Source organism: Pseudomonas sp. DNDY-54 (assembly GCF_019880365.1).
Classification (GTDB): Bacteria; Pseudomonadota; Gammaproteobacteria; order Pseudomonadales; family Pseudomonadaceae; genus Stutzerimonas; species Stutzerimonas stutzeri_P.
Map to the genome: position 1 here is coordinate 1,763,574 of NZ_CP082271.1, position 56,429 is coordinate 1,820,002.

Sequence of the window (56,429 nt, forward strand, 5' to 3'; positions counted from 1 at the left end):
CGACACGATGTTCATTCATTCCACGCGGCCAGTGAATCGCGCACACGAGCGAATTGCACAGACGCGTCGGTATCAACCCTGCGCGGACCTGCACGGCACGCTGGCGCGGATTCTTGACGACTTCGCCTTCGCAGTGCCCTTCGCGGACCTGAGCGGAGACCTGCAACGGCTCGAGGCGCAGCTACAGGTGTCTTTGCCGGACTGGGTGTGCAAGGACCCGGAACTGACGGTTGAGCTCTTCGGTTCGGTCCTGTACCGCAACAAGGGCGCCTATTTGATTGGGCGGATCTTCACCTGTGATGAACAGTGGCCATTGGTGATACCGCTGCTCAATCATGAGGGTGCCGGTATCGTCGCCGACGCGCTGATTACGGACGAGGCGGAGGTGTCCATCATTTTCTCGTTCACGCGCTCGTACTTCATGGTCGAAGTGCCGATACCGGCGGACTTCATTAGCTTCCTCAAGCGCATCATGCCGGGCAAGCACGTCGCGGAACTCTATACATCTATCGGCTTTTACAAGCATGGAAAGTCTGAGTTTTATCGTGCGCTGATCAATCATCTGGCAACGACCGATGACCGCTTCATCATGGCGCCGGGTGTGCGCGGGATGGTGATGAGCGTGTTTACGCTGCCGGGGTTCAACACGGTATTCAAAATCATCAAAGACCGGTTTTCCCACGCCAAAAATGTTAGTCGCGCCACCGTGATCGAGAAGTACCGACTGGTGAAAAGCGTCGATCGGGTAGGCCGCATGGCTGACACGCAGGAATTCGCGGATTTTCGCTTCCCGACATCCAAGTTCGAGCCTGATTGTCTGGCGGAGCTCCTGGAGGTTGCGCCGTCTACGGTCGAGGTGCAGGGCGACACGGTGCTCGTGCGCCATTGCTGGACAGAGCGACGGATGACACCGCTGAATATCTACGTTGAAAACGCCAGTGAGCAGCAGGTCCATGAAGCCTTGGAAGACTACGGGCTGGCGATCAAGCAACTCGCTGCCGCAAACATATTCCCCGGTGACATGCTCCTGAAGAACTTTGGGGTCACCCGGCATGGTCGAGTGGTGTTTTACGATTACGACGAGATCTGCTTTCTGACTGAGGTTAACTTCCGCTACATCCCTGAGGTGCGTTACCCCGAGGATGAAATGGCATCGGAGCCCTGGTATTCCGTCGGCCCGAACGACGTGTTTCCAGAAGAGTTTCCCCGCTTTTTATTCGCTGACATTCAACAGCGCCGCCTATTTGCCAAGCTGCATGGCGAGTTGTATGACGCCAACTACTGGAAGGGGCTGCAGGAAGCGATCAGCGACGGCAAGGTGATCGATGTGTTTCCTTATCGGCGCAAACATAACACCGCTCAATGACGTCGAGGTGCGGTGAACGCCCGCGTGCAGTCCGGGTCGCACTTTATAGAGCCGGACGAAGCGCACCGCGGCCCGCACAATCTGCAACATCTGCCGCAAGCGACAGTGCACTTCATGGGTTATGCTGGCTATGAAGCCCATGGCTCCACCAAGGCCCGTTACCAAGCAGGAGGGTTCATCATGAAAGCATGGCTCAACAGTGTGTGCTGGAATCTGGCAGTGGCGCTTGGCTTCATCGAGCCGCCTCGACTACAACCGATTCCTGTTCGTGCTCAGCGAAACGATTCAGCGACGCCAAAACGCTAAACCGTTCGGTTCGGGGGCTGAGTATTCAGCGCCCCGGCATCGCTAGACCACCCTGTTTTACGGCTCGTTGATAAGCGGGGCGGTTACGTATTTTCTCTAAGAACTCGGTCAGTTTCGGCCGACTGGCATCAAGTCCCGCTCGGGCCGTCGCGGCTTCCAGCGGGAAGCTCATCTGAATATCGGCCGCGCTGAATTCCTCCCCTGCGAACCATTGTCTGTTCGTCAGTTCATTCTCCATATAGTCCAGATGCAGCTTGAGTTGCGGGCCGATAAACGCTTTGTTAGCGCCTTTGGCGATCGCTCGCGCTACGGGGCGAATGAAAAACGGCATCGGCCCGTTAGCGACCCTATCAAACACCAGTTTGAGCAGAAGGGGCGGCATTGCTGAACCTTCGGCGTAGTGCATCCAGTAGCGGTAGCGGCGATGTTCTTCTGAGCCCAGGGGCGGAACGAGGCGCCCCTCGCCATAGCGATCGAGCAGGTATTCAAGGATGGCAGCCGACTCTGCGAGCGTCACGTCACCGTCTGTGATGATCGGCGACTTGCCCAACGGATGCACGTTCTTGAGCTCAGCCGGCGCCAACATGGTTTGCGGGTCTCGCACATAGCGTTTGATCTCATACGGCACGTGCAGCTCCTCCAACAGCCAGAGCACACGATGTGAACGCGAGTTTTCAAGATGGTGCAGGGTGAGCATCGGGATAGCTCCTCGTTAGGGTGACGGAGGCTAGCTTAGCCTGCCGGCGGGTTATTGAATGATGTGGCAGACTTCGCGCTTCAAGAGGAGAAGCCATGCCCCGTCAGCAATGCCCGCGCTGCCAACGTCCGTTGAGCCACTGCCTCTGCGCCTCGATCCCTTCGCTTGTCAGCAGCACCAAGATCCTCATCCTGCAGCACCCGAGCGAAGCTGCGCATGCGCTGAACACGGCGAGGTTGGTCGCGCTCGGGCTGGCGAGTGCCGAGCTGCGGATAGGCGAAACGTTCGGTGATATTCGCAGCAACGCGTTCGAAGACTGCCTGCTTTTTCCTGGGGAGGGCGCCGTGCCGCTTACAGATCTGGCGAAGCAGGACAAACCGTTGCGGCTAATCGTGCCGGATGGAACCTGGCGCAAAGCGCGCAAATTGCTGCACCTCAATCCCTCCCTTGCCGATCTGCCACGGGTAGCGCTTCCACAGGGCCATATGTCTCGTTACCGCGTACGCAAGGCGCCGATGCCCGGTGCGCTGTCCACGCTAGAGGCTATTGTGGTTGCGTTGAATATTCTGGAAGGCGAGGGGCGGTTCGACGCGCTGTTGAACCCCTTTGAAGCCATGATCAACGCACAAATCGAGGCGATGGGCGAGGATGTGTTTCAGCGCAATCACGGCGCCGTGCACGAACGCTAGCGGCTGGCGGCGGTTTAACGCGATGGAAGCGTTTTCAAGCGAAGGATATAGAGCGTCACCAGGGTTGCGCTTATCACCATCGCGACGCGAGCCCAGGGCAGCGGCACCAGCCAACAGGACACGCTGATGCTCAGCCACATGGTCACGATCGCGTAGATTTTGCCTTTGAGCGGGACGCCGTTGCCTTCCAGATAGTCTCTGAACCAAGGCCCCAGCCGAGGGTGTGTAACCAGCCAGTTATAGAAACGCCGCGAGCTGCGCACGAAGCAGGCGGCAGCCAGGAGAAGAAACGGAGTGGTGGGCAGGACGGGTAGGAAGATGCCGATTACGCCGAGAGCGACGCTCAACCAGCCGACCACCAGCAGCGCGTAGCGCGCCAGCGGATTACGGTACGTCGGGATATCCCGGTGGGCCAAGAGGCTATCCGCGCGTTGTCAATGCCGGCGCGGCTTGAGGAGAGCCGGCTTCTCTTCGGGGGCGTGGCAGATCAAGTACAGCGCGGTCAGAATCTCGGGAATCTGCGCGACCATTTCGTCTACCAGGTCGCGGTCCGTTGCGATGTCACTGAACTCGGGCTGCTCGTCGAAAAGCCCCGAACCCACCATGATGGGCAGTAGCAGCTCGCTGACTTCTTCCTCCGAATCCTCAAACCACACCGACTCGCGCATGAACACGCCTTCCATGAAGCCGATGCACCAGCCGCGCAGATCGGATTCGTCAGGTTCGTCACCCATGTCGATTTCGCACGGCAGATCCATGTCTTCATCACTGGCCAGCTGCCGCGCGATATGCGCCTTGAGCTGGATCAGCGTTGCTTCGATGGATTCGCGTTCGGTGTCATCGGCGTATTTTGGCGGCTCGGAGAATAACGCATCGATCCACTCCCGCTCGGGCACCTGTTCCGAGCAGATGCACAGCGCAGTCAGGTAGCCGTGCGCGGCGATGTAATCCAGCGCTTCCTCGTGCAGATCATCTGCGTCCAGAAACACTTGCAGGCGGGCGAGTTGCTCGGCGAATGACATCGATGACTACCTTGGATGGAAAACAGCAGTGATTCTAGACGAGCTGGAAGCCCCCGGCTACCGCGCTACCACGCCGCGATGGCCTCGGTTTCCATAACCATTCGCCTTCGACAGATAGTAAAAATCGTATGGAGTTCCCCCAGTCTCGCCGTATCCGCCCGGCCATCGTCCATTGAAGTGTTCAGCCTGAACCGGTTGCGTGTGTCGCGTATACTCCCGCGTCTTGTTTCGGAGACCGGCATGCTCGATCAGGCACAGCGCATTCTCAAAGATGTTTTCGGCTACGACGCGTTTCGTGGCAACCAGGGTGCGATCATCCAGCGTGTAGCGGGCGGCGACGATGCGCTAGTGCTGATGCCTACCGGTGGCGGCAAGTCGCTCTGTTACCAAGTGCCGGCCTTGCTGCGTGAAGGGCTGACAGTGGTGGTGTCGCCGCTGATCGCGTTGATGGACGACCAGGTCGCCACGCTCGAAGAACTGGGCGTCGCAGCGGCTGCCCTGAATTCAACGCTGAGCCCGGAGCAGCAGCGAGACATCGCTGATCGCCTACGGCGCAACGAAATCAAACTGCTTTATCTCGCGCCTGAACGTTTGGTTCAGCCCCGCATGCTGGCTTTTTTGCAGCGCTTGGAAGTCGGCCTGTTCGCCATCGATGAGGCTCATTGCGTCTCACAATGGGGCCATGATTTCCGTCCTGAGTATCTGCAGCTCGGACAATTGGCAGAGTTTTTCCCCAGCGTTCCCCGCATCGCGCTCACCGCCACCGCAGACAAACGGACGCGGGAAGAAATCGTTCAGCGGTTGCATTTGGAGAATGCCGAACGCTTTCTTTCCAGTTTCGATCGCCCCAACATCTTCTATCGCATCGTGCCCAAGGAGCAGCCACGCAAGCAGCTGATGGCGTTCCTGGCCGAGCGGCGCGGGGACGCCGGCATTATCTATTGCATGTCGCGTAAGAAAGTCGACGATATCGCCGCATTCCTCACCGAGCAGGGGTTTCCAGCGCTGCCGTATCACGCCGGCTTGCCGAACGACTTGCGCGCATTCCATCAAAAGCGCTTCCTCAACGAGGAAGGCCTGATCATGGTCGCGACCATCGCCTTCGGCATGGGCATCGACAAGCCCAACGTGCGTTTCGTCGCCCATCTGGATCTGCCGAAATCGCTGGAAGCCTACTATCAGGAAACGGGTCGTGCGGGCCGGGATGGGCTTCCCGCCGACGCTTGGATGGCGTACGGCCTGCAAGACGTCATCTTTCTCAAGCAAATGCTCAATAACTCCGAAGGTGATGACCGGCACAAGCGCATCGAACAGCACAAGCTCGATGCGATGCTCTCGCTGTGCGAGGAGACGCGCTGCCGTCGTCAGGTTCTACTGGCTTATTTCGACGAACAGATGCCGGAGCCTTGCGGTCACTGCGACAACTGTGTCGATGGGGTGCAGACCTGGGATGCGACCGAGCCGGCACGCCAGGCGTTATCGGCCATCTACCGCAGTGGGCAGCGGTATGGGGTTGGACATCTGGTGGATATTCTTCTTGGCCGTGACAACGAAAAGGTCCGCAGTCTCGGTCATCAGCACCTGTCAGTGTTCGGCGTTGGCAAGGCGTTATCGGAAGGGGAGTGGCGCTCGCTGTTCCGTCAACTGGTGGCTCGTGGGCTGGCCGATGTCGACCTGGAAGGCTTCGGAGGGCTGCGGCTCAGTGACAGCTGCCGTGCCCTTTTGCGTGGGGAGGTGGCCCTGGAGCTGCGCCGCGAACTGGCGACCAAGGCGCCAAAATCGTCAGCCAGCGCGGCGAGCCAATTGGTACGCAGCGAGGAGCGTGAGACCTGGGAGGCCTTGCGCACGCTGCGCCGCAAGCTTGCCGAAGAACATGGCGTACCGCCTTATGTCATTTTTCCCGATGCGACGCTGCTGGAGATGCTGCGCAGCCAGCCCGCCGCCCTCAGCGATATGGCGCGCATCAGCGGCGTTGGCGCGCGAAAGTTGGAACGCTACGGCCAGGCCTTCCTTGAGGTGTTGCAGGGCACTGCGACACCGGTCAAATCACCGGCCGACTTCCGTCATGAACTGATTACGCTGGCGAGAGCCGGTATGACACCCGCTCAGATTGCGCGACAGCTCGACTGCAGTGAAAAGAACGTCTATGCCATGCTCGCAGAAGCGATAGGCGAGCAACAACTCAGCCTGGAGCAGGCCCTGGATTTGCCTGAGGCCTTGCTCGGCGAGATCCAGGAAGCCTTCCTCGACGGAGAGGGTGAGTTACCCCCGGTGGCGGCAGTCGCCGAGCAGTTTGCCGGCCGGGTGCCAGAGGCCGTGCTGTTCTGTGTCCGGGCGTCGCTGCAAGCTGAGTTCGAGCTCTAAGTCCTTGCGATATGAGTCGGTGTCGTCTCGCTGGCCGTGACGCTTGTTGGCCTTGCCATCCTGATCGGAATCCTGCAACTCACGGTTACGCTCTTGGGCGATAGTAGCCTTGCCAGCGTTTGGGGGCTGTGGTTAGCTCGCTAATAATTAGGATTTGCAGGAACACGCTTCATGTACCCGGACCAACACCGCTTCGCCATGCAATTGGCTCAACTTTCGCGTGGCTGGCGTGCCGAACTGGATCGTCGTCTGGCAGACCTCGGTTTGTCGCAGGCACGGTGGCTGGTGCTGCTTCATTTGGCTCGATTCGATCACGACCCGACCCAGCGCGAGCTGGCGCAAAGTGTAGCGGTCGAAGGCCCAACGCTGGCGCGGTTGCTGGACAGCCTGGAAGCGCAAGGGTTGGTACATCGCAAGCCCGCCCCAGGGGATCGTCGGGCCAAGCTCATCACACTGGGCACTCCGGCTCGCCCCTTGATTCAGAAAATCGAAGCGATCTCCACCCAGGTCCGCGAGGAGCTCTTCGGCGGCATCGACGAGGCGGACCTGCGCAAGTGTCAGCAAGTCCATGAGCGCATCCTGGACAACCTCTGCAAGGTCAAACGCTAACGATCAGCCACACGCAAGCCGGAACGGTGGCGCTGCGCCTTCGCCCACGGCTCTCCTCCCGATTGCTATTCCAACGTAACGCCGTGCCGTTGAGTGCGCCGACTGAAATCAGGCGCAAGCGCGACATGCCGTTTGTCTTTTGACGCTAGGCTGTGTTTTCCGATGGTGGCACAATGCCGCTAAGCGATAGTCGACGAACTGCATCACGCTTGTGCGTTTCCGGTCGATAACCGCGTCACAGTTCGGTACAGCAGAGGCCTTGACGGCAAGCGTCAAGTGTCACGCGTGGAGAGTCCATGGCATTAGGTCGACGAGTCGTGTTCGCAGCAGCCCTTGGCTCGCTGTTTTATTCAGGCGTGGCGCCCGCACTCGGAATGGGTGATATCACGCTTCAGTCTGCCCTCAACCAGCCATTGAACGCGGAAATCGACTTGCTGGACGTCGGCGATCTGTCGGCTCAGGACATCCGTGTCGCGCTCGCCTCCAGCAACGACTTCGCCCGCGTTGGAGTTGACCGCGTGGCGTTCCTTCAGGATCTGCGCTTCATTCCCCTGATCGAAGGCAATCACAGCCGGATCCGCGTCGTATCGGACAAGCCCGTCCGTGAGCCTTACCTGAATTTCCTCGTAGAGATCACTCGGGCAAACAGTCGGCTTCTGCGCGAGTACACCGTGCTGCTTGATCCGATGCCGAGTCAGCCTGTGCGTGTCCGAGAGTCGGGCGTAAGCGAGCAGCCCATTGTTGAGCCGCCGCGCGCAGAGTCGCCACGCTTCGAGACGCCGACCGAGTTGCCCAGCTCATCGCAAGGGAAGCTCCACCGGGTCGCGAGCGGGGAGAGTCTCTGGATAATCGCCAACGCGTATACCGGAAACGGGAGCAAGGGCGATCAATCTCGGTTGATGCGCGACATCCACGCGCTGAATCCCGATGCGTTCGCCGGTGGCGAGGCAGCGCATCTCAAAGCGGGCGCACGTCTGCTGCTTCCGGATTCGGCGGATGTGCCGGTGACGGCTAGGGCTGGATCCGTGCGTGCAAAGCCTCCGCTCGAAGTCGTTGTTGAGCCAGAACCCGCGCCTGTCGACTCTATGCGTTTCGACGATCAGCTCGCCACGCTGCGCCAACAGTTTGCGGAAGAATTGGCGTCCAGTCGTGACGAAAACCGCCAGCTGAGACAAATGCTGACGGACATGCAGCATCAACTCGAGACCGTCACATCGCAATTGGCCGAGCAAGCACGCTCGCAAGCTGGCGCGTCTTCACAGGTTGTCGGGCTAGTGCGGCCTACGGAGGCGGCCCAACCGCCTGCGGTGGAGTCGGTGGCCGTCTCTATGGCAGATCCGGCGTCACCGTTCACATGGCAGAGCTGGGCGATGGTTGGCGGTGCGGTATTGATGTTGGTGGCGCTCTCCGGCTTATGGGTTGGTCGACGGCACAAATCGGAACTGACGGAGCCGTCGACGGAGGCTGCGGCACCGTTACTCCCCTTGGCTGAGGCAATTGCAACCGCGACGGTCGACATGCCGCGTCAGCCGGCTAAGGCTTTCGTGAGCGAAACCGATGTACTCGAAGCGGCTGATATTTACCTCACGTATGGACGCCGCGATGAGGCCCTCGATGTGCTGCAGCGGGGCATTGAGCGGACGCCCGAGCAGCTGGATTTACGTTTTCGTCATCTTGGACTGCTGGCTGAGTCTGGTGAGACTGAAGGTTATAGCCGGGCTGCTGCTGAGTACTTGCAGGCAGGCGGCTCGCAGATGCAGTTGGATCAGCTTCACGCGCTGCATCCCGCGTTGGCGGCTACCGTCGCGGCAACGATTCCCTCAACCGAAATGCTCGATCCGGACGTCACCTTTGTGCTCGATGATCTGTCGGACGCAACAGCTCATCTGGTACCTGAATCCGATGAGAACCCTCGGGCCGATGGCGATCAAGCGTTAACCGCTCAGCCACTTCTCGACGCGTTCGATGACGTGTTTACGCTGGGTTCGTTACCGTCGCTTATCGGCGATTCAGCGGTCTTCGAGCCGGGGCCGACAGCGGAGGAAATCCGCCAGCTGGAACCGAATCCCGAACACCTCGTTCGCCTCAATCAGGCCGCCGCCTACATCAAACAGGGCGATATCGAGAGTGCGTGCGTGATCCTGGAAACGCTTGCCATTGAAGGTGATGAGCAGCAGCGCCAGCAGGTTAACGAGCTGCTCGCGCAGATCGTTTGATGCCGCCTGGTGACGAAAGCGGGGTGTCGTGGTTTAAAAGCTACGCCCGAGGTTCATGTACAGGGCACGCTCGGCTTCATCGTTCAGGCCATAGCTGAAATTCAACGGCCCCAGTGGAGTTTCGTAGCCGATGAAGAGGCTCCCGGCATTGATATAGCCGCTGTCGAATTCATTGTCGTTGTTCCATGCACGGCCGCGCTCCAGCGAGGCACCGAGATACAGAGGGAAGTCCAGCGGCAAGAATGAGCGCGGGGTCATCCGGCGGAAGTAAATCATGCGTGCCAGGCTGACGTTCTGGCCGGAGAGGGCGTCCTGGCGGAACCCCGACAGCTGCCTGGCGCCGCCGAGCAGAAAGCTGGACGTGACGATTTCCGCGTCATCCAGCGTGCGCCCGTAGCGCCCTCCGAACACCACCGTATCCAGGCCGAAACTGACGGCCTTGTCCAGGCGAAACTCCCATTGCCGGTATGGTTCATCGGAACCGAGGCTGGGGTCGTACTGGCGCAGAGTCAGTCCGATATCCTCACCTTCACTGGGAAAGTCGACGTTGTCGACTGTGTCGAATGAGTACTGAAGCTGGTAGTAGCCTTCCTTGAAGGTGAAATCGGGTAGTGCCTGGTCACCGACGCGTACGTCGGCTTCGCCCCACGCCTGGCCTACGCCGAATCGGATTTCACCGTTGTTGGCGATCTGCCGTCCAAGGTTCAGCCCATAGCCGTAGCGCTGTAGGCGATATTCGGCGATAGGGTCGTTGTCCAGGATCGCCTCGACATTTTGGGTCTCTGCAAACAGATTGGGTGCCACAAACCAGCGTGAGCCAGCATCAAGCGGCTGGTAGAACTCGCTGAACAACTCCTGACGATCGCCCAGCTGCAAGCGCGTGAGCCATTCCGCACCGAGCTCGTTAATTCCATTTTTGCGATAGCTGGCGCCCAGATTGAAGGCGCTGTCACCGCGAAAGTCGTCGGACAGGTTGATGCCCAGCCGGAGGTAATCGGTGCCCGAGCGTTTTTCACGGGTGGTGATCACCAGCGTATTACCCGGATTTTCATGCACAACGCGGTATTCGACCTGCTCGAAGTAATCCAGGCCGTACAGCGTGCCCATGTCTTTCTGCAGGTCCTGCAAATCCAGACGCTTGCCTACCGGCTGGCGGATGTGACGGCGAATCACCGCATCGCCCACCTTTGAATCATTTTCGATGCGCACGGCGGTGATCACTGGCGTACGAGGTTCGGCCGACCGCGCCAAGCTCAGCGCCAGGTTGCCGCCGCTTTCGCTTTGCATTGCGCCTAGGCGGCCGTCCAGTGCTCTGGCGGCGCGGTAACCCGCATCGATCAGCTGCTCGGCGCGCCCGAAGTCTGTCGAACCGTATGCAGCGAGCATCGGTTGGACCAACAGGTCCTCCGAGCGGAGCGTCGCCAGCTGCGCTTCCGAGTTTCGCCGCGTCATCATCGTGATCGACTGGTTGAGCACATCGACAACGGTCAGCAACTGCTCGCGTGGCAGTAACGGCGTGCCGATATCCACCACGATCAGCCGGTCGACACCCATGTCGCGGGCGACGTCCATCGGGATGTTGTCGACCATACCCCCATCGACCAGCAGCCGGCCCTCGACCTCGACTGGCGCGAACACCGCGGGGATCGACATACTGGCGCGGATCGCCTGGGGCAGGTGGCCGCTTCGGAAGATGACCTTTTTGTCATTGGCGATATCGGTCGCCACCGCGCGGAAGGGAATCGGCAGGCGATCGAAATCACGGGTGTCGCTGGTATGCACCAGAAGGCGCTCGAGCAGCAGCGCAAGGTTCTGCCCTTGAATGACCCCAAGCGGCAATCCGAGGCTGCCATCATCACGAAAGCTGAGTTTGCGCTTGACCAGAAAATCCCGGTCGTCCTGTTTGCGCCGGAACGGAACGTCTTGCCGCGGCGGGTCGTCCGACAGAACTTGCTGCCAGTCCAACCCGAGGGCGAGCTTTTCCAGCTCATCTACGCTGTATCCCGCTGCATAGAGCCCACCGATGACCGCACCCATGCTGGTTCCTGCGATCGCATCGATACGCACCTTGTGTTCCTCCAGCGCTTTGAGCACGCCGATATGTGCCAATCCACGTGCGGCGCCGCCGGACAGCACAAGGCCGGTGGTCGGCTGAGAATCGGCGAATCCTGCTAGCGGCACTAGAAGCATCAGCAGAAACAGTAGGCGGGGCATGGGTAACACCAACGGAAGACGGCGAAATGGCGGCTATTATAGGCGTCCAGCCAGCCAGCGAGCGCCCCGTGATGCCCGATACAACGCCTGAGATCGTGATTACCTATTGCACCCAATGCCAGTGGTTGTTACGTGCGGCCTGGCTGGCGCAGGAGCTTCTGTCGACCTTCGGCGATGACCTGGGGAAGGTCTCGTTGGTCCCCGCGACCGGCGGTACATTCCACATTTTCTGCGATGGTGTTCAGATTTGGGAGCGCAAGTTGGACGGCGGCTTTCCAGAAGCCAAAGAGCTGAAGCAGCGGGTGCGGGATCAAATTGATCCACAGCGAGATCTTGGACACAACGACCGATAAACATGCCCGAGTGTCGATACGCCTACCGCTGACGGCGCTGCGTCGTGCTTTCGCGTGGGAGGATCTGGTAGTTCACTACCGAGACCTCGCGGGGCCTCGGTGCACCTGCACGTTGCGCGGCGGCGCTCGCCAGCAGCATTTCGCCTGCGCGCCAGCCGATTCGGTAGGGATCGACGGAAACGGTGGTGATCGTCGGCGTGCAGTGACGTGACACCTCGAAGTCGCCGAAGCCGGCGATGGCGATGTCTTCAGGAACCCTCAGGCCCTGGCGATGACACTCCATGATCGCGCCGAACGCCGAAAGATCGCTGACGCACATCACCGCGTCCGTGTCAGGCCATTGCGCCAGCAGGCGGCGTATGGCTTCGCCGCCGTGGCTCATGGTGATCGGCGACTCGCCGTACGCCACCACTCGCGGCGTCATGTTCAGCGCAGTGACTGCCTGCAGATAACCTTCACGACGTTGCAACCCGCGGTGGTCGAGCGATGACGCACCGCCGATGAAGCCGATGCGCTGATAGCCGCAACCCTGCAGGTGGCGCACCATGGCGGCGGCGGCTTCGGTGTTGGAAAAGCCCACGGATTGGTCTATCGGCTCGCCCGGCACGTCCCAGGTTTCCACTACCGGTACCTTGGACTGCACCAGCAGCTTGTGCGTGATCTCCAGATGCGCAGCGCCGGTCAGCATCACTCCCAGCGGTCTGTGACGCAGTAACGTTCTGACCAGCAGCGCTTCCTGCTCGGGGTGATAGTCCGTATCACCGAGGAGCAGCCGCAAGCCTTGCGCTCGAATGCAATCGTTAAGGCCCCGTACCGTGTCCGCGAAGTTCGAACTGTTCAGCGATGGCACCAGCGCAACGATGAACTCTGAGCGTCCGCTGGAAAGCGTGCCGGCCGATGCATCGAGTAGGTAGCCCAGACTCTCGATCGCTTCCTGGACCCGCTTTCGCGTCTTCTCACTGACGTTCCTGCCGGCTAACACGCGCGACACCGTCATCTTCGAAACGCCGGCGAGCTTGGCCACGTCCGCCATGCGCGGTGGCGATGCGTCAGGCGCAAGGGTGGTGTCGGTCATCGGTACAGGCTTCCGGCAATCACTGAAGAGCGCGAAGTATACCTGCGCACCTTTGCTCGGCTGGATGTTCAGCGCGCTTTACAAAGGCGATGTTATCGGTAACATTTTATCGCGAGACGAGCGAGCTGCTGCTCCCTGGATGCGTTGTGGACGGCTTATTCGATGTCCGCTTCAGCGTATCGGCGGCTGGTGTACCCATAATCCGATCGGCCGGGGACAGCCCTGGCTGACAAGAATAAGAAGGGCTCCCATGACTCAAGCTGACAAACGGCCGCTCCGTAGCCAACAGTGGTTCGATGACCCCAGCCACGCCGACATGACCGCCATCTATGTCGAGCGTTACATGAACTACGGGCTTACCAGGGGCGAGCTGCAATCCGGCCGCCCGATCATCGGTATCGCGCAGACCGGTAGCGATCTGGCTCCCTGCAATCGGCACCATCTTGAACTGGCTCAGCGCGTCAAGGCGGGTATACGCGATGCCGGCGGCATTCCCATGGAGTTTCCCGTCCACCCGCTGGCCGAGCAGACCCGCCGCCCTACGGCAGGCCTGGATCGCAACCTCGCCTATCTGGGCCTGGTGGAGATTCTGCATGGCTATCCCCTCGACGGCGTGGTGCTCACCACCGGCTGCGACAAGACCACACCGGCGTGCCTGATGGCGGCCGCCACTACGGATCTACCGGCGATTGTTCTGTCAGGTGGGCCCATGCTCGATGGCCACCACAAAGGCGAGTTGATTGGCTCGGGCACTGTGCTGTGGCACGCCCGCAAGCTGCTGTCGGCCGGTGAGATCAATTACGAAGGTTTCATGGAGATGACGGCGGCCGCGTCTCCCTCCATCGGTCATTGCAACACCATGGGCACAGCGCTTTCGATGAATGCGCTGGCCGAGGCGCTGGGCATGTCACTGCCGGGTTGCGCGAGCATTCCCGCCGCTTATCGAGAACGCGGTCAGATGGCCTACCTCACCGGTAAGCGGATCGTTGATCTGGTTTTCGACGACGTTCGCCCTTCACAGATTCTGACGCGCGAGGCGTTCGAGAACGCGATTGCCGTGGCGTCAGCCCTCGGCGCGTCCAGCAATTGCCCGCCGCATTTGATCGCTATCGCTCGCCATGCCGGCGTAGAGCTGTCGCTCGAGGACTGGCAGCGCATCGGTGAAGACGTGCCGCTGCTGGTCAATTGCATGCCGGCCGGCAAATACCTGGGCGAAGGGTTTCACCGAGCCGGTGGTGTGCCGGCCGTGATGCACGAACTGCTCAAGGCGGGGCGCTTGCACCGCGGCTGCGCGACCGTCTCCGGCCAAAGCATTGGCGAGATCGTTGCCGCGACGAAGGCTCATGACCGCGATGTGATCCGCCCGTACGAGGAGCCGCTCAAGCACCGCGCGGGCTTCATCGTGCTCAGCGGCAATTTCTTCGACAGCGCCATCATGAAGATGTCGGTGGTGGGTGAGGCTTTCCGCAAAACCTATCTGGCCACCCCGGGCGATGAAAACCGTTTCGAGGCGCGAGCGATTGTGTTCGATGGGCCGGAGGACTATCACGCACGGATCAATGATCCAGCGCTGGAGATCGACGAGCAGTGCATCCTGGTTATTCGTGGCTGCGGCACTGTCGGTTATCCGGGCAGCGCCGAAGTGGTGAACATGGCGCCGCCGTCCGAGCTTATCCGTCGCGGCATCGATTCGCTGCCGTGTCTGGGTGATGGCCGCCAGAGCGGTACCTCGGCCAGCCCATCGATCCTCAACATGTCGCCGGAGGCTGCAGTGGGCGGTGGGCTGGCGCTGCTTCGCACCGGCGACCGGCTACGGGTGGATCTCAATAATCGTAGCGTCGATCTGCTGGTCGACGAAGAGGAGCTGGAACGACGGCGCCAGGATGCCGTTCCGCAGATCCCGGAATCTCAAACCCCCTGGCAGGAACTGTATCGGCAGCTGGTCGGCCAGCTCTCAACCGGCGGTTGTCTGGAGCCTGCCACGCTCTATTTGCGGGTGATCGCGAATCGCGGAGAGCCACGCCACTCGCATTGACCCCGATACCCAGCCCGGCTGCAGCCAGCCGGGCTGGGTGCGCTAGTCGATGGCGGTCTGCGCTTGCGGCGGAATGATACGGCCGGCGTTCATCAGGTCCAGCGGATCGAACAAGGCCTTGAGGCCCTTGAGCAGTCGCACGTCCTCCGGTGCCGTTCGAGACAGATAGGCCTGTTGCTTGACCCGTCCGATGCCGTGTTCGGCGCTGATGCTGCCATCGAAGCGATCCAGAACGGCGAATATCACTTCCTCGATTTGCAGTAGCAGGGCGATGGCTGCTCCGTGCGCGAGTTCGGGGGGCGGCAGGATATTGAAGTGCAGGTTGCCGTCGCCGATGTGTCCGTATACCAGGATCGTCGCCCGCGGCGAGACTTCGGTGACCGCGTGGCTCGCTTGCTCGACGAACGCCGCAATGGCCGAGATGGGCACCGAGATATCGGTTCGCAGGTGTTCGCCGCGCAGCCGCTGACCCTCGACCATGCCCTCGCGGATCAGCCATAGCTTGCGCGCTTGTTCGCTGCTGCCGGCGAGTGTGCCATCAAGTACCAACCCGCTACTCATGGACCGCTCGAGGTAACCGTCGAACAGATCTTGCAGGTCCACCGGTCCGGAGACGGCGAGTTCCAGCAGAACGTAGAACGGGTAGGGCTCGGCCAGTGGTTCGGGTAACTGCCTGTTCGCTTCGAACGCCAGTTCCATGCCGATCCTTGGAATCAACTCGAAGGCCGACAACAGATCAGAGCACTCGCGCCGCGCACGGGTGTACAGCTGCACTGCATCCTCTACCGTGGCCACTGCCAGCAGTGCCGTCAGCGTCCGCTGCGGACGAGGCGAGAGTTTGAGTACGGCTCCGGTGACAATACCCAAGGTGCCCTCACTGCCGATGAACAACTGCTGCAGGGCGTAGCCACGGTTGTCCTTTCGCAGCGCGTTCATGCGGTTCCAGATACGCCCGTCGGGCAGTACCACCTCCAGCCCCAACACCTGCTCGCGCATCATGCCGTAGCGCAGCACGTTCACGCCGCCGGCGTTGGTGGCGATGTTGCCTCCGATCTGGCAACTGCCTTGCGCGCCCAGCGCCAGCGGAAAGTAACAATCCGCCGCCTCGGCCGCGTCCTTCACGTGTTCCAGCACGCAACCGGCATCAACGGCAATGGTGAAGCCGACGGGGTCGATCTGGCGCACGCGGTTCAGCCGCTCGAGACTAATCACCAGTTCCGGACGCGCGTGATCGGGCAGCGCGCCACCAACGAGGCCGGTATGGCCGCCTTGCGGCACCATGGGAATGGCGTGCGCTGCGCAGAATCGGACGACCGCGGCCACCTGCTCGGTATCGGCCGGCCGGACCACCGCCAGCGGCGTGCCCAGGCGGCTGCCACTCCAGTCGCTGACGTAGCGCTGGTAATCCTCCGTCTCCTGCAACACAGCGGCGTTTCCGAGAATTGCAACCAGGGCTTCGAGCATCTGCTGGCGGGATATCTTCATGTGCTATCCCTCCGTTGCGGGCCGCGCTAGCGATACCACAGCACCAACCCCGGAAACACCAGAAACAGCACGAGTAGCGCCAGCAGCGTGAAGTAGAACGGCAGCAGTCGGTGCACCAGCTGCTCCATCCCGACCTTGCCGACGCCACAGCCCACATAGAGCACCGTGCCAACAGGGGGGGTGATCAGCCCGATGCCAAGGACAAAAGACATCAGCACGCCGAAGTACACCGGGTCTACGCCGAGCTTCACCACGATGGGCGTCATCAGCGGCGCGAGAATGACCATTGCTGGCGTCAGATCCATGAAGAAGCCAACCAGCAGCAGAAACAGCGTGAGGATGCCGAGGATGACGAACTTGCTTTGCGAGAGGGCGCCGAGTGCCTCGACCAGCTGTTGCGGAATCATGTTGGCGGTCAACAGCCAGGCCAGCACATTGGCGAATGCCAGCAGCAGCATCACGATGCCCGTCAGTTTGCCGGTCGCGATGCACAGTTCGAAGAAGCGTTTCACCGTCAGACTGCGGTAGACGAACATTGAAATGCCCAGTGCGTAGACCAGCGCGAATGCTGCGCTTTCGGTGGGGGTAAAGATTCCCGTAAGAATGCCACCGACAATGATGATTGGAAGCAGCATGGCCAGAAGGGCACCCCGCAGTGCCTGGCCCAGTTCGCCAATGCTGAAGGGCTGTGCTTTGCCGATCTTCTTCGACTGGAAGTAGGTGGTGATCGCCAGGCCCAGGGTAATGATGATGCCCGGCACGATCCCGGCGAGGAAAAGCTGCGAGATTGAGGTATTGGTGACCACGCCATAGAGAATCATGGGGATCGACGGTGGGATGATGATGCCGACGACCGACGAAGCAACGATGATCGCAGCGGCCAGCGGGGCCGGGTAATGATGGCGCTTCATCGGTTCGATCATCATGCTGCCGACCGCCGAGGCGTCGGCAACCGCTGAACCGCTGATGCCGCCAAAGAACATCGAGGTGAGCACCGCGATCTGTCCCAGGCCGCCCGAGATGAAGCCGACCATGGCGCTGGCCAGGCGCACCAGGCGCTTGGCAATCCCGCCTTCGCTCATGACTTCGCCGACCAGGATGAACAGCGGAATGGCCAGCAAGGGAAATGAATCCAGGCCATTGATCGCCTCGGACACGATAGGCGTCATCGCGTAGTCGGCGTGGAAGAAAATAAACAGACTTATCGCGGCGAGGCCGAACGAGATAGGTACACCCACCACAATGGCCGCCAGCAGGCCGATCAAAATGCTCCACAGAATCATGTCGAGCTCCCGCGGAATATCGTGAACAGGGCGATGGTGTTAGCGATCAACGTCAGCGCTGCCATGACCGGCATGGCGCTGTAGATGAAGGTCTTGGAGATTTGAAGCAGAGGCGTGACGCTGACGAAACCGGACACGATGTCCTTGAAACCGACCAGAATGCAGATGCAGACGGCGTAAATGACGGCAACGGTGATCAGGCTGAATACCTTCTGGACCGGCCGTGTTACCAGGCTTTTGAAATAGGTCACCGATACATGCTCGTTGTTCAGGCTGGCCAGCCCCGCGCCGAGCAGGACAACCCAGATGAACATGATCCGGGAGAATTCTTCAGCCCAGACGAACGAGTGATTCAGTACGAAGCGGCCGAAGACGTTGGCGGCGACGCAGAACACCACGCCCATTACCAGCAGGCCGATCGTGATTTCCAGGGCCGAACGCAGTACACCCAGCGTTGCCTGGAGCGTGGACGGTTGAGAAGTCATGGATACTCCATAGCTGAAGCGCTAGGGGAACGGGCGGGCAGGCACCGATTGCCTGCCCGGGATGGATGCTTCAGCTTTTCTTCAGAATCGAGTCCAGCAAGTCTTCGCCAATCTTGTCCTTCCACTTCTCGTAGACCGGCTTCAGCCGTTCCTGGAATGCCGCTATCTGCTCAGGCGAGAGCTCGGTAACGCTCATGTTCGACGCCTTCATCTCCGCTTTGAGCTGATCATTCATGGAGCGACTGACCTGGCGTTGATAGGTCGCCATCGCCTTGCTCGCGTCTACCAGTAGCGCCTGGTACTCGGCAGGCAGACGCTTCCAGAAGCGCTCGGAAACCAGCGTCATGAAAGGCGTGTAGACGTGATTAGTCTCGGTCGCATGGGATTGCACCTCGTTGAAGCGCGACGCCGAGATCGTGATCCAGGGATTCTCCTGGCCGTCCACGACACCTTGCTCCAGCGCCGTGAACAGCTCTGCGAACGACATGGGGGTTGGGTTCGCGCCGAGCGTTCTCCAGATGTCGATGTGAATCGGGTTCTGCATGGTGCGCACCTTCAGCCCCGCCAGGTCGTCAGGCCCCTGGATGGCTTTTTTGCTGTTGGTCAGCTGCCGATAACCATTTTCGGCCCAACCAATAGCGATAAAGCCCTGACCGGATGCGTCCTCGAGCATTTTTTGACCAACTTCGCCATCAAGTACCCGGTCGGCGTCCTCGGGGGTAGGGAACAGGAACGGGAGGTCGAATACCGCCAGTTGCGGCAACATGCCCACCAGCGGCGAGGTTGAGGGGGCGGTCATTTCCAAAGTGCCGGCTTGCAACGAGCTGACTGCTTGCAGGTCATCGCCCAGCTGGGCGCTGTGGAACAGCTTTACATCGATGCGACCTTCACTACGCTGCTCGACAACCTTCTCGAAATACTCCAGACCACGGTACTGGGCGCCTGACTGCGTGGTGCCGATACTGAACTTGATTTCGAACGTGCCCTTGTCAGCGACGGTATTGCCCGTCACCTCGGGAAGCGGTGGAAATTCCGGGGCGGCGGTAACCGACAAACTCGCCAGGCTCACGCCAAGCGCACCGAGTAGGGACATCACCTGTTTTCTTGTAGTTGTTTTCATCATGGCATTCCGTTTGGGTGGTAGAGGCTGCTGGTTGGTCGCGTGCCACGGGGCTGGCTTGAAATAGGGTTTCGGGATCAGGGCTTGTGTACGGGCGTTCCGGTCCGCCAGGCGGCCCCGTCTGGGAACTCGTGTTCGCTGCGTGAGGCGGCGTGCATGGTGATGCTGCTCCCCGGCGCGGTTGGCACCCGATAGCGGCCGCGCTCCACACAAACAGGGTCAACGAAGTGCTCGTGCAGGTGGTCGACGTATTCCAGCACCCGTCTCTCGAGCGAGCCGGACACGGCGATGTAATCGAACATGGACAGATGCTGGATGTACTCGCAGAGGCCTACGCCACCGCCGTGTGGACAAACCGGTACGCCGAACTTGGCAGCCAGCAGCAGGACGATGATGGCTTCGTTGAAGCCACCCAGGCGGGCAACATCTACTTGGCAATAATCGATTGCACCGGCCTGCAGAAACTGTTTGAACATCACCCGGTTGTGGCAATGCTCGCCCGTCGCGACGCCGATGCCGTCGAGGCGCCTGCGGATTTCGGCATGGCCGAGAATATCGTCGGGACTGGTTGGCTCCTCGATCCACATCGGATTGAACTGCGCCAGCTGGCGCATGTTCAGAATCGCTTCATCCACATCCCAGACCTGATTGGCATCCATCATCAGAACGGCCTGCTCTCCGATTTCTTCGCGCAGGATGCGAGCGCGCCGGATGTCGTCCTGTAGATCGCCGCCCACCTTTTGCTTGAAATGGGTCCAGCCTTCGGCCAGCCCTTCGCGAGCCAACCGGCGAATTTTCGCTTCCGAGTATCCGAGCCAGCCGGCGGATGTGGTGTAGGCCGGGTAGCCGCTTTCGACAAGCGTGCTTTCGCGTGTGGCCTTGCCGCTGGCCTGACGTTGGAGAATCGCGAGCGCTTCTTCGGGCGTCAGAACATCACTGACGAAACGGAAATCGAGGCACCGCACCAACTCGTCGGGTGACATGTCCGCCAGCAATTTCCATAAGGGCTTGCCTTCGGTTTTGGCCCACAGGTCCCAGATGGCATTCACAATAGCCGCGGTGGCGAGATGGATAACGCCTTTTTCAGGGCCCAACCAGCGTAGCTGGCTGTCGCCTGAGGTCATCTGGCGCCAGAACGCGCCCATGTTTTCAGTGATCGAAACCAGACTGAGGTTCTCGACCTGGCTGGCGAGGGACCGAACCGCAGCGACGCAAATCTCATTGCCACGACCGATCGTGAATGTCAGGCCATGGCCGGTAACGCCCGTGGGTGCATCGGTATGCAGAATGACGTATGTGGCGGAATAATCGGGCGCAGGGTTCATCGCGTCCGAGCCGTCCAGCGAGCGGGACGTCGGAAAGCGAATATCGTGGACATCGACGCGGGTAATCACCGGCATTGCTGTTCCTTCGTGCTGGGTCTTGTTTTTCTCTCGCGGTGCTAACCGCTTGAATGCACGATGCTCGGCGAGGGCGGCAGACCGGCCCTCGCGAGCACTGAGGAAGGTATAGACGGCTTCTCATGGCGGACTAATGATGCTTCTTCATTAGTCGATAACGGCCGGTTATCCAGCGGCGCGCAGCACACCCGACTCGCCCGTCGGCCGGGTATAGCTGCGTTGTGATCGAGGTGGAGCGGCTCAGGTCTCGGCGCGGTCGTTCATTAGGATCTGGATCAGTTCCGAAGCGTTGCTAGAAGGCGGTTGATGCTTGCGGGTGAGGATGCCGTACCGGAGCGATTGGGTGGCCAGGCTGGTGGATAATTCGCAGAGCAATCCCTGCTCGACCTGTTGCCGGGCGATGGCTTCCGGCAATAGAGCGAGCGTCTCGCTGTTACGCAGCAGATAGAGGGTGGTTTGAACCGATGTCGTTTCGATGACGTTGCTCGGCGGAGCGACATCCAGCTGGCTCAGGCGTTGCTCAAGCATTTGGCGCATCGGCGTATCGAACGGGTAGAGCACCCAAGGCCAGCGGGTGAGTTCGGCGGGGTGGATATCACTCTGATTACTGAGCGGATGGTCTCGTTTGCAGACCAGCCAGAACGGCTCTTCGGCCAGCGGTTGAAAGTCGAAACGCTGCTGCTGACGGCTATTAGTGAAGCGTCCGATCACCAGATCGAGCTGTTTGTGCTCAAGCATGTCCAGCAGGTGATCGCTGGTCTGCTCCACCAGTTCGATCATTAACAGTGGCCGTCGGCGCTTGAGCTCCACCAGCGCTACCGGAATGGTTGCGGCGGTGGCGGCAATGATCGCGCCTATCTTGATGTTGCCGTGGCCGCCCTTGCGCAAGGTGTCGAGTTGATGGGCGAAGCGCTGGGTATCGTTCAACGTGCTCTCGGCATGCTGGATCACCACCTGCCCGAGCTCGGTGGGTACAAGCTTGCGTGACAATCGCTCGAAAAGCTCGAAACCGAACAGCGCCTCGATATCCCTCAACATCTTGCTCACCGCGGGTTGGCTGAGGCCCATCTGCTCCGCCGTGGTGTGCATGTTGCCGGTACGTGCCAAGGTGGAAATCAACGCCAAATGGCGGTATTTGAGCCAGTTCTTCAGCGCAGGCAGGTTGCCCTGTTCGGTACTCATGATCGGGCCATTCGGCGGGCGAGTGATAACGAAGTCATATCGGTCCCTGAGAATTTGTCATTAGAAGCCCGGCGGTCACGCTGCCTACAGTGTCGATCGCCGCGCTAAGGCCGAGTCCGAGCACTGGATACTACTGCAGCCTGCCTCGGTGTGGGCCTGTCGCTTAGGTTAGGTGCGGCGTTCCTATCCTCACGAAGGTAACGATCTATGCCCTGCCGGATCCAGCTCACAGCTGAAAATACCCTGCCCGCTGACGGCATGCGGGGAACGCTCGTCGGACGGATCTGGTTGCCTGGCGAGGCGCCTGGGCCGACACCCGTGCTGCTGCGTGAGGACGGCGTCTTTGACCTGTCTCAGCTAGCACCGACCCTGAGCGGGTTGTTCGAGAAGCCCGCACTGTTGCAGCGCTTGGCGCAGCTGGACGCGCCGCGGATCGCCGACACCAAATCGCTGCTGGACAACAGCGGCGATGACCTCGACCCGACGCGTCCGTACCTGCTGGCGCCAGCGGATCTACAGGTGATCAAGGCCGCCGGGGTTACGTTCGCGGCCAGCATGATCGAGCGCGTGATCGAGGAGCAGGCTGCCGGTGACCCGGCCAAAGCCGAGGCGGTACGAGGCCAGGTTGACAAGGTGCTGGGCGCTGATCTGTCGCGTATTCAACCGGGCTCGGACGCGGCGATGCAGCTCAAGCACGTGCTGATCGAGCAAGGCCTGTGGTCTCAGTATCTGGAAGTCGGCATCGGCCCGGACGCGGAGATATTCACCAAGGCGCCTGTGCTGGCTGCCGTCGGCACCGGCGCGGAGATTGGAATACACCCGGAGTCAGCATGGAACAACCCCGAGCCAGAAGTGGTGCTGGCCGTCAACAGCCGTGGTGTAGCGGTGGGGGCCACGCTGGGCAACGACGTGAACTTGCGCGACTTTGAAGGCCGCAGTGCGCTACTGCTGAGCAAGGCGAAGGACAACAACGCCTCCTGTGCCATCGGGCCATTCATTCGGCTGTTCGATGACAGCTTTGGCATCGATGATGTGCGCCGCTGCGTCGTTGATCTGTCCGTTGAGGGAGAGGACGGCTACGTTCTTCACGGCAGCAGTTCGATGGATCAGATCAGTCGGGACCCGCTGGATCTGGTGGCTCAAGCTATCAACCGCAACCACCAATACCCCGACGGTTTTTTGCTGTTCCTGGGTACGTTGTTCGCGCCCACACAGGACCGCGATACGGTGGGCTCCGGCTTCACCCACAAGCTGGGCGACCGGGTCAGTATCCGCAGCGCACACCTGGGTGCGCTGCACAATCGTGTCAATCACAGCGACGTGGTGCCGCCTTGGGAGTTTGGTGTGCTGGCTCTGTTTAAAAACCTGGCGGCTCGCGGTTTGCTCTAGCTGATCACAGCGCGGCGGTTGAAGCTGAAGCGCTTTCGCTTCGCAATTCGTCGAGCAGCAACTGCGCCGCCGGAGACAGACTGCTCCCGTGCCGTGCAATGACACCGTAGGGTTCACTGCGTGAGCGCAGCGCGAGTGGCAGTTGACGGATCATGTCGAAACGCTCGCTAAAGCGGGCGACCGACAGCGGCATGACCGCAACCAGTTGAGGGTCTTCCTGCAGCAGGCTAAGCGTGGTGAAGGTTGACGCGGTTTCCACCGGATAGCGCGGAAATTCAAGGCTGGCTTCGCTGAATTCTCGCTCCAGCAGCTGGCGCATCGGCATGTTCGCCGGGTAGATGACCCAGCGATAGCCCTTCAGCTCATGCAGCGTCAGCGCCTCCGCGTCGGCAAGGGGATGGTCTGGATGCGACACGACTGCCAGCTGCTCCTCGTGCAGGGTCAGGCAGTCATACGCATCTGGACGCCGACTGACGCTGCTCCGGCAAATCGCCAGATCCAGCCGCCCCTCGTCGATCAGGCCGAGCAGTCGGGCGCTCGTATCTTCGACGATTTCAACCGAAAGCTCCGGCTGTTTGCGTCGCAGCCGGCCCAGCGTGCGCATCAATAACGGAACCGCGCCCATGATCACCCCAACCGAGAGACGCCCGCCGTGTCCTTGAAGAATGCCGACCATCTCTTCGCGCAAATGCGCGAGATCGCTATGGATCAGCCGCGCGTAGCGAATCACGCATCTCCCCAGATCGTTGGGCTGCAATCCCTGGCTGCTGCGGGTAAACAGCTCGGCCGCGAACGTCGATTCTATTTCGTGCAGCGCCTTGGTCGCCCCAGGCTGGCTGATCGAAATCTGCTCGGCGGCGCGGTGCAGCGAGCCTTGCTCGTCTAGCGCGATGAGAAGGCGCAACTGTTTGAGGCGCAGGCGGGAAACGATCGAGGGGAGGGCGGCGATCATGGGGATGACTGGAAGTTATCACTTAATCAGAAGCTTTCATTAGGCACCACCCCAGCCGCTTTTTAAAGTGATCGCAACAAACGCCTGCAGGTGCGGGTGCCTAATAAGAAGAGGAAGCCCCATGCGGTTGATCCAGTTTCAGAACGAGCAGGGCGAGCGTCAGGTTGGCGTGGTGAATGACGAGCGTATCGAGGTGTTACGTGGCGTCGGCAGCACGCGGGAGCTGGCGCTGGCGGCGATCCGTAGCGGCAACAGCCTGGCGGCACAGATCGATCTTCAAGGGCTTGATGCCGGTCCGTCGTATCGCCAGCTGCTGGCCGACAGACGTGTGCTGGCGCCGCTGGATCATGAGGACCCGGCGCATTGCCTGGTCAGCGGTACCGGCTTGACCCACTTGGGGAGCGCGGCGACGCGAGACAAAATGCATCAGCAGGTCGAACAGCGCGAGGAAAAGCTCACCGACTCGATGCAGATGTTCCGCTGGGGAATGCAGGGTGGAAAGCCGCAGGCGGGGCTTGTTGGGGCGCAGCCGGAGTGGTTCTACAAGGGTGATGGCAGCACCGTGGTTCGCCCCGGGGCTGATTTCCCGGCGCCTGACTTCGCTGAGGACTTTGGTGAAGAGCCCGAGTTGACCGGTCTCTATGTCATAGGTGACGACGGTCAGCCTTATCGACTGGGCTTCGCCCTTGGCAATGAATTTTCCGACCATGTGATGGAGCGTAAGAACTACCTGTATCTGGCCCACTCCAAGCTCAGATTCTGCTCGTTCGGGCCGGAGCTTCGCATTGGCGAGCTGCCGGCGAACCTGGCGGGTGTCAGCCGCATCCGACGGGACGGACAGGTGTTGTGGGAAAAAGAGTTTTTGTCCGGCGAGGAGAACATGTGCCATAGCCTTGCGAATCTGGAGTTTCACCACTTCAAGTACTCGCAATTTCTCCGCCCGGGCGACGTGCACGTGCATTTTTTTGGTACGGCCACGCTGTCGTTCGCTGACGGCATCAAGCCTCAGCCGGGCGACCAGTTCGAGATCAGTCTCGATGCCTTCGGTGAGCCTTTGCGCAACGGCATCTCGATTCATCCGGCCGGCATTAAGGTCGGGGGCGTCAAAGCGCTCTGAATCAACAGGCTGCAGCCGTACCGGCCTGTGCGATGAGCTGCAGACGGTTTGCCATCCGTGCGGCGGCGCGCTTGTCCGCCAGCCGTCGGCGTTTTCGGCAGGCGCTGCGGAGCCCTTGAACCAACCGCTAGAGGAGAACTTCCATGTCCGCCATTCTCGGCCACAACTACATAGCCGGTGCACGCCGTGCCGCCGGCACGCAAACGCTGCAGAGCCACGATGCCACCAGTGGCGAAGCGCTGCCGTTCGAGTTCGTACAGGCCACCGAGGACGAAGTGAGCGCCGCGGCTGAAGCGGCGGCAAGCGCCTACACAACGTACCGTGCACTTCCGGCTGAAAAGCGCGCCGGATTTCTCGACGCCATAGCCGATGAGCTCGACGCGCTGGGCGATGACTTTGTGTCGCTGGTTTGCCAGGAAACCGCTCTGCCTGCAGGGCGCATCCAGGGCGAGCGCGGGCGAACCAGCGGGCAGATGCGTTTGTTTGCCAAGGTGCTGCGTCGCGGTGATTTCTACGGGGCGCGTATTGACCGCGCCTTACCGGAGCGCAAGCCGCTGCCTCGTCCGGATTTGCGCCAATGCCGTATGGGGCTCGGCCCGGTTGCGGTCTTTGGTGCCAGTAATTTCCCCCTGGCCTTCTCCACGGCCGGCGGCGACACCGCCTCGGCGCTGGCTGCGGGGTGTCCGGTTGTGTTCAAGGCGCACAGCGGTCACATGGCAACGGCCGAGCGGGTGGCCGACGCAATCGTTCGTGCCGCTGAGAAAACCGGCATGCCCAAAGGCGTGTTCAATATGATTTATGGCGGTGGCGTTGGGGAGTGGCTGGTCAAGCATCCGGCGATACAAGCGGTTGGTTTCACTGGCTCGCTGCGGGGCGGGCGGGCGCTGTGCGACATGGCGGCGGCGCGTCCCCATCCGATCCCGGTCTTCGCCGAGATGTCCAGCATCAACCCCGTGCTGGTGTTGCCTGAGGCGCTGAAGGTTCGCGGTGATGCAATCGCCAACGAACTGACCGCCTCTGTGGTCATGGGCTGCGGCCAGTTCTGTACCAATCCCGGGATGGTTATCGGCATTCGCTCGCCGGAGTTCTCGGCCTTTCTTGCACAGCTCACCAGCTTCATGTCCGAGCAGCCAGCGCAGACCATGCTTAACGCCGGTACGTTGAAGAGCTACACCAAGGGGCTGGAGCATTTGCAGGCGCACCCAGGTATTACGCTTCTGGCGGGGGCCGAGCAAGATGGCAACCAGGCGCGGCCGCAACTGTTCAAAGCGGATGCGCAGCTGCTCATCGAGGGTAACGAACTGCTGCAGGAGGAAGTCTTCGGGCCCACCACGGTCGTTATCGAGGTCGCCGACAAGGCGGAGCTGCTCCGTGCATTACAGGGCCTGCGCGGCCAGCTCACCGCGACGTTGATCGCCGAAGAGGCGGATTTGAGCGGTTTTGCGGATCTCGCCACGGTATTGGAACAAAAGGCCGGACGCTTGCTGCTCAACGGCTATCCAACCGGTGTGGAAGTCTGTGATGCGATGGTTCATGGCGGGCCATACCCGGCGACATCTGATGCGCGGGGCACGTCGGTGGGCACCCTGGCGATCGACCGCTTCCTGCGGCCAGTCTGCTATCAGAACTTCCCGGAAAAGCTTCTGCCGGACGCTCTGAAAGATTCCAACCCGCTGGGAATCAACCGGCTTGTGGATGGTGAGATGACACGAAACGCCATTTGAGTCGAGCTGACGGGTCGTTTACTGCCTGTCAGCGCAATGGCCGCCCGGACGCTAGCTCGCGCGTCTGGCGCGCTTGGGCTTGCTCAGTTCTCGCAGCAGTCACTCCACTGCGGAGCGCTAAGTGGCCTCGCTGGCCTCGGGTTGCAGCGCGACCTCGCGCACCAGCTCAAGTACATTGCGCGCGGCCGGAGAGAGCAGCTGCTGGTTCTTGGTGATAAGACCAAAAGCCATCAGCCCCTGGTTCAGGTCGGTGTCGATGGTGGCATCGACTTCGATCTCCGCAAGCATGCCGTAACGCGCATAGTGCGCCAGCACGTCGCGCGGTAGCACGGTCAGCATGTCGTTCTTCTCAACCAGGGTCGTCACCATCAGCAGGTTTTCGGCGTTAACGACTTTGGTTGGCGGGCGCATACCGACCCGCTGAAACAAGGCATCGAATTCCTGCCGCAACACGCTCCCTGCCGGTGGTAGCACCCAGTCGGCCGCATTCAGCTCGGCACGAGATATCGGGCCTTCGATAAAGCCCGCTCGGCCGCAAATCCGCAACGGTTCTGCGGCCAGCGGCTCGAAATGAAGGTCATGCTGCTGGCCATCGGCAACGAAGCGCGCGACCAGAAAGTCCAGTTCGCCGTCGTCGAGGATCGCCAGCAAATCACGGCTCGAACCCGTACGGATACTCAGTTCGAGACCCGGGAAACGCTGTCGGGCGCGGCTGACGACTTCAGGCAACAGATCGGCGCAGGGCGTCAGGATGGTGCCGATCCGAACATGACCTTGTTGTCCTTGGCGCAGTGCATCGACCTCGCTGTACGCATTGTCCAAGGTGTTGAGCATGCGCCTGGCATGGCGAATCATGGCTTCGCCATAGAGCGTCGGGACCACCCCACGAGCGTGCCGCTCGAACAGCGCCACACCGAGACCCTCTTCCAGTTCCTTCAACAGCTTTGAAATGGCGGGCTGGGATATGCCCAGCCCTTCGGAGGCGCGATTGAGGTTGCCGGTGTCGCCCAACGCCACCAAAAGCGGAATGTGACGATTTTTCAGGCGGGCCCGAACGAACCAATTGCTATTGATCAGCTTCATGCTTGGCATATCCGTTTGAGTATCGATACGGCGAGATTCAGTATTTGTTGATGATGGCTTCGCTCCCTAGTCTTTTCAACATCCGGATAGGCGATGCAGCGGCCGGGACAGCTGTTACGCCATCACGACCCGGCGGCAGCACCCCCAACAAAAAAAGTAAGGGCGACCCAGCAGGCCGACCCGACCAAGACAGGTGTATCAATGATCGAAAAACGCCCCCTGCGCTCCGCTCAATGGTTCGGCACCACCGATAAGAACGGCTTCATGTACCGCAGCTGGATGAAGAATCAGGGCATTCCTGATCACGAATTTCAGGGCAAGCCGATCATTGGCATTTGCAACACCTGGTCAGAGCTGACCCCCTGCAACGCACATTTCCGCAAGATCGCCGAGCATGTGAAAAAGGGCGTGCTTGAAGCCGGCGGCTATCCCGTGGAGTTTCCGGTCTTTTCCAATGGCGAGTCGAACCTCAGACCGACCGCCATGCTGACCCGTAATCTGGCCAGCATGGATGTCGAAGAGTCGATCCGGGGGAACCCTATTGATGCGGTCGTGCTGCTCACCGGCTGCGATAAAACAACGCCCGCACTGCTGATGGGCGCGGCAAGCTGCGACGTGCCAGCCATTGTGGTCACGGGTGGGCCGATGCTTAACGGCAAGCACAACGGCCGCGATATCGGGGCTGGCACCATCGTTTGGCAGATGCATGAGCAGTACAAGGCAGGGCTGATCGACCTCAACGAATTCCTTTCCGCCGAGGCCGGCATGTCGCGCTCAGCGGGAACCTGCAACACCATGGGCACCGCTTCGACCATGGCCTGCATGGCCGAAGCGTTGGGTACTTCCTTACCGCACAACGCGGCGATTCCGGCTGTGGATTCACGCCGCTATGTGCTGGCGCATCTGTCGGGAATGCGTATCGTCGAGATGGTGCAGGAAGACCTGAGATTGTCGAAGGTGCTGACCAAAGCGGCGTTTGAAAATGCCATTCGCGTCAACGCTGCCATCGGTGGATCAACCAATGCGGTGATTCACCTCAAGGCCATCGCCGGTCGGATGGGTGTCGCGCTCGACCTGAATGACTGGACGCGCATCGGTCGCGGCATGCCGACCATTGTTGATCTGCAACCCTCCGGACGGTTTCTGATGGAGGAGTTCTACTATGCCGGCGGCTTGCCGGCGGTGATTCGACGGCTAGGCGAGAACAGCCTGCTTCCCAATCCGGATGCCTTGACGGTCAATGGCAAGTCGCTGTGGGAAAACTGCGCCCAGGCGCCCATTTATGGGCAGGACGAGGTCATCCGCCCGCTGGACAATCCGTTGCGTGAGGATGGCGGAATCTGTGTGTTGCGCGGCAATCTGGCGCCCAGCGGCGCAGTGCTCAAGCCGTCCGCGGCCACCGCGAGCCTGATGAAACATCGAGGCCGCGCGGTCGTCTTCGAAGACTTCGATGACTACAAAGCGCGCATCGCCGACCCGGAACTGGACGTGGACGAAACCTGCGTGCTGGTGATGAAGAACTGCGGACCCAAGGGGTATCCCGGTATGGCCGAGGTCGGCAACATGGGCCTGCCGCCGAAGGTGCTTGCGAAAGGTATCACCGACATGGTGCGGATTTCCGATGCCCGCATGAGCGGCACGGCCTACGGCACAGTGGTGTTGCATGTCGCGCCGGAGGCGGCTGCTGGCGGGCCGCTGGCGGTGGTGCGAAATGGCGATTTCATTGAACTGGACTGCTTCGCGGGCCGGCTGCATCTCGACATCCCTGAGGCCGAGTTGCAGGCGCGCCTGGCGGATTGGCATCCCCCAAAAGGGTTGCTGTGGGACGGCGGATACCGGCGGCTGTTTGTTGAACACGTCCTGCAGGCGGACGAAGGGTGCGATTTCGACTTCTTGGTTGGTTGCCGCGGCGCGGAGGTGCCCCGGCACTCTCACTGATGCGGTGTCCCCGTCGCCACGCGAGTGCGTTGTGGTCAGCGCGACTGTCCTGGGGGATGCGGTGCATCGGGTATGGTCGTCGGGGCGATGCTGACGGCGGGGACCTTCAAACGACTGGTTATCACCGAGGCCAGGATGATCAAGGCACCGCCGAACAACATCCCCAGCGTTGGCTGCTCGTTGAACAGCCACCAGGCGAACGCGATGCCATACACCGGTTCCAGCGCGAAAATTACCGAGGTCGTGCGGGCTTTCAGTACCTTCAGGCTGGCGACGAACAAGCTGTGAGCGAGGCCGGTACAGAAAACCCCAAGCAGCGCCAGCCACAGCCAGTCGAGTGGCGGGATTGAGGGCAGTGACGTCCAGGTGAACGGTAAAAGGCATAACAGGATGGTGCCGTTCTGCCAGAGCGCCGCCTGGACCGGGTCGACGCCGCGGGTGATGGCGCGATTGAGCAACGAGAGCAGGGCGAACATCAGGCCTGACGAAATGCCGTACAACAGACCCAGCGTGCTTTCACTCGCCAGATCGAACTGCGGCGTGACCAACAGCAATCCGACGCATACGAGTGCCACCATGCCGAACTCGATGGGTCGGGTGCGCTCTCGAAACAGCAACCCTTCTAGTAGCACGGTAAAGGCGGGAAAGCTGGCAAAACCCAGCGTGGCGATGCCGACACCGGCTGTCTTGACGGCGATGAAGAAGGTGAGCCAGTGGCCACCGAGCAGTAGCCCGCCAAGCAGCAGACCGGCCCGTTGGCGAATGCTTGGGTGAGCGCCATTGCGACGGAAAAACTGGGCGGCCAAAAGCAGCGCAGCCACCGCGAAACCCGCGCGGCCCATCGTGATGATCAGGGGAGTGCTTTCGGCCAGCTTGCCGAATACGCCTGATAGCCCGAACATCAGCGCGCCGAAATGGATCGCGAGCAAGGCGTTGCGATGGGTCATGGCTTGGATTTCGCTGCTGATCGCATGCGTTGCGTGAATTGCATAGAAGGGTCTGACTGAATCATGAGGCCTCGCGATAGGGTGCGTTGGGGCATCACATGTGGCACGGAGCAGTCATGATGGAGCACGCGAGACAAACTGTCTGTCGCGTCACTCGCGGGATTTGTCGCGCCCCTCGCGTCTGATGGCGCGGGGTGTGGTGTCGAACTGTCGATTGAGCGCTGCGGTGAAGGCGCTCTGCGATGCGTATCCGACGCGAAGGGCTATCTCGCCGACCGCCAACGGGGTACTCAGCAGCAACTGACGCCCCTGCTGCAAGCGGCGCAGTCGGATGAACGCTTGTGGCGTGTACCCTGTTTCGCTGACGAAGCGTGCATGGAAGCGCTGCACGGAAAGCCCGGCCAGACGGGCAAGATCCCGGACCTCGAGGGGGTGTGCCAGGTGGCGGTCAATATGAGTCTCAAGCGCGGCCAGCGGGAGCAGCTGGCTCTCCTTGATCGGCTCGCAGCCAGCCGCAAGGCTGGCCAATAACAACGTGGCGCCTTGGTGGCTTATGACCGGATCGTTGATCGGGCTCGCTGAAAGCCAACTGACAAGCTGGCTCTGGGCCGGGCTCAGGCGCAGCGCAGCGGGTTGTTCCAGTAACCGCTGCGCGGAATCAGCGTGATGGCCGAGGTGCTGCTGAAGCCAGACCCGGTCTGGAATATCCACGACCAGACACGCGCTGCCGTCGGCGCTGTGGCAGGCATGGCGCGCTTCGCTAGGCACCACCGCGAGCAGCTGCTGATGGATACGACTGCCTTGGCCATTGATTTCGAAATCCAGCTGGCCACGCAGGCCGAACACTAGCTGGGTGTGCTGATGGCTGTGGATGATCGGGTCATGATTGTAATGGCGCAAGGACAGGATAGGCGGCATGGGTGACCTCGAGTGCTTGCGCTAGTGGAGCTGACGGTGAAGATGGCGTGACACCTGAACGCTGTCGACAGGTTACATGATGACCTTGTCGCGAAGCTTCTCGGCGGCCTGATTGAGCGCTTGTATGACGCGCTCTTTGTCGAAGTTCTGCACGCCGTTGGTGTCCAGGTACATCGAAAAGCCCGGCAGCTCATGCTCAACGAAGCTGTTGGTCGCGCCGAGATCCCGGCGGAAATCCACGACCTGATAGATCTGGACCGGCCGCGTGAACCCTTTGACGGTTATCTGGCCCTTGTCGCGGCACATGATGACGTCTTTGACCAACGAATAAGTTTCGTGGGAAATCAGGATTTCTCCGGCTTCGGCCGAACTCTCCAACCGGCTGGCCAGGTTCACTTCGCGGCCAATGATGGTGTAGTCCATGCGAGTGTCGGCACCGAAGTTGCCGACCGTGCAGTAGCCAGTATTGATCCCCATGCGGATTTCCATCGGCTTGGTAATGCCTTGGGCGCGCCACTGCTGTCGAAGTACCTTCATATGCTTGCGCATGGCGATGGCCATCGAGACGGCCGCCACCGCATCCTTTTTCGCTCCCTGGGTGGCAGGGTCACCGAAGAACACCATCACGCAGTCGCCTACGAACTTGTCGATAGTGCCACCGTACTTCAGCGTGATCTTCGACATCTCATTGAGGTAGGTGTTGAGCAGATCGGTGAGCGCTTCAGCCTCCAATTCTTCGGCGAGTTCAGTGAAGCCTTTGATGTCCGAGAAGAACACCGTCAGTTTCTTGCGCTGGGTTTCCAGGCGCACGCTGCGTTTGCCAGAGAAGATCGACTCCCACACTTGAGGCGACAGGTACTTCGCCAGATTGCGTGCCAACCGTGCGGCCTTGGCCTGTTCGGCCTCCACCGCGCTGCGCGCCTGTGCCAACCGTATGCCTTGCTGGTGCACATAGTAGGCCGTGACACAGATATAGACCGTAGTGAACAGAATGCTGACGGAGGACACCAGGACCGGAGTCGTGCTGTCGAATTGCAAGGGCACCAGCAAGCTGGTCAGCCCGACCCCGATCGTGACCATCAGCATAGTCATCAGAAAGTGGCGCAGGCTGCCGATGACCAGCGCACTGAAGCCCAGCGTTAGCAAAAACATCAGGCTGGGTACCAGCGCGCATCCGAGCAGCACAATACCTGCGCCCGCATTCAGGGCGTCGAGGCATAGAAGGGTTTGCGAGGTTTGCTCGGGGTGTTGCCGCTTGAAGCGATAGCTCAGGTGATAGGCGAAATGCGGGTAGAGGAGCGTGTAAGGCACCAGCCACAACAAGTTGAGCGAAAATTGCTGGGTATAAACACCGGCAGCGAGCGTGGCGGCGCAGGTCAGATAAGCAAAAACCCGTGCGTAATACTCGCGCAAGGGACGAGTAGCGAGGCCGTTGCGCCGTTCACCGGTCACGGTTGACATTATGATTACTATCCCTGAATGGTACCGGCGCTCTGGCAAGCGCCGTTGGAGTCAGCAGCGCCACGACCGGCGCTGGCCCGGCGATCATAACCAAGTCGCCACCATTGCGCCAAACCGCCCGTCCAATCCGTGACGGGCTGCGGTTACGGGCCGGAAGAGACCCGGTTCCGTCGTCAGAATCGAATCTTTCCAGTGAGCATGTCTTTGAGCATCACCCAGTCGCCCAGAAAGCTGTAGAGCGGGTACTGAAAGGTGGCCGGGCGGTTTTTCTCGAAGATGAAGTGGCCAACCCAGGCAAAGCCGTAACCGGCCAGAGGCATCGCCAGCAGCCATAACCAATGTTGGCTGATCAGTGCGTAAGCCAGGATGGCGATTACCAGCAAACTACCGACATAGTGCAGTCGCCGGCAGGTGGGGTTGCTGTGCTCGGCCAGATAGAACGGATAGAACTCTGCGAAGCGGGTGAAACGTTCGGCGGTTTGCGTGCTCATGCCGCACCTCCTGTCATTGTCGTCACGGCAGTCTATGTTCGTTGACGTCTTTTGACCATCGGCGACGGCCATCAGCTTCATTGCTTCGTGCTTGCCCTCCATTGGGTAAACCTCAGCGGAGTTCTCTGCCGAAACGTGTCGCTATTGACACTGCCAGGCCGGAACTTGTGTTGCGGGAAGAGGGCCTTAGCTTTCAGAATTCTCGATGCATGGCATGCACATGCCGGCGCCTCATGAATACCCACTTAAGGAAACCCCGCTTTGGCCAGTAGCCTGCTTGCCCTGATTGACGATATCGCGACGATCCTGGACGACGTGTCTGTGATGACCAAGATCGCCGCAAAGAAAACGGCGGGTGTATTGGGTGACGACCTCGCGCTGAATGCTCAACAGGTCACTGGCGTTAAAGCCGACCGGGAACTGCCCGTGGTTTGGGCCGTGGCCAAGGGGTCGATGCGAAACAAGCTGATCCTGGTGCCAGCAGCTCTGCTGATCAGCGCGTTCATACCCTGGGCGATCACCCCGTTGCTGATGTTTGGCGGCGCGTTTCTCTGTTTTGAGGGTTTCGAGAAGCTTGCGCATCGCTTCCTGCATCGCGACGACAATCACCACGAAGAGCAATTGAAGGCACTGGCAGACCCGAGCGTCGACATGGTCGCTTTCGAGAAAGACAAGATCAGTGGTGCGGTACGCACGGACTTCATTCTGTCAGCCGAAATCATCGCCATCACCCTTGGCACCGTGGCTGCGGCATCCTTCATCGAGCAAGTGGCGGTACTCGCAGGCATCGCGATGATCATGACGATCGGCGTGTATGGGCTGGTGGCCGGCATCGTGAAGCTGGACGATGCCGGCCTGGCATTGAGCCAACGCGCCAATAGCGGCGCGCAGGCGATCGGGAGGGGAGTTCTCGCGGTTGCGCCATGGCTGATGAAATCCTTGTCGGTGATTGGCACGGCGGCCATGTTCATGGTCGGCGGCGGTATCCTCACTCACGGTATCCAGGCCATTCACCATTTCATCCAGAACACCGCGGAAAACACGGTCGCGCTGCCCTATATCGGCTCAGTGTTAGCCGGGTTGCTGCCGACGCTGCTGGACGCCGCCTTCGGCATCCTCGTCGGCGGCCTGGTATTCGCTGCGGTTACGCTGGGCGCCCGGCTGTTCAAGCGCAAGGCCAACGCCGCCTGAATGCGGCGAATCCAAGCCTGAGCCGTTAATCGTTAACTGTCAGGGGAGCAACATGATGGATGCATTCATGCAGGCCGCGATAGAAGAGGCGGAGAAGGGGTTGGCCGAAGGCGGGATTCCCATTGGGTCAGTGATCGTCCACCGCGGGCAAATCATTGGTCGGGGGCACAACCGTCGGGTGCAGCAGGGTAGCGCCGTGTTGCATGGGGAGATGGATGCGTTCGAGAACGCCGGCCGGCAACCGGCCAGCGTTTACGCGAACTCTGTTCTGTACACCACGCTATCGCCTTGCTCGATGTGCAGCGGGGCGATCCTGCTCTACGGTATTCCCAAGGTCGTCATCGGCGAGAACCAGACCTTCATGGGCGAGGAGTTGTGGTTGCGTGGTCGCGGCGTTGAGGTCGACGTACTGCAGGATGCGCGATGCGTTGAAATGATGCGCCGCTTCATCGCCAGCAGCCCCGAGTTGTGGAACGAGGACATCGGCGAGTCCTGATCGAGTCAATGACGCCAGAACGAAGGCGTCAGCATGACCAGCACGGTGATGATCTCCAGACGACCCAGCAACATGCCGACCGACAACAACCATTTTGCCGCGTCGGGCAGCGTCGAGAAGTTGCCCGCTGGACCGATGATTGGCCCCAGACCAGGCCCAACGTTGCAGACCGCTGAGGCAGCACCGGTGAGCGCGGTAATCGGATCCAGACCAAGCAGTGCCAGACACAATGCCAACACGCCGATCGTCATGGTGATGAAGAACGAGAAGGTCAGAATCGAGCGGACGATTTCTTCGTCGAGGTTGTGCCCGTTGTATTGCTGACGAATCACAGCGCGTGGATGGACCAGTTGCTTGAGGTTCGAGCGCAAGAGGGCGTAGGCGACCTGGAAACGGAACATCTTCAATCCGCCGGACGTTGAGCCCGAACACCCACCCAGGAATGTCAGGTAGAAGAACACCATGACCGCAAAACCACCCCACTGGGTGTAATCGTTAACGGCGAACCCCGTGGTCGTCACGACGGACACCACGCTGAACGTCACGATACGCAGCGAGTCGAGCAGGTTGTCATCATGGTTGAGCCAGTACCAGCCGCTGAATAGCAGGCTGGTCACGGTCAGTACCACCAGAAAGCCCCGAACCTGCTGATCGCCTAACAGAGCGTTGCGGTTACCGCGTGCAGTTGCGACATACAAGGTGAACGGCAAGCTGCCCAGAATCATGAAGACGATAGCCACCCAGTGGGATGCCGGGCTGAACTTGCCGAGTGAAGCATCGGACGTCGAATAACCGCCCGTTGCCACGGTCGACATCGCGTGGTTGATGGCATCGAAGCCGCTCATCCCCGCCAGCCAAAAGGCAATGAAAGCCGCCACCGTAAAGGTCACGTAGATGGCGATCAGGTACTTGCCGGCCATGTGCGAGCGCGGCATGACTTTTTCTGACCAGTCCGATGATTCTGTCTGGAACAAGCGCATTCCGCCGACGCGCAACAGCGGCAGAATTGCTACTGCCATGCCGATGAAACCGATGCCGCCGAGCCAATGCAGCAGTGATCGCCACATCAACAGGCCCGGTGATGCGCTGTCGAGCCCCGAAAGCACGGTCGCCCCGGTTGTTGTGATGCCTGACATCGTTTCAAAAAACGCATCGGTATAACTGATGTGGTGTATCAGCATCAGCGGAAGCGCGGCAAAACAGCAAACAATCACCCAGCTGACAGTGGTCAGGAAATACATGTCGCGTGGGCGTAGATGGGTATTGGCCGGTCTGCCCGGGGCAACCAGCGCGAAACCGCAGCCGAAGGTGATAAGGCTCGCCCAGAGGAACGCTTGGAGGTCGTCGGTGCGCTCGAAGGCCAGCAACGTGACCATCGGAATGACCATGCTGACTGCGAGGGTGATCAGGAAGATGCCGAGAATGAAACCGATAATGCGCAGCGTCGGCAAGGACATGTGTGATTCATGCTCGGCTCGAAAATGAGGCCGTCATTCTACGCCTGTCGGAGCGGCAGTAAACCGGCTATCGGCGCGCCAAAAAATCTTTTGCGGCGGACCCTGCCGGGCTCTTCCCAAGTCCGTTGCGATCAATAGAATAGCCGCTCGGCGCCGGCCCTTTGCCGGTTTCTGGGTGCTCACCTTTCATGTCGATCGACAATCCTTGCCTCACGTGCGGCGCCTGCTGCGCGTATTTTCGTGTGTCTTTCTTTTGGGGCGAATGTGCCTCATCCGGCGGTACCGTTCCGGACAGCGCGACCGTACAGGTCAGCCCATTTCACGTGGCGATGCTGGGCACGGAGTCCAAGCCCGCGCGCTGCGTTGGCTTGATGGGCGATGTGGGGTGTGGTGTGCGCTGCACGATGTATGAACAGCGTTCGAGCACGTGCCGCGAGTTCGAGGCGTCTTGGGTAGACGGGCAGCACAACGCCCATTGTGATGCGGCTCGAGCGGCCCATGGCCTGCCACCCATCACGCCACCGCTGGAGCCGCAGATTTCGCCGGACCGGGTCGCCTGACGGGGATCCCTCACGCGTTGGGCTATTGTGCAATGGGCTGCCAAAAGAACGGGTCGGACCTCTAGAATGTCCGATTCGTTTTTTGGAGGTGCTGATGGACGCTCTCGACCTGTTACTCAACCGTGTGTCTGTGACACGGCTTGCTGATCCCGCACCGAATGCTGCCCAGATGGATGTGATCCTGCGTGCCGCATTGCGGGCGCCCGATCACGGTCAGCTTCGCCCCTGGCGTTTCCTGACTGTTCAGGGTGACGCCCGGGAGCGACTGGGTGCGTTATTCGCCGAGGCGCTTCGCTTGCGTCAGCCGGAATTACCGGACGATGCATTGGCTAAACCGCGCAAGATGCCCCTCAGGGCGCCCATAGTGCTGGTGGCCATCGCTCGCGTACTGCCCCATCCAAAAATTCCTGAATCTGAGCAGGTGCTCGCGGTCGCCTGTGCCGCGCACGGCGTTCTGCTTGCGGCACACGCGCAGGGTTTGGGCGCGGTCTGGCGGACCGGTGAGTTCGCCTATGATCCTTACGTTGCGCAACAGCTAGGCCTGGCGGATAACGAGCAGGTGCTCGGCTTTATTTACGTAGGAACGCCAGACGGAAATCCGAGGACGCCGCCGGAACTGGACCCACGGGATTTCGTTCGTCCGTGGGGCCAGGTGTCCTGACTACTGTGGGCGCGGCAGCGCTGTGCTTGCCAGGCTCCGTGGCAGCTTCAGGGTGGCAATGAAGCCGCCGTCGGGATGATTGCCAAGCAATAGCTCACCACCATGGCGTTCCGCCGCGCGTCGAGCTATCGCGAGGCCCAATCCGTGGCCAGCAGTGGTCTGCCCGGGCGCACGGAAAAAGGGTTCACTGAGTTTCGTCAGGTGGGCTTCGTCTACGCCGGGCCCGTGATCTCGAATGCTCAGCAGCAGCCAGTCGCCCTCAGTTGCGGCGCTGAGTTCGATCGGCGCGCCTTCTGGATTGAAGCGCAGCGCATTACGCAAAAGATTGTCCAGCGCACGCTCAAGCATGTCTGGCCAGCCATTCAGCTCGATACCGGCGTCAATTCGTGTTTCGATCCGCTGGGCTGGCGCGACGATGCGCGCGTTCTCGGACAACTGTTGAAATATCGATGGCAGATCCACCTGCGTCGCCGCACCTGGCTCCGCATCCAATCGTGCCAGCTCCAAAATCTCGCTGATCAGCGCTTCCAGCCTGTCGCACTCCTTGGCCAGCCGTGGCCAGATGAGTTCGCGTTCCTCTGGCGTTGCCCGCTCGGCAAGGGCCAAGGCGATGCGAAGGCGCGCGAGGGGTGAACGCAATTCATGGGAGACGTCCCGTAGCAGTTGACGCTGGCTGCCGATCAGGCTCTGCAACCTAGCACCCATCCGGTTGAAGTCCTTGGCCAGCACGCCGAGCTCGTCGCGCCTCGTGGCCAGGCGCGCAAGCGAATTCTGCTGATAGGTCGTCTGGCCAAGGTCGTGCACGGCTCCGCGAAGACGATCAAGTGGGCGGGTGATTGACAGCGTCAGCAGCAGACTGAAGCCGGTCAACACGATCAGCGTGATGGCAATTGCGCTCAGCGGCCAGAACAGGCTGCCGCGATGCCACGCCTGCAGTTCCGAATTCGGGATTCGGTAAATGAACAGGTAGGTCTCGCCACTCAGCGGGCTGGTGTAGTCGGTGGTGAGTCGCCGCCAAGGGAGCCGGCCATCACGATCCTGTTGACGCGCCTCGAACGCGGCAGCGCGGGCCGGGAAGGTTCCGCGGATAACCGGTTGGCCGTTCTCCGCCAGCACCTGCACATCGACATGAAAACGGTGGCGGTGTCGCTCGAGCAAGAATTGCGCCGGCAGGGCGCCCTGACGCTCGTAAACCCGTGTCCAGATCTCAGCAAGGTCCTTGACTCCGGGATGTCGATTGACGATCCAGGTGTCCTGATTCAAGGCATGGCCCAGCAGCATGGCGAGGCCGGCGACCAGCGCGATGGCGAGCCAGAATGTCGCAAGGATGCGCCAAAACAGTGATCGCACCGGTCAGTTCTCCACGACGAAGCCCGGCCTGCACAATTGGGTAGCGATCTGCAGGCCGGGCGGGTTGGTTTCGGCCATTAGCCGCTGTAATCAGTCTTTCTGATCGCGTTCCGCTTTCCATTGCTGGAACTCGGCGCGTTCGGCTCGCTTGGCTTCCATCTTCTCGTGCATCTCGTCGAACTGCTTCTGTTGCTCAGGCTTGAGCAAGTCACGAATCTGTTTGTGGGTGGCTTGCTTGCTCGCCTTCAGCTCGTCTTGCATCGCCTTGCGTTCGGCTTCTGGCAACTTGTCCAGGTACCGCTGAGTAATTTCGCGATGGCTCTTCATTTGTTCGCCCATCAGCGCTCGCATCTCCTGCTTTTGCGCCTTGGTCAGGTCCAGCTGTTCGAACGGAGCGTGGTTGCCACCGTGATGGCGCTGATGGCCGTCGGGCATGGCCATGGCGATGGTGGGAAGTGTCGAAGCGAAAAGCATCGCGATAAGAGTCTTGCGCATCATGAGGTTTTCTCCTGTGTATGAAGCCGATTGCCACAAGCGCCTGCGCTGCTTCTGGCTCTGATCGGATGAGCTCAGTCTAGGGCGCGCAAGGTCAAGGGCAGTCAGCTCAGGGTAAAGGCTGGGTAAAGCCGATCAGGAGGCGTAAAGATAACCGCGGCTACGCAACGCGACGATGCGCTGGCGTCCGTCAGGATGTGGGCCGAGCTTGCGTCGCAGGTTGCTGACATGCATGTCCAGGCTACGGTCGTAGAGAGTCAACTTGCGTCCAAGGGCGAGCTGCGCCAGTGCCTGCTTGTCTAATGGTTCGCCGGGCTGGCTGAGCAATGCCTCGAGAATGCGGCCTTCGGAAAGGGTCAGGGTCACGTCATGGTCGCCGACGCTGGCGACGCCCCGGGCCGGGCTGTAGCAAAGATCGCCCAGTTCCAACTGAGTCGGCGCGCTGGCCGGTTGGCTGCGCCGCAGCACCGCACGCAGCCGAGCGGTGAGCTCACGCGGATCGCAGGGTTTGGCCAGGTAATCATCGGCGCCCAGTTCCAAACCAAGGATGCGATCCAGCGGCTCGCCGCGCCCCGATAGCATCAACACGGGTAGGTCAGGGTGCTCGCTCCGTAGCCACTTGAGTAATTCGAGCCCGCTGCCATCAGGCAGCATGACATCAAGCACTACCGCCGCTGGCTGGTGCTCGGCCAGCGCCTTACGCGCGCTCTGGCCGTCATGGCAGGCGTGGGCCGCGAATCCCTCCTGCGCCAGCCAGCTCACCAGCAGTTCGCAGAGTTCTTGGTCGTCATCTATCAGCAGCAGCTCGCTCATGCCTTCGCTCGTATCCGCTTCAATTCAGCCATTGCCGGCGGCGACGCCCTCGGGTGGTCAGTACGCCCAGTAAGAACCCGAGTACGCCTACACCACCTCCGACCGCAAACCACTGTTGCTGGTCGTTTAACAGTGGGGGTTGCACCGTCGACTGCCCCTGTTGCAGCTGCATGCGCAGACGATGATTCTCTTTACGCAAGTGCGCGAGCTGGGCTCGTTCGGCATTGACAATGGCGATGTCAGCGTTCGCCTTTTCCTGCTGCAGGCTGCTGTCGGGAGGGGGTTGCATCACCTCAGTGGTTTGCTCGGTGACGGGAACGGTGATGCCTTCCTCGGCATGCACGAATGGCATGGCAATACTCAGGATCACTAACAGTGACAGCTGACCTTGGCGCATCGGAACTCCTCTTTCCTTTATGGTTTTTTCCTGACGGGCCGTAGAACCCTACGGCCCGGGTAACGACCTATCTCGGTGAATCACTCAGGGGAAGACTCGCTTGAACGGCTTGACCACAACATCGCCATAGACGCCAGCCGCCTTGTATGGGTCGGCCTCAGCCCATTGCTCGGCAGCCTGAAGGGATTCGAACTCGGCCACCACCAGGCTCCCGGTAAAGCCGGCAGTGCCTGGGTCATTGCTGTCCACGGCCGGGTGCGGACCGGCCAACACCATCCGACCTTCGCTTTTCAATTGCTCAAGGCGAGCCAGATGGGCCGGGCGTGCAGCCAGACGGTTTTCGAGTGAGTCGGGTACGTCAGTCGCAATGATGGCGTAGAGCATGGTTACTCCTATGATTCTTCAGGTTCGGGTTGCATGTGACGGACCAGATACACGGCCTGGCCCGCCATGAAGAGCAAGGTTAGGCCCAAGCTGCCAAAGACCTTGAAGTCGACCCAGATCGACGGGTAGGCAAAGGCAACGAACAGATTGGCAAAACCGCAGGTTAGAAAGAACAGAATCCAGGCGACATTCAGTTGCAGCCATTGCGCAGATTGCAGCCGTACCGCATGGCCCATCAGGCGCTGGATGAGTGGTTTTTCGCCGATGAAATGGCTCCCAATGAACGCAAGCGCGAATAGCCAGTTAACCACTGGCGCTTTCCATTTCAGTATGGTTTCGCTGTGCAGCGCCAATGTCAGTCCGCCAAACAGCACGCATGCGCCCAACGTCAGCCATTGGCTCTTTTCGAGCCTTCGCTGGGTAACGAACAGTGCGGCATAGATAACGATTGAGCTGACAATGAGCACAGCGGTTGCGTTGAAAATGCCGCCGACCGTGAGGCTCAGGTCCGCCAGTTCAATCGTTCTCGGCTCGAGTTTATAGACGACAAAGAACAGCAGCAGCGGAATGAAGTCGACGATTTGTTTCACGGAGAGAGCCAGAAGCGGTGAGTGGCCGGCATAATAACAAACCGTGGTTTTGGCGGAACGTCGCCCACCGATCATTTCCTGGATGCGGCGCAAGCTATGCCGACGTTGACGACGGCACGAGCATCGGCCCTTACGGTCAGTAACAGTATGTCGCCTAGTAGCTGGAGAATTGTCCCGAATGATTGTTGATCTGCATTGCCACAGCACCGCGTCGGACGGCGTACTGGCGCCCCCGGCGTTGGTTGAGCGGGCACATGCTCGGGGCGTCGAGCTACTGGCCCTGACCGATCACGACACGCTCGAAGGGATCGATGCGGCGCGCGCAATGGCGGACTCGCTGGGCATCAGGCTGGTTAACGGCATTGAGCTCTCCTGCGTGTGGGGCGGCGCGACCATACATGTCCTGGGCTATGCCTTTCGCCGAGACGCAGCCGCTCTGCAGCAGGCGATTGCGGAGCTGCACGATGGCCGCTGGCTACGAGCGGAACTGATCGCTCAGCGTCTGGAAGCGAAGGGCATGCCAGGCGCGTTGGACGGAGCCAGAGCCGTGCAGCAAGAACTAGGCGACAGCGGCAACGCCCCCGCGCGCCCGCATTTTGCCGAGTTCCTGGTGCGTGCCGGTCATGTCCGTGATCGTGCCGATGCATTTCGCAAATGGCTTGGCTCAGGCAAGCTCGGCGACGTCAAGCAGCATTGGCCCAGTTTGGAACAAACCGTTTCTACACTACGCGACGCGGGCGCCTGGATAAGCCTGGCGCATCCGTGGCAGTACGACTTCACGCGTAGCAAGCGCCGGCGCTTGGTTACGGAGTTTGCCCAGGCGGGTGGGCATGCGCTCGAAGTAGTCAACGGGATGCAGCCGCTGGAGCAGGTTGGCGGCCTGTCGATCCTGGCTCGTGAGTTCGGCCTGATGGCCAGCGTCGGCAGCGATTTCCATGCGCCAGGCGACTGGTCTGAGCTGGGGATGTATCGAGCCTTGCCGGATGATCTTCAGCCTCTGTGGAGACATTTCGATCATGAACCATGCGAGTCTGTTACCTGCTGAGCAGGGAGTGCCCATGAGCCAGTTTTTCCAAATACATCCAGACAATCCTCAGGCCAGGCTGATCAAGCAGGCCGTTGAAATCATTCGCAACGGTGGCGTGGTGGTCTATCCCACCGATTCGTCCTATGCCGTCGGCTGTGCGATGGGCAACAAGAGCGGGATAGAACGCATTCGGCGGCTGCGCCAGTTGGATGACAAGCACAACTTCACGCTGGCATGCCGCGACTTGTCACAACTTGGTTTGTTTGCCAAGGTCGATACAGCGGCCTTCCGTCTGCTCAAGACGCATCTTCCCGGTCCGTACACCATCATTCTCAGTGCTACCCGCGAAGTGCCGCGGATGCTGTTGCACCCCAAGCGGCGCACTATCGGCTTGCGCGTCCCTGCGCTGCCAATCGCGCAGGCGTTGCTCGCCGAGCTCGGCGAGCCGCTCATGAGCGTGAGCCTGATTCTCCCCGGTGAAACAGAGCCAATGAGCGACCCCTACGAAATGCGTGACGCACTTGAGCATCAGGTAGACCTGATTATCGACGGCGGTTACGGTGGTGTTGAAGCCTCGACGGTCATCAGTCTGGTCGATGGTGATCCGGAAGTCGTGCGCGTAGGCTGCGGTGACCCGGCGCCGTTTGGTGGCTGATTCGATTCGCCTATTTCAATTTCTACGAAGGAAACCCTTTTGAGCTCCATGGATTCGCAGCGACGCGTGGTGTCCGGAATGCGGCCTAACGGCCGTCTTCATCTTGGTCATTACCACGGCGTCCTGAAGAACTGGGTCAGGATGCAGCATGAATATCAGTGCTTCTTCTGCATCGTCGACTGGCATGCCCTGACTACTGATTATGACGGCGGTGCAGATATCGCCCGAAACGTGCAGGACATGGCAATCGATTGGTTGGCGGCCGGCGTCAGCCCAAGCTCGGCAACGATGTTCATTCAATCCCAGGTCCCGGAGCACGCCGAGCTGCACCTGTTGTTGTCGATGATCTGTCCCTTGGCCTGGCTGGAGCGAGTGCCGTCCTACAAGGAGTTGCAGCTAGACCCTCAGCAGAAGGACCTGGGTAGTTACGGCTTTCTCGGTTACCCGTTGCTGCAAGCAGCGGACATCCTGGCCTATCGCGCCGGCGTCGTACCGGTAGGTGCCGATCAGCTGCCGCACATTGAGTTCGCCCGTGACGTGGCACGGCGTTTCAATCACCTCTATGGCAGCGAAGAAGATTTTGAGACAAAGGCTGAGGGGGCGATTCGCAAACTCGGCAAGAAAAGCGCCAAGCTCTACACCAGCCTACGCAAGAGCTACCAGGAGCAGGGTGATCTCGAGGCGTTGAATACGGCTCGCGCCCTGCTTAAAGACCAGCAAACGATTACGATCGGCGATCAGGAGAGATTGTTTGGCTATCTGGAGGGCAGCGGCAGATTGCTGCTCCCGGAGCCGCAGGCGTTTTTGAGCGACTCGCCAAAGCTGTCCGGGCTGGATGGTGGAAAAATGGCGAAATCGTCCAGTAATTCGATCTTTTTGCGCGATACGCCTGACGAAATTGAAGAAAAGATCAAGCGGATGCCCACCGATCCGGCCCGGGTGCACCGCCACGATCCAGGTGAGCCGGCCCGTTGCCCAGTCTGGCAGATGCACCTCGCGCATTCCGGAGAGGACGTTTGCAAATGGGCGGAGCAGGGTTGCCGAAGTGCCGGTATTGGCTGCCTGGAGTGCAAGGCGCCACTGATCGACGCGATCAAGCTTGAGTTGGAACCGCTCCACGAACGGGCTCAGGACTATGAGCAAAACCCGGATCTGGTGCGAAGCATCCTGGCCGAGGGCGCCGATCAGGCGCGCGATGAAGCCCGCGAAACGTTGGTGGTTGTTCGCCAGGCCATGGGTCTGAATTACCGCTAGAGCCCACGCGTTAACCGGCTTAAGCTGTCGCCGATTAGATATTGGCCGTTTGCGGGAGTGAGCATGCAGGAACACAGTGCCGAGGCGACGATCGATCCGCCCGGCGAGCAGCTGCGCCTGGCACTGGTCTACGGCGAGGCGTTCAACCAGCTGCCACAGGACCTTTACATCCCGCCGGACGCACTGGAAGTGTTCCTTGAGGCGTTCGAGGGGCCGTTAGACCTGCTGCTCTATCTGATCCGCAAGCAGAACATCGACATTCTCGACATACCCGTTGCAGAAATTACCCGGCAGTACATGGGTTATGTCGAGCTGATGAAGTCCGTGCGACTGGAGTTGGCTGCGGAATATCTGGTGATGGCCGCGATGCTTGCCGAGATCAAGTCGCGCATGTTGCTGCCGCGCTCAGCCGAGGTGGAAGAGGATGAGCTTGATCCTCGCGCTGAGTTGATTCGCCGGCTGCAGGAATACGAACGCTTCAAGGCCGCTTCCGAAGACCTTGACCACCTCCCGCGGGTTGGTCGCGATTTGCACGTTCCGAGAATCGACGCGCCTGATGCGCGGGCGCGGAAGTTGCTGCCAGAGGTAAGCCTCGAAGAGCTGTTGATTTCCATGGCGGAGGTGCTGCGTCGGGCTGATATGTTCGAAAGCCATCAGGTGACGCGGGAGACACTGTCGACGCGTGAGCGTATGAGCGATGTGCTGGAGCGCCTTAAGGGTGGGGCTTTCGTTCCGTTTACCACCTTGTTCACGGTCGAAGAAGGCCGCCTCGGTGTAGTCGTGACGTTCATGGCCGTGCTTGAGCTGATCAAGGAAGCGCTGGTCGAGCTGGTGCAGAACGAACCGTTTGCGCCGATCCACGTTCGGGCTCGGGTCGAATGATGGCTGTGCGATTTTATGAAGAGTTGAGGTAAAGAGGCGTTGAATCTGTCCGACCCCAAGGATCTTGCTTCGCTACTCGAAGCTTTTTTGCTTGCCTCCGGTAAACCCATGTCGATCGAGCGGATGGCCGAGCTGTTCGAAGAGGCCGAGCGACCCTCGCCGACGCTATTACGCAAGGCGCTGGAACTACTCGAAAAATCCTGCAAAGGGCGCGCGTTTGAGTTGAAGCAGGTCGCCAGTGGCTATCGGTTGCAAGTACGCGAACGTTTTTCGCCGTGGGTGGGCCGGCTCTGGGAAGAACGGCCGCAGCGCTACTCCCGTGCGTTGCTGGAAACGTTAGTGCTGATTGCCTATCGCCAGCCGATCACCAGAGGCGAAATTGAGGACATCCGTGGTGTCGCGGTCAATACGCAGATTGTGAAAACGCTGTTGGAGCGTGAGTGGGTGCGGGTTGTGGGCCATCGCGACGTGCCCGGGCGGCCGGCGATGTTCGCCACCACCAAGCAGTTTCTCGATCATTTCAACTTGAAAAACCTCGACGAGCTTCCGCCGCTGGCGGTATTGCGCGAGATGGAGCCCGAGCCGTTGCCGGTAGATGTCGAGGAAGCGCCCGTGCCGCTGGCCTTGCAGGCCCGAGCCGACGCCGAGTCGGAGTCCGAAATGCCACGCGAGCAAACTAGCTTCCGTAGCCTCCTCGCGGAGCTGGACAGTATGGAGACCGGCCTGAAGATCGATTTCGAGGATTTGCGCGACGAGACTGAAGATGAAAGCCAGGGCGTTCCGGACGAGGAGCGCCGCGACTAGGTTTCTGTTTTCCGGCCTGCCAGGTAGGTGTCGTAATCCGGAATGCTCAGCGCATGGGCTTCATCGAGCATCGGACTTGAGAGTAGATAATCGGCACTGCTCTCGTTGGCGGCCAACGGTATGTTCCAGACCGCAGCAACCCGGAGCAGCGCCTTCACATCCGGGTCATGCGGCTGCGGCTCGAAGGGGTCCCAGAAAAACACCAGCATGTCGATACGGCGCTCGGCAATTCGCGCACCGATCTGTTGGTCACCACCCAAAGGGCCGCTGATCATGCATTCCACCGGCAGGCTCAGCCGACGCCCGAGCAGAAGCCCGGTTGTACCGGTGGCAAGCAATTGATGGTTCGCCAGTTTCGCTTTTTGCCGATCCGCCCAGTCCAGCAAGCGCGCTTTGCAGTGATCGTGCGCGACAAGGGCGATGCGTTTGCGCGCAGGCATTAACGCAGTAACGAAATCGATGCGGTTCATTCTCTTCCCTGCTTACTGAGCCGTTCGGCGGCGATATTGAGGGTTACGGCGCCTCGTGCAGAGCGCGGCATGTGTCCAGCATGCGATTGGAGAATCCCCACTCGTTGTCATACCAGGCCATTACTTTCAGCAACCGTCCGCTAACCTTGGTGTGGTTGGTGTCGAATATCGACGACATCGGGTTGTGATTGAAATCGCACGAAACCAGCGGCAACGAGTTACAGGCCAGTATGGGCGAACGTTGGCTGGCGTCCAGCATCAGCGCATTGACTTCGTCGGCCGTGGTTTCTCGGCTGAGCTCAAGGGTCAGATCCACCAGCGATACATTGATCACGGGCACCCGAACGGCCATGCCCGTCAGCTTGCCGGCCAATTCTGGCAAGACCAAGCCAACGGCTTCGGCTGCACCGGTCTTGGTAGGGATCATTGATTGCGTGGCTGAGCGCGCGCGGTAAGGGTCGCTGTGGTAAACGTCGGACAGGTTCTGGTCGTTGGTATAGGCATGGATGGTGGTCATCAGGCCGTGCGCTATGCCGTACTCGCGCGACAGTACCTGGGCCACCGGGGCCAGACAGTTTGTGGTGCAGGATGCGTTGGAGATGATCTGGTGCGACTGGCGCAGGATGTCATGATTGACGCCATAGACGATGGTGGCGTCCGCGCCGGAGGCGGGCGCCGAAATGATGACTTTACCGGCGCCGGCTTCCAGGTGAGCGCTGGCTTTTTCGCGTGTGGTGAAGAGACCGGTACACTCGAAGACGACATCCACCTCATGCTGGCGCCAGGGCAGCTCAGCAGGGTTGCGGATCGCCGTAACTGCAATCGAATCGCCGTTGACCATCAACCGATCATCGCCCACTTCGATTTTGGCATCGAAATGACCATGAACGCTGTCGTACTGCAAGAGATGGGCATTCATCGCCGAGCTGCCGAGGTCGTTGATCGCGACGACTTGAAGATGCTCACGGTAGCTCTGGCTGTACAGGGCCCGAAGGACATTGCGTCCGATACGGCCGAAGCCGTTGATGGCGATACGAATGGTCATGAGAAGAGTCCTGGGTGAAATTTGTTGTAGGAATCACAAGATTATTCCTGTCAAAATAGAAATCAAGCCCAGAAACATGTTGTTTTGTTGGTAAAACTACAGATTCACGAGCAGGAGTGATGGCATGCACCCGCGGATTCAAGAAGTTACCGAACGTTTGATTGAACGCAGCCGTCCGTCGCGGCAGCGTTACCTTGCGCAAATGGCCGGTGCGGCGAGTGACGGCCCTCAGCGCGGCAAGCTGCAATGTGCCAACTTCGCACATGGTGTGGCGGGCTGCGCATCGGCCGGGGACAAGCAGAAGCTGCGTCTGATGGACGAGGCCAACGTAGCGATTGTTTCGGCCTACAACGACATGCTGTCGGCGCACCAGCCGTACGAGCATTTTCCGGACATCATCAAGCAGGCGTTACGCGAAGTTGGCTCGGTGGGGCAATTCGCAGGCGGCGTGCCGGCCATGTGTGACGGCGTGACGCAAGGTGAGGCGGGCATGGAGATGAGCCTGGCCAGCCGCGAGGTGATTGCCATGGCGACCGCCATTGCGCTATCGCACAACATGTTTGACGCGGCGCTGTATCTGGGAATCTGCGACAAGATCATCCCGGGCCTGATGATCGGCGCGTTGCGTTTCGGCCATCTGCCCGCGGTATTCGTCCCGGGCGGACCGATGCCATCCGGCATACCCAACAAGCAGAAAGCCGAAGTTCGCCAGCGCTATGCGGAGGGAAAGGCCAGCCGCGAGGAACTCCTCGAGTCGGAAATGCTGTCGTACCACAGCCCGGGCACTTGCACGTTCTACGGCACCGCGAACACGAACCAGGTGGTGATGGAGATCATGGGGCTGCATCTGCCGGGCTCGTCCTTCGTCAATCCCTACACGCCCCTGCGCGATGAGCTTACCCGCGAGGCAGCGCGCCAGGTGACGCGCCTGACGTCGCAGGCCGCCAACTATTTGCCGTTGTGCAAGATCGTCGATGAAAAGTCGATCATCAATTCCGTGGTGGCACTGAATGCCACCGGCGGTTCAACCAACCACACCCTGCATATCCCCGCATTCGCCCAAGCGGCGGGTATCCAACTGACCTGGCAGGACATGGCTGACATCTCTGCTGTGACGCCGACGTTGGCGAAGGTCTATCCCAACGGGCAGGCCGACGTGAACCACTTCCACGCCTGCGGTGGTGTGCCATTCATGGTGCGCACGCTGCTCGATGCCGGGCTGTTGCATGAAGACGTTTACACCGTCATTGGGAAGGGCCTGAAGCAGTACACCCGAGAACCTTTCCTTGAAGATGGCCGTCTGGTCTGGAAAGAAGGGCCGGAGAGCAGCCTCGATGAAGCGATCCTGCGGCCGGCTGACCGGCCGTTCTCGCCTGAAGGCGGACTTCGCGTGCTCGCAGGCAACCTCGGCCGCGGCGTCACCAAGATCTCTGCCGTTGCCCCCGAACACCGTGTGGTGGAAGCTCCGGCGCGCGTGTTTAGCGATCAAACCGAATTGGCGCAGGCGTTCAAGAACGGCGAGCTGGAAAGAGACTTCATCGCCGTGGTGCGCTTCCAGGGCCCGAAGGCCAACGGCATGCCGGAGCTGCATAAGCTGACCCCATTTCTCGGCGTCTTGCAGGACCGCGGCCATAAGGTTGCACTGGTCACGGATGGACGAATGTCAGGGGCGTCGGGCAAAGTGCCAGCGGCGATTCACGTCAGCCCCGAAGCGCTTGATGGTGGCCCGCTGTGCCGGGTCCGCGATGGCGACATTATTCGTGTCGACGGCGAGACGGGGGAGCTGCGCGTGCTGGTCGATCAGGCCGAGTTTGACAGCCGTGAGCGCGTGATGGCGCCGACTGATCTGGGGATTGGCTGCGGCCGTGAGCTGTTCGGCTTCCTGCGCGCGGCCTTTAGCCCAGCGGAAAAGGGAGCGAGTGTATTTACCGAGGAGCTGGAGGCGCTCAAGTGACTGCATTGGTAGGTGATATCGGTGGTACCAATGCGCGTTTTGCACTGTGGCGCGACGGGCAAATCGAATCGGTGAGGGTATTGCCGACGATAGAGTATCCACGGCCCGAAGACGCCATTCGCGCTTATCTGCGCGGTATCGGCCAGAGTGTCGAGGCGCTTCAAGCTGTGTGTCTGGCCTGTGCCGGGCCGGTGTCGGGCGATGAGTTTGCGTTCACCAACAATCACTGGCGGCTGAGTCGCAAGGCGTTCTGTCAGTATCTTGGGCTAAGCGATCTGTTGCTCATCAACGACTTCACGGCCATGGCGCTAGGCATGACTCGCCTGCGTGACGGTGAGCTGATCGAAGTGTGCCCCGGACAATCCGAAGCTGGCCGGGCACGCCTGGTGATCGGACCTGGCACCGGGCTGGGCGTCGCGACATTGCTTCCACTCGAAGGGGGTAGCTGGCGAGCGCTACCGGGCGAAGGCGGGCATGTCTGCCTGCCTATCGGGACGAGCCGGGAAGCAGCATTGTGGGCTCGTCTGCATGAAAAGCTGGGGCATGTGAATGCCGAAGCGATACTCAGTGGCGGTGGTCTGCTCGAACTTTACCGAACCAGTTGTACTGTCGACGACCAGGCTCCACGATTCACCACCCCCGCGGAAGTGACCGCAGCCGCCCTGTCAGGCGATGCCTACGCGGCGGCGGTACTGGAACAATTCTGTGTCTGGCTGGGTCGGATCGCCGGAGATAACGTACTGACGACAGGTGCTCGGGGTGGTGTGTACATCGCAGGTGGCATTGTCCCGCGTTTCGTCGACTTCTTCCGTGACAGTGGGTTTCGCCAGAGTTTCCGCGACAAAGGCTGCATGAGTCGGTACTTTGACGACGTTCCGGTCTGGGTCGTGACGGCCGAATATCCTGGGCTCGAAGGGGCGGGTGTCGCTTTGCAGCAATTGCTGGAGGGGGCGTCCGGCGGGCACTGACCGGCTTTTTGAAACAAGAACAAGAGAAGGGATGCCAAGTGAATCAGGCTGGAAGATCGATTCTGCTGGTCGATGATGATCAGGAAATTCGCGAGTTGCTCGACACCTACCTCAGCCGATCGGGCTTTCAGGTGCGCACCGTGGCGGATGGTGCGCAGTTCCGGGAAGCCATGGCGGCTAATCCCGCCGATCTGGTGATCCTCGATGTCATGCTTCCGGACGAGGATGGGTTCAGCCTGTGTCGCTGGGTACGTGGCCATCAACGTCTGGCACAGATGCCGATCATTATGCTGACCGCCAGCTCGGATGAGGCCGACCGAGTCATCGGCCTGGAGCTCGGCGCGGATGATTACCTGGGCAAGCCCTTCAGCCCTCGCGAACTGCTGGCCCGGATCAAGGCGCTGCTCCGGCGCGTCAATTTTGGTCAGGAGCGTACTGGTGATGTCTTGGCGTTCGATGAGTGGCGGCTGGATATGGTCAGCCACCGACTGTTTCATCGCGATGGTGAGGAAGTGCTGCTTTCCGGTGCAGATTTCGCGTTGCTCAAGCTGTTTCTCGATCATCCGCAGCAGATCCTCGACCGCGACACCATTGCCAACGCGACCCGTGGTCGCGAAGTCATGCCGCTTGAGCGAATCGTTGATATGGCGGTCAGTCGGCTGCGCCAGCGACTCCGTGACACCGGCAAATGCCCCCGCTTGATTCGGACTGTCCGTGGCAGCGGTTATCTGCTGGCGGCACAAGTCGCACCGCACCATGACACGCTCGGCTAGGCGCCGCTGGTTGCTGGTGCCGCGCTCGCTGCTCGGCCGGATGTTGTTTCTGACTCTCCTGGTGGTGCTCATGGCGCAAGCGCTGTCGAGTTTCATCTGGGTGTCACAGCTGCGGGCGAGCCAGATGGAGGGTCTGCTGACCAGCGCTCGCAGCCTGGCGCATTCGATGGCTGCCAGCGTCAGCTATTTTCGTTCGCTGCCGCTGGGCTATCGCCCACTGGTGCTCGATCAGCTGCGCAGCATGGGCGGTACGCGTTTCTTCGTGTCGCTGAATGACAAGCCGTTGGAGATGCAGATCCTGCCGCCAACCGAGCGCAAGCAAGCGGTGCTGGCTGATGTGGACGAAGTGCTTCGCGAGCGCCTTGGTAACGACGTCGACATGTCAGTCAACTTTGTCAGCCCCGACGACCTGCGCATTTTCAACGGCGGGGTAAAGCTCGACGAACTGCCGCGGTCCTGGGCGCATTATGCGTTGAGTCTGGAGCCGCTCAATCCCCCTGTGTTGGTGACGCAGATCCAGATTGCGCCCGGCGAGTGGCTCTATCTCGCCTCATTAATGCCGGCGCCTTACGTCAGTCTCGAAGACGACGGCATACCGACCCAGCAGCTCTGGTTCATCTTCCTTACTACCAGCTTTCTGTTGTTGTTTATCGGCCTCCTTGTGCACTGGCAGAGCCGCCCGCTCAAGCGGCTAGCGCAGGCGGCCAGGGAAATGTCGCTGGGCAGCGAAGTGGAATTGCTGCCCGAGGCGGGCGGTAGTGAGGTGGTGGAAGTAAGCCGAGCATTCAACAGCATGCGTGAGCGCATCGGCCGCTATCTGACCGAGCGCAGCCAATTATTCAGTGCTATTTCCCACGATCTGCGTACACCGATCACCCGGTTGCGCCTGCGCGTGGAACTGCTCGATGACGAAGCGTTGCAAAGCAAGTTCAGCCGCGACCTCGATGAGCTGGAGCTTCTGGTCAAGGGGGCGCTGCAATGCGTCAAGGACACCGACATCCATGAAAATATCGAGCCGCTGGATCTAAACGTGCTGCTCGACTGCGTGACTGAGCCCTATCTGGCCCCTGCTGGAAACGGCCGTGTAACGGTTCATGGCAAACCTGCCGCGCCCTATGCCGGCAAGCCGCTCGCGCTGCGCCGCTGTATCGGCAATCTGCTCGATAATGCCCTCAAGTACGGTGAGCGGGCACGCCTGCAAATCGTCGATGATGGCGAAACTTTTGTGCTGCACGTCGACGACGAAGGCCCTGGAGTGCCGCAGGCGTGGTTGCAGCAGGTCTTCGAGCCGAACTTCAGGCTCGCGGCGAAACAACCTGGCTACGGGCTTGGCCTCGGCATCGCTAGGAATATCGCCCATGCCCATGGTGGGGAGCTGAGCCTGCGCAATCTGCGTGAAGGCGGCCTGCGTGTGACCTTGAGTCTGCCGCGTCATGCTGATTGAAAAAATCGCCAGGCATAGGTCTCGATCGTTACATGGCCGGAGCCTTTGTAACGGAACGGTGACCTTTTGCCATCCCTTCGTTACCTGCTGCGCCAAAGTGCGCGCCTAGAATCGGTGCAGCGCAAGCAAAGACTTGCATCGATAACAAAAACAAAAGGAAGACTAATGAACACGATTCATCGTCTGGTTGCCGCTGTTTCCCTTGCCTCCCTTGCCTCCCTTGCTCCGTTCGCTCACGCCGGTGAAGTCGAAGTTCTGCATTGGTGGACATCAGGCGGCGAAAAGCGCGCTGCCGATACGCTGCAGCGGCTCGTAGAAGAACAGGGGCACACCTGGAAAGACTTCGCCGTGGCCGGCGGCGGTGGCGAAGCCGCAATGACTGTTCTCAAGACCCGCGCCGTGTCCGGTAATGCGCCTGCTGCGGCCCAGATCAAAGGGCCGGATATTCAGGAGTGGGGCGAGCTGGGCCTGCTGACCGATCTGAATGACGTCGCCAAAGAAGCCAAGTGGGACGAGCTGCTTCCCAAGCAGGTATCGACCGCGATGAAGTACGACGGTGATTACGTCGCCGTGCCGGTCAATGTGCATCGGGTTAACTGGTTATGGATCAACCCGGATGTGTTCGAGAAAGCGGGTGCCACCCCGCCTAAAACCCTCGACGAGTTCTTCGCCGCCGCCGACAAGCTGAAAGCTGCCGGATTCATGCCGCTGGCCCATGGTGGTCAGCCTTGGCAGGACGGAACCGTATTTGAAGATCTGGCACTCGCCATCCTTGGGCCGGATGACTTCCGCAAGGCATTCGTCGAGCTCGATCGCGATGTCCTGACCGGAGACAAGATGGTCGAGGCGTTCGCGGCGCTGAAAAAGCTGCGGGGCTATGTCGACAACAACGCGGCGGGCCGTGACTGGAACAGCGCGACCGCGATGGTGATGAACGGCAAGGCCGGTATGCAGATCATGGGCGACTGGGCCAAGAGTGAATGGAGCGCGGCCAACAAAGTCGCCGGCGATGATTATCAATGCCTGCCGTTCCCTGGTACGCAGGGCAGCTTTGCTTACAACATCGACTCGCTGGCGATGTTCAAACTCAGCAACGAAGACAACCGCAAGGCCCAGCAGGACCTGGCGCGTACGGTGCTTGAGCCAGAGTTCCAGCAATTCTTCAATCAGAACAAAGGGTCTATCCCGGTTCGCCTCGACCAGGACATGAGTGAGTTCGACGTTTGCGCTCAGCAGTCCATGAAAGACTTCAAATCCTCGGCGCAAGGCCCGGGATTGGTGCCGAGTCTGGCTCACGGGATGGCTGCTTCCAGCTATGTCCAAGGCGCCGTCTTTGACGTGGTGACCAATTTCTTCAACGACCCGGATGCCGATCCGAAGAAAGCGGCGCAGCAGTTAGCTGCGGCGATTCAGGCAGTTCAGTAACGCGCTTGGGCCGTCTGTCTAGGCGGCCCCTTTTTATTGCAATCGAGCCGACGTCCGACGTCGGTCCCAGCGGCCAAATCATCGACCGGCCGTGACGGGTGAGTTGTGCCTGTTTAACCAGAGAATCGGAACCGCGTTATGGATTTTTCATGTCCCCGGAGCCAAGCATGAGTTCAACTGCCGTCTTCGCAAAAGCATCGCCGTTTGATGCGCTTCAGAATTGGCTGCCCAAGATAGTGCTGGCGCCCAGCATGCTGATCGTTCTGGTCGGTTTTTATGGCTATATCTTCTGGACCTTTCTGCTCTCGTTCACCAATTCCAGCTTCATGCCGAGCTACAAGTGGGTCGGACTGCTGCAGTACGAACGGCTTTGGAACAATGATCGCTGGTGGGTCGCGAGCAAGAACCTGCTGGTATTTGGCGGCTTGTTCATCACCATCAGCCTCGCGATTGGGGTGCTGCTCGCCGTTCTGCTGGATCAGCGTATTCGTCGTGAAGGCTTTATCCGAACCGTCTATCTCTATCCGATGGCGCTGTCGATGATCGTCACCGGCACCGCCTGGAAGTGGTTGCTCAATCCGGGTCTTGGCATCGACAAAATGCTGCGCGACTGGGGTTGGGAAGGCTTTCGCTTCGATTGGCTGGTCGACCCGGATCGTGTCGTGTACTGCCTGGTGATCGCGGCGGTATGGCAGGCGTCTGGCTTCGTCATGGCGCTGTTCCTGGCGGGCCTGCGTGGCGTCGACCAGTCCATCGTTCGGGCCGCACAGATCGACGGCGCGAGTCTGCCAAGCATCTATCTGCGCATCGTCTTGCCGAGTCTGCGACCGGTGTTTTTCAGCGCGCTGATGATTCTTGCCCACATTGCGATCAAGGCGTTCGACCTTGTAGCCGCAATGACCGCCGGCGGCCCAGGGTATGCCTCGGACCTACCGGCCATGTTCATGTACACGCATACCTTCACCCGCGGCCAGATGGGCCTCGGCGCGGCCAGCGCCATCTTCATGTTGGGGGCCGTAATGGCGATTGTCGTGCCGTACCTGTATTCGGAATTGAGGAACAAGCGCCATGACTAGCCTCGTAGGGCGTAAGCGCCTCACCATCAGCCGGGTGGCTATTTACGCGACGCTGCTGGTAGCGGTTGCGATGTATCTGGTGCCATTAGTCGTGATGTTGCTGACCAGCTTCAAGACGCCTGCGGACATCCGCACCGGCAACCTTCTGTCATGGCCGGACGTGATGACTGTCATTGGCTGGGTTAAAGCCTGGGACGCAGTAGGCGGCTACTTCTGGAACTCGGTGAAGATCACCGTGCCCGCTGTGATCATCTCCACCTTGCTCGGTGCGCTCAATGGCTACGTGTTGGCGATGTGGCGCTTTCGCGGCTCACAATTGTTCTTCGGGCTGTTGCTG

54 protein-coding genes (2 of these 54 cut by a window edge) are annotated in these 56,429 nt (G+C 60.3%); 28 read left to right on the top strand and 26 right to left on the bottom strand.

The features are described 5' to 3' along the window. Both aceK and K4O48_RS20595 read left to right on the top strand, forming a co-directional pair. Window positions 1-1,366 carry the 3' portion of a bifunctional isocitrate dehydrogenase kinase/phosphatase gene (aceK, locus tag K4O48_RS08320; protein WP_222911552.1) on the top strand. It extends 359 nt beyond the left edge of the window, so 1,366 of the gene's 1,725 nt are visible here — the last part of the coding sequence; its start codon lies off the left edge, out of view; its stop codon occupies window positions 1,364-1,366. 180 nt (window positions 1,367-1,546) lie between these two features. Then, window positions 1,547-1,672, top strand: a complete 126-nt coding sequence (locus tag K4O48_RS20595; protein ID WP_312846499.1) for a PA1414 family protein — start codon at window positions 1,547-1,549, stop codon at window positions 1,670-1,672. A gap of 25 nt (window positions 1,673-1,697) precedes the next feature. Here K4O48_RS20595 and K4O48_RS08325 read toward each other — a convergent pair whose 3' ends face one another. Next, window positions 1,698-2,369, bottom strand: a complete 672-nt coding sequence (locus K4O48_RS08325; protein ID WP_222911553.1) for a glutathione S-transferase — start codon at window positions 2,367-2,369, stop codon at window positions 1,698-1,700. Between the two features lie 95 nt (window positions 2,370-2,464). On the opposite strand from K4O48_RS08325, the gene K4O48_RS08330 reads away from it, so the two are divergent. Continuing rightward, the gene (locus tag K4O48_RS08330) at window positions 2,465-3,058 is read left to right on the top strand and encodes a tRNA-uridine aminocarboxypropyltransferase (protein ID WP_222911554.1); all 594 of its coding nucleotides are present in this window, start codon (window positions 2,465-2,467) and stop codon (window positions 3,056-3,058) included. Window positions 3,059-3,072: 14 nt separating this feature from the next. On the opposite strand, the gene K4O48_RS08335 is transcribed toward K4O48_RS08330, so the two are convergent. Continuing rightward, window positions 3,073-3,474 carry a YbaN family protein gene (locus K4O48_RS08335; protein WP_222911555.1) on the bottom strand — a complete coding sequence of 134 codons (402 nt, stop codon included), beginning with the start codon at window positions 3,472-3,474 and terminating at the stop codon, window positions 3,073-3,075. An 18-nt stretch (window positions 3,475-3,492) separates the two neighbouring features. After that, entirely contained in the window at window positions 3,493-4,080 is a 588-nt protein-coding gene (locus tag K4O48_RS08340; RefSeq protein ID WP_222911556.1) for a YecA family protein, read from the bottom strand. Window positions 4,081-4,320: 240 nt separating this feature from the next. On the opposite strand from K4O48_RS08340, the gene recQ reads away from it, so the two are divergent. The 3 genes from recQ (at window position 4,321) to K4O48_RS08355 (ending at window position 9,269) form a co-directional block, all read left to right on the top strand. After that, complete coding sequence (gene recQ, locus K4O48_RS08345) at window positions 4,321-6,444, top strand: DNA helicase RecQ (protein WP_222911557.1); 2,124 nt, start codon at window positions 4,321-4,323, stop codon at window positions 6,442-6,444. Between the two features lie 171 nt (window positions 6,445-6,615). After that, window positions 6,616-7,053 (top strand): MarR family transcriptional regulator, encoded by a 438-nt coding sequence (locus K4O48_RS08350; RefSeq protein ID WP_222911558.1) that lies wholly within the window; start codon window positions 6,616-6,618, stop codon window positions 7,051-7,053. A gap of 296 nt (window positions 7,054-7,349) precedes the next feature. Continuing rightward, window positions 7,350-9,269: a FimV/HubP family polar landmark protein gene (locus tag K4O48_RS08355; RefSeq protein WP_222911559.1), complete on the top strand. Its 1,920-nt coding sequence runs from the start codon at window positions 7,350-7,352 to the stop codon at window positions 9,267-9,269. A 33-nt stretch (window positions 9,270-9,302) separates the two neighbouring features. On the opposite strand, the gene K4O48_RS08360 is transcribed toward K4O48_RS08355, so the two are convergent. Further along, window positions 9,303-11,483, bottom strand: a complete 2,181-nt coding sequence (locus K4O48_RS08360; RefSeq protein ID WP_222911560.1) for a patatin-like phospholipase family protein — start codon at window positions 11,481-11,483, stop codon at window positions 9,303-9,305. Window positions 11,484-11,554: 71 nt separating this feature from the next. Here K4O48_RS08360 and K4O48_RS08365 point away from each other — a divergent pair, with 71 nt between their 5' ends. Continuing rightward, complete coding sequence (locus tag K4O48_RS08365; RefSeq protein ID WP_222912038.1) at window positions 11,555-11,836, top strand: SelT/SelW/SelH family protein; 282 nt, start codon at window positions 11,555-11,557, stop codon at window positions 11,834-11,836. 22 nt (window positions 11,837-11,858) lie between these two features. Here K4O48_RS08365 and K4O48_RS08370 read toward each other — a convergent pair whose 3' ends face one another. Further along, complete coding sequence (locus K4O48_RS08370; RefSeq protein ID WP_222911561.1) at window positions 11,859-12,911, bottom strand: LacI family DNA-binding transcriptional regulator; 1,053 nt, start codon at window positions 12,909-12,911, stop codon at window positions 11,859-11,861. Window positions 12,912-13,161: 250 nt separating this feature from the next. Here K4O48_RS08370 and K4O48_RS08375 point away from each other — a divergent pair, with 250 nt between their 5' ends. Beyond that, window positions 13,162-14,946, top strand: a complete 1,785-nt coding sequence (locus K4O48_RS08375) for an IlvD/Edd family dehydratase (RefSeq protein WP_222911562.1) — start codon at window positions 13,162-13,164, stop codon at window positions 14,944-14,946. Between the two features lie 42 nt (window positions 14,947-14,988). On the opposite strand, the gene K4O48_RS08380 is transcribed toward K4O48_RS08375, so the two are convergent. From K4O48_RS08380 to K4O48_RS08405, 6 genes are all read right to left on the bottom strand, one after another. Continuing rightward, window positions 14,989-16,431 (bottom strand): FAD-binding oxidoreductase, encoded by a 1,443-nt coding sequence (locus tag K4O48_RS08380; RefSeq protein WP_222911563.1) that lies wholly within the window; start codon window positions 16,429-16,431, stop codon window positions 14,989-14,991. Window positions 16,432-16,457: 26 nt separating this feature from the next. After that, window positions 16,458-17,714, bottom strand: a complete 1,257-nt coding sequence (locus tag K4O48_RS08385; RefSeq protein WP_222911564.1) for a TRAP transporter large permease — start codon at window positions 17,712-17,714, stop codon at window positions 16,458-16,460. Then, window positions 17,711-18,199, bottom strand: a complete 489-nt coding sequence (locus K4O48_RS08390; RefSeq protein WP_222911565.1) for a TRAP transporter small permease — start codon at window positions 18,197-18,199, stop codon at window positions 17,711-17,713. Before K4O48_RS08390 ends, K4O48_RS08385 begins: the two co-directional genes overlap by 4 nt. Before the next feature lie 70 nt (window positions 18,200-18,269). Further along, entirely contained in the window at window positions 18,270-19,292 is a 1,023-nt protein-coding gene (locus tag K4O48_RS08395; protein ID WP_222911566.1) for a TRAP transporter substrate-binding protein, read from the bottom strand. 104 nt (window positions 19,293-19,396) lie between these two features. Then, a complete protein-coding gene (locus K4O48_RS08400) occupies window positions 19,397-20,719 on the bottom strand; it encodes an L-fuconate dehydratase (protein ID WP_222911567.1) in 1,323 nt (440 codons plus the stop codon). A gap of 240 nt (window positions 20,720-20,959) precedes the next feature. Beyond that, window positions 20,960-21,901 (bottom strand): LysR family transcriptional regulator, encoded by a 942-nt coding sequence (locus K4O48_RS08405; protein ID WP_222911568.1) that lies wholly within the window; start codon window positions 21,899-21,901, stop codon window positions 20,960-20,962. A 207-nt stretch (window positions 21,902-22,108) separates the two neighbouring features. On the opposite strand from K4O48_RS08405, the gene K4O48_RS08410 reads away from it, so the two are divergent. Continuing rightward, window positions 22,109-23,290: a fumarylacetoacetate hydrolase family protein gene (locus K4O48_RS08410; RefSeq protein WP_222911569.1), complete on the top strand. Its 1,182-nt coding sequence runs from the start codon at window positions 22,109-22,111 to the stop codon at window positions 23,288-23,290. A gap of 4 nt (window positions 23,291-23,294) precedes the next feature. Here K4O48_RS08410 and K4O48_RS08415 read toward each other — a convergent pair whose 3' ends face one another. Continuing rightward, window positions 23,295-24,242, bottom strand: coding sequence for a LysR family transcriptional regulator (locus tag K4O48_RS08415; protein WP_222911570.1), 948 nt, complete (start codon window positions 24,240-24,242; stop codon window positions 23,295-23,297). A gap of 121 nt (window positions 24,243-24,363) precedes the next feature. On the opposite strand from K4O48_RS08415, the gene araD1 reads away from it, so the two are divergent. Next, on the top strand, window positions 24,364-25,359 hold the full coding sequence (gene araD1, locus K4O48_RS08420) for an AraD1 family protein (RefSeq protein WP_222911571.1): 996 nt from the start codon (window positions 24,364-24,366) through the stop codon (window positions 25,357-25,359). 143 nt (window positions 25,360-25,502) lie between these two features. Next, the gene (locus K4O48_RS08425) at window positions 25,503-27,083 is read left to right on the top strand and encodes an aldehyde dehydrogenase (NADP(+)) (protein ID WP_222911572.1); all 1,581 of its coding nucleotides are present in this window, start codon (window positions 25,503-25,505) and stop codon (window positions 27,081-27,083) included. A 117-nt stretch (window positions 27,084-27,200) separates the two neighbouring features. On the opposite strand, the gene K4O48_RS08430 is transcribed toward K4O48_RS08425, so the two are convergent. Then, entirely contained in the window at window positions 27,201-28,166 is a 966-nt protein-coding gene (locus K4O48_RS08430; protein ID WP_222911573.1) for a LysR substrate-binding domain-containing protein, read from the bottom strand. 201 nt (window positions 28,167-28,367) lie between these two features. On the opposite strand from K4O48_RS08430, the gene K4O48_RS08435 reads away from it, so the two are divergent. Then, the gene (locus tag K4O48_RS08435; RefSeq protein WP_222911574.1) at window positions 28,368-30,104 is read left to right on the top strand and encodes an IlvD/Edd family dehydratase; all 1,737 of its coding nucleotides are present in this window, start codon (window positions 28,368-28,370) and stop codon (window positions 30,102-30,104) included. 35 nt (window positions 30,105-30,139) lie between these two features. Here the strand turns inward: K4O48_RS08435 and K4O48_RS08440 are convergent, their stop codons facing one another. From K4O48_RS08440 to K4O48_RS08455, 4 genes are all read right to left on the bottom strand, one after another. Further along, window positions 30,140-31,051: a DMT family transporter gene (locus tag K4O48_RS08440; protein ID WP_222911575.1), complete on the bottom strand. Its 912-nt coding sequence runs from the start codon at window positions 31,049-31,051 to the stop codon at window positions 30,140-30,142. Window positions 31,052-31,201: 150 nt separating this feature from the next. After that, window positions 31,202-31,969: a helix-turn-helix domain-containing protein gene (locus tag K4O48_RS08445; protein ID WP_222911576.1), complete on the bottom strand. Its 768-nt coding sequence runs from the start codon at window positions 31,967-31,969 to the stop codon at window positions 31,202-31,204. A 72-nt stretch (window positions 31,970-32,041) separates the two neighbouring features. Beyond that, complete coding sequence (locus K4O48_RS08450; protein ID WP_222911577.1) at window positions 32,042-33,430, bottom strand: adenylate/guanylate cyclase domain-containing protein; 1,389 nt, start codon at window positions 33,428-33,430, stop codon at window positions 32,042-32,044. 173 nt (window positions 33,431-33,603) lie between these two features. Continuing rightward, window positions 33,604-33,921 carry an Mpo1-like protein gene (locus K4O48_RS08455; protein WP_222911578.1) on the bottom strand — a complete coding sequence of 106 codons (318 nt, stop codon included), beginning with the start codon at window positions 33,919-33,921 and terminating at the stop codon, window positions 33,604-33,606. Window positions 33,922-34,182: 261 nt separating this feature from the next. On the opposite strand from K4O48_RS08455, the gene K4O48_RS08460 reads away from it, so the two are divergent. Further along, window positions 34,183-35,112: a DUF808 domain-containing protein gene (locus K4O48_RS08460; protein ID WP_222911579.1), complete on the top strand. Its 930-nt coding sequence runs from the start codon at window positions 34,183-34,185 to the stop codon at window positions 35,110-35,112. Window positions 35,113-35,167: 55 nt separating this feature from the next. Further along, window positions 35,168-35,608, top strand: a complete 441-nt coding sequence (locus K4O48_RS08465; protein WP_222912039.1) for a nucleoside deaminase — start codon at window positions 35,168-35,170, stop codon at window positions 35,606-35,608. 5 nt (window positions 35,609-35,613) lie between these two features. Here K4O48_RS08465 and K4O48_RS08470 read toward each other — a convergent pair whose 3' ends face one another. After that, a complete protein-coding gene (locus tag K4O48_RS08470) occupies window positions 35,614-37,065 on the bottom strand; it encodes a TrkH family potassium uptake protein (RefSeq protein WP_222911580.1) in 1,452 nt (483 codons plus the stop codon). Window positions 37,066-37,253: 188 nt separating this feature from the next. On the opposite strand from K4O48_RS08470, the gene K4O48_RS08475 reads away from it, so the two are divergent. Continuing rightward, window positions 37,254-37,625: a YkgJ family cysteine cluster protein gene (locus tag K4O48_RS08475; protein WP_222911581.1), complete on the top strand. Its 372-nt coding sequence runs from the start codon at window positions 37,254-37,256 to the stop codon at window positions 37,623-37,625. A gap of 94 nt (window positions 37,626-37,719) precedes the next feature. Then, on the top strand, window positions 37,720-38,286 hold the full coding sequence (locus K4O48_RS08480; RefSeq protein WP_222911582.1) for a nitroreductase: 567 nt from the start codon (window positions 37,720-37,722) through the stop codon (window positions 38,284-38,286). Here the strand turns inward: K4O48_RS08480 and K4O48_RS08485 are convergent, their stop codons facing one another. From K4O48_RS08485 to ispZ, 6 genes are all read right to left on the bottom strand, one after another. Continuing rightward, window positions 38,287-39,636 (bottom strand): sensor histidine kinase, encoded by a 1,350-nt coding sequence (locus K4O48_RS08485; protein WP_222911583.1) that lies wholly within the window; start codon window positions 39,634-39,636, stop codon window positions 38,287-38,289. Between the two features lie 90 nt (window positions 39,637-39,726). Further along, on the bottom strand, window positions 39,727-40,131 hold the full coding sequence (locus K4O48_RS08490) for a Spy/CpxP family protein refolding chaperone (RefSeq protein ID WP_222912040.1): 405 nt from the start codon (window positions 40,129-40,131) through the stop codon (window positions 39,727-39,729). Between the two features lie 135 nt (window positions 40,132-40,266). Further along, the gene (locus tag K4O48_RS08495) at window positions 40,267-40,944 is read right to left on the bottom strand and encodes a response regulator transcription factor (protein WP_222911584.1); all 678 of its coding nucleotides are present in this window, start codon (window positions 40,942-40,944) and stop codon (window positions 40,267-40,269) included. A gap of 19 nt (window positions 40,945-40,963) precedes the next feature. Further along, window positions 40,964-41,341, bottom strand: a complete 378-nt coding sequence (locus tag K4O48_RS08500; protein WP_222911585.1) for a hypothetical protein — start codon at window positions 41,339-41,341, stop codon at window positions 40,964-40,966. Window positions 41,342-41,425: 84 nt separating this feature from the next. Next, entirely contained in the window at window positions 41,426-41,725 is a 300-nt protein-coding gene (locus K4O48_RS08505; RefSeq protein ID WP_222911586.1) for a YciI family protein, read from the bottom strand. Between the two features lie 8 nt (window positions 41,726-41,733). Then, the gene (ispZ, locus tag K4O48_RS08510; RefSeq protein ID WP_222911587.1) at window positions 41,734-42,315 is read right to left on the bottom strand and encodes a septation protein IspZ; all 582 of its coding nucleotides are present in this window, start codon (window positions 42,313-42,315) and stop codon (window positions 41,734-41,736) included. Window positions 42,316-42,493: 178 nt separating this feature from the next. Between ispZ and K4O48_RS08515 the strand changes: the two genes are divergently transcribed. The 5 genes from K4O48_RS08515 (at window position 42,494) to scpB (ending at window position 46,937) form a co-directional block, all read left to right on the top strand. Next, on the top strand, window positions 42,494-43,360 hold the full coding sequence (locus K4O48_RS08515) for a PHP domain-containing protein (RefSeq protein ID WP_222911588.1): 867 nt from the start codon (window positions 42,494-42,496) through the stop codon (window positions 43,358-43,360). A gap of 13 nt (window positions 43,361-43,373) precedes the next feature. After that, window positions 43,374-43,997 carry an L-threonylcarbamoyladenylate synthase gene (locus K4O48_RS08520; RefSeq protein ID WP_222911589.1) on the top strand — a complete coding sequence of 208 codons (624 nt, stop codon included), beginning with the start codon at window positions 43,374-43,376 and terminating at the stop codon, window positions 43,995-43,997. A gap of 78 nt (window positions 43,998-44,075) precedes the next feature. Then, window positions 44,076-45,251, top strand: coding sequence for a tryptophan--tRNA ligase (locus K4O48_RS08525; protein ID WP_260523732.1), 1,176 nt, complete (start codon window positions 44,076-44,078; stop codon window positions 45,249-45,251). A gap of 183 nt (window positions 45,252-45,434) precedes the next feature. Continuing rightward, window positions 45,435-46,133: a segregation and condensation protein A gene (locus K4O48_RS08530; protein ID WP_222912042.1), complete on the top strand. Its 699-nt coding sequence runs from the start codon at window positions 45,435-45,437 to the stop codon at window positions 46,131-46,133. Window positions 46,134-46,172: 39 nt separating this feature from the next. Then, window positions 46,173-46,937 carry an SMC-Scp complex subunit ScpB gene (gene scpB / locus K4O48_RS08535; protein ID WP_222911590.1) on the top strand — a complete coding sequence of 255 codons (765 nt, stop codon included), beginning with the start codon at window positions 46,173-46,175 and terminating at the stop codon, window positions 46,935-46,937. Here the strand turns inward: scpB and K4O48_RS08540 are convergent. Then, window positions 46,934-47,407, bottom strand: coding sequence for a methylglyoxal synthase (locus tag K4O48_RS08540; RefSeq protein WP_222911591.1), 474 nt, complete (start codon window positions 47,405-47,407; stop codon window positions 46,934-46,936). The two genes, scpB and K4O48_RS08540, sit on opposite strands and share 4 nt — an antisense overlap. Before the next feature lie 43 nt (window positions 47,408-47,450). Beyond that, on the bottom strand, window positions 47,451-48,452 hold the full coding sequence (gene gap, locus K4O48_RS08545; RefSeq protein ID WP_222911592.1) for a type I glyceraldehyde-3-phosphate dehydrogenase: 1,002 nt from the start codon (window positions 48,450-48,452) through the stop codon (window positions 47,451-47,453). 124 nt (window positions 48,453-48,576) lie between these two features. On the opposite strand from gap, the gene edd reads away from it, so the two are divergent. From edd to K4O48_RS08580, 7 genes are all read left to right on the top strand, one after another. Beyond that, on the top strand, window positions 48,577-50,406 hold the full coding sequence (edd, locus tag K4O48_RS08550) for a phosphogluconate dehydratase (RefSeq protein ID WP_222911593.1): 1,830 nt from the start codon (window positions 48,577-48,579) through the stop codon (window positions 50,404-50,406). Beyond that, window positions 50,403-51,374 carry a glucokinase gene (locus K4O48_RS08555; protein ID WP_222911594.1) on the top strand — a complete coding sequence of 324 codons (972 nt, stop codon included), beginning with the start codon at window positions 50,403-50,405 and terminating at the stop codon, window positions 51,372-51,374. Before edd ends, K4O48_RS08555 begins: the two co-directional genes overlap by 4 nt. Window positions 51,375-51,412: 38 nt before the next feature. After that, complete coding sequence (locus K4O48_RS08560) at window positions 51,413-52,147, top strand: response regulator (protein ID WP_222911595.1); 735 nt, start codon at window positions 51,413-51,415, stop codon at window positions 52,145-52,147. Further along, the gene (locus tag K4O48_RS08565) at window positions 52,131-53,591 is read left to right on the top strand and encodes an ATP-binding protein (protein ID WP_312846500.1); all 1,461 of its coding nucleotides are present in this window, start codon (window positions 52,131-52,133) and stop codon (window positions 53,589-53,591) included. The genes K4O48_RS08560 and K4O48_RS08565 overlap by 17 nt, the downstream gene beginning before the upstream one ends. Window positions 53,592-53,756: 165 nt before the next feature. Continuing rightward, the gene (locus K4O48_RS08570) at window positions 53,757-55,016 is read left to right on the top strand and encodes an ABC transporter substrate-binding protein (RefSeq protein WP_222911596.1); all 1,260 of its coding nucleotides are present in this window, start codon (window positions 53,757-53,759) and stop codon (window positions 55,014-55,016) included. 167 nt (window positions 55,017-55,183) lie between these two features. Next, entirely contained in the window at window positions 55,184-56,092 is a 909-nt protein-coding gene (locus tag K4O48_RS08575) for a carbohydrate ABC transporter permease (RefSeq protein ID WP_222911597.1), read from the top strand. Continuing rightward, window positions 56,085-56,429: the 5' end (the start) of a carbohydrate ABC transporter permease gene (locus tag K4O48_RS08580; protein WP_222911598.1), read on the top strand. Its footprint extends 501 nt past the window's final position; the window shows 345 of its 846 coding nt (coding positions 1-345); it begins with the start codon at window positions 56,085-56,087; its stop codon lies beyond the right edge, outside the window. The genes K4O48_RS08575 and K4O48_RS08580 overlap by 8 nt, the downstream gene beginning before the upstream one ends.

What these genes read in the sequence shown, in the direction of transcription:
- K4O48_RS20595 (WP_312846499.1), top strand. Translation starts at nt 1,547, where the DNA reads ATGAAAGCATGGCTCAACAGTGTGTGCTGGAATCTGGCAGTGGCGCTT.
- K4O48_RS08325 (WP_222911553.1), bottom strand. Translation starts at nt 2,369, where the DNA reads ATGCTCACCCTGCACCATCTTGAAAACTCGCGTTCACATCGTGTGCTC.
- K4O48_RS08330 (WP_222911554.1), top strand. Translation starts at nt 2,465, where the DNA reads ATGCCCCGTCAGCAATGCCCGCGCTGCCAACGTCCGTTGAGCCACTGC.
- K4O48_RS08340 (WP_222911556.1), bottom strand. Translation starts at nt 4,080, where the DNA reads ATGTCATTCGCCGAGCAACTCGCCCGCCTGCAAGTGTTTCTGGACGCA.
- recQ (WP_222911557.1), top strand. Translation starts at nt 4,321, where the DNA reads ATGCTCGATCAGGCACAGCGCATTCTCAAAGATGTTTTCGGCTACGAC.
- K4O48_RS08350 (WP_222911558.1), top strand. Translation starts at nt 6,616, where the DNA reads ATGTACCCGGACCAACACCGCTTCGCCATGCAATTGGCTCAACTTTCG.
- K4O48_RS08355 (WP_222911559.1), top strand. Translation starts at nt 7,350, where the DNA reads ATGGCATTAGGTCGACGAGTCGTGTTCGCAGCAGCCCTTGGCTCGCTG.
- K4O48_RS08360 (WP_222911560.1), bottom strand. Translation starts at nt 11,483, where the DNA reads ATGCCCCGCCTACTGTTTCTGCTGATGCTTCTAGTGCCGCTAGCAGGA.
- K4O48_RS08365 (WP_222912038.1), top strand. Translation starts at nt 11,555, where the DNA reads ATGCCCGATACAACGCCTGAGATCGTGATTACCTATTGCACCCAATGC.
- K4O48_RS08370 (WP_222911561.1), bottom strand. Translation starts at nt 12,911, where the DNA reads ATGACCGACACCACCCTTGCGCCTGACGCATCGCCACCGCGCATGGCG.
- K4O48_RS08375 (WP_222911562.1), top strand. Translation starts at nt 13,162, where the DNA reads ATGACTCAAGCTGACAAACGGCCGCTCCGTAGCCAACAGTGGTTCGAT.
- K4O48_RS08380 (WP_222911563.1), bottom strand. Translation starts at nt 16,431, where the DNA reads ATGAAGATATCCCGCCAGCAGATGCTCGAAGCCCTGGTTGCAATTCTC.
- K4O48_RS08385 (WP_222911564.1), bottom strand. Translation starts at nt 17,714, where the DNA reads ATGATTCTGTGGAGCATTTTGATCGGCCTGCTGGCGGCCATTGTGGTG.
- K4O48_RS08390 (WP_222911565.1), bottom strand. Translation starts at nt 18,199, where the DNA reads ATGACTTCTCAACCGTCCACGCTCCAGGCAACGCTGGGTGTACTGCGT.
- K4O48_RS08395 (WP_222911566.1), bottom strand. Translation starts at nt 19,292, where the DNA reads ATGTCCCTACTCGGTGCGCTTGGCGTGAGCCTGGCGAGTTTGTCGGTT.
- K4O48_RS08400 (WP_222911567.1), bottom strand. Translation starts at nt 20,719, where the DNA reads ATGCCGGTGATTACCCGCGTCGATGTCCACGATATTCGCTTTCCGACG.
- K4O48_RS08405 (WP_222911568.1), bottom strand. Translation starts at nt 21,901, where the DNA reads ATGAGTACCGAACAGGGCAACCTGCCTGCGCTGAAGAACTGGCTCAAA.
- K4O48_RS08410 (WP_222911569.1), top strand. Translation starts at nt 22,109, where the DNA reads ATGCCCTGCCGGATCCAGCTCACAGCTGAAAATACCCTGCCCGCTGAC.
- K4O48_RS08415 (WP_222911570.1), bottom strand. Translation starts at nt 24,242, where the DNA reads ATGATCGCCGCCCTCCCCTCGATCGTTTCCCGCCTGCGCCTCAAACAG.
- araD1 (WP_222911571.1), top strand. Translation starts at nt 24,364, where the DNA reads ATGCGGTTGATCCAGTTTCAGAACGAGCAGGGCGAGCGTCAGGTTGGC.
- K4O48_RS08425 (WP_222911572.1), top strand. Translation starts at nt 25,503, where the DNA reads ATGTCCGCCATTCTCGGCCACAACTACATAGCCGGTGCACGCCGTGCC.
- K4O48_RS08430 (WP_222911573.1), bottom strand. Translation starts at nt 28,166, where the DNA reads ATGAAGCTGATCAATAGCAATTGGTTCGTTCGGGCCCGCCTGAAAAAT.
- K4O48_RS08435 (WP_222911574.1), top strand. Translation starts at nt 28,368, where the DNA reads ATGATCGAAAAACGCCCCCTGCGCTCCGCTCAATGGTTCGGCACCACC.
- K4O48_RS08440 (WP_222911575.1), bottom strand. Translation starts at nt 31,051, where the DNA reads ATGACCCATCGCAACGCCTTGCTCGCGATCCATTTCGGCGCGCTGATG.
- K4O48_RS08445 (WP_222911576.1), bottom strand. Translation starts at nt 31,969, where the DNA reads ATGCCGCCTATCCTGTCCTTGCGCCATTACAATCATGACCCGATCATC.
- K4O48_RS08450 (WP_222911577.1), bottom strand. Translation starts at nt 33,430, where the DNA reads ATGTCAACCGTGACCGGTGAACGGCGCAACGGCCTCGCTACTCGTCCC.
- K4O48_RS08455 (WP_222911578.1), bottom strand. Translation starts at nt 33,921, where the DNA reads ATGAGCACGCAAACCGCCGAACGTTTCACCCGCTTCGCAGAGTTCTAT.
- K4O48_RS08465 (WP_222912039.1), top strand. Translation starts at nt 35,168, where the DNA reads ATGGATGCATTCATGCAGGCCGCGATAGAAGAGGCGGAGAAGGGGTTG.
- K4O48_RS08470 (WP_222911580.1), bottom strand. Translation starts at nt 37,065, where the DNA reads ATGTCCTTGCCGACGCTGCGCATTATCGGTTTCATTCTCGGCATCTTC.
- K4O48_RS08475 (WP_222911581.1), top strand. Translation starts at nt 37,254, where the DNA reads ATGTCGATCGACAATCCTTGCCTCACGTGCGGCGCCTGCTGCGCGTAT.
- K4O48_RS08480 (WP_222911582.1), top strand. Translation starts at nt 37,720, where the DNA reads ATGGACGCTCTCGACCTGTTACTCAACCGTGTGTCTGTGACACGGCTT.
- K4O48_RS08490 (WP_222912040.1), bottom strand. Translation starts at nt 40,131, where the DNA reads ATGCGCAAGACTCTTATCGCGATGCTTTTCGCTTCGACACTTCCCACC.
- K4O48_RS08495 (WP_222911584.1), bottom strand. Translation starts at nt 40,944, where the DNA reads ATGAGCGAGCTGCTGCTGATAGATGACGACCAAGAACTCTGCGAACTG.
- K4O48_RS08500 (WP_222911585.1), bottom strand. Translation starts at nt 41,341, where the DNA reads ATGCGCCAAGGTCAGCTGTCACTGTTAGTGATCCTGAGTATTGCCATG.
- K4O48_RS08505 (WP_222911586.1), bottom strand. Translation starts at nt 41,725, where the DNA reads ATGCTCTACGCCATCATTGCGACTGACGTACCCGACTCACTCGAAAAC.
- K4O48_RS08515 (WP_222911588.1), top strand. Translation starts at nt 42,494, where the DNA reads ATGATTGTTGATCTGCATTGCCACAGCACCGCGTCGGACGGCGTACTG.
- K4O48_RS08520 (WP_222911589.1), top strand. Translation starts at nt 43,374, where the DNA reads ATGAGCCAGTTTTTCCAAATACATCCAGACAATCCTCAGGCCAGGCTG.
- K4O48_RS08525 (WP_260523732.1), top strand. Translation starts at nt 44,076, where the DNA reads ATGCGGCCTAACGGCCGTCTTCATCTTGGTCATTACCACGGCGTCCTG.
- K4O48_RS08540 (WP_222911591.1), bottom strand. Translation starts at nt 47,407, where the DNA reads ATGAACCGCATCGATTTCGTTACTGCGTTAATGCCTGCGCGCAAACGC.
- gap (WP_222911592.1), bottom strand. Translation starts at nt 48,452, where the DNA reads ATGACCATTCGTATCGCCATCAACGGCTTCGGCCGTATCGGACGCAAT.
- edd (WP_222911593.1), top strand. Translation starts at nt 48,577, where the DNA reads ATGCACCCGCGGATTCAAGAAGTTACCGAACGTTTGATTGAACGCAGC.
- K4O48_RS08565 (WP_312846500.1), top strand. Translation starts at nt 52,131, where the DNA reads ATGACACGCTCGGCTAGGCGCCGCTGGTTGCTGGTGCCGCGCTCGCTG.
- K4O48_RS08570 (WP_222911596.1), top strand. Translation starts at nt 53,757, where the DNA reads ATGAACACGATTCATCGTCTGGTTGCCGCTGTTTCCCTTGCCTCCCTT.
- K4O48_RS08575 (WP_222911597.1), top strand. Translation starts at nt 55,184, where the DNA reads ATGAGTTCAACTGCCGTCTTCGCAAAAGCATCGCCGTTTGATGCGCTT.